Below are 40,982 nucleotides of genomic sequence, written 5' to 3'. Positions count from 1 at the left end.
GGAACCGCAAACTGCACAAAAAACAGGAGATTTATGCAGTTGTGGAATCTTTATCGCAAATGCGACCACAACAGGATGCCCCAGGTGATCAGAGCGACAAAAATAGACAGCAATACCGCTGCCGAGCCCATATCTTTCGCCCGACCGGAAAGTTCGTGATACTCAGAGCCAATACGGTCAACCACCGCCTCAATCGCACTGTTGAGGATTTCAACGATCATCACCAGCATCACGGAACCAATCAACAGCACGCGGGTAATGGCGTCGACGTCCAGCCAGCAGGCGATGGCTACGCCCAACAGTACGGCAACGCTTTCCTGGCGGAATGCCGCCTCATTGATCCATGCGGCGCGAAAACCTTTCCAGGAATAGCCTGCAGCTTTGATAATTCGGGTGAATCCAGTGGTATTATTGGCCATCAAAAAGAACCTTTTTACATTATTAGCGTCAATGTCATTGTAACGTTACCCCGTTTGTTTCAGGGTGTGGCAAAGCAGCGCGAAGTATGACCGGATACACCAGAAATTCACTAAACTTTCTGATATCCTTGCAGCGCATTTGCATTATTAACCAGAGGCTTTACATCGTTTATGTCCGGCTGGCCACGAATTTACTACAAATTACTGAATTTACCATTAAGCGTCCTGGTAAAAAGCAAGTCTATTCCGGCAGAACCTGCCCCGGAATTGGGGCTCGATACTTCGCGTCCCATTATGTACGTCCTACCGTACAACTCAAAAGCAGACTTGCTGACGCTGCGTGCCCAATGTCTGGTGCACGATCTCCCGGATCCCCTGGAACCGCTGGAGATAGACGGAACTCTGCTGCCGCGCTACGTGTTTATTCACGGCGGCCCGCGCGTGTTCACCTATTACACGCCGAAAGAAGAGTCCATTAAGCTGTTCCATAACTATCTCGACTTGCATCGCAGCAATCCAGACCTGGATGTGCAAATGGTGCCGGTTTCGGTGATGTTTGGCCGCGCGCCTGGGCGTGAAAAAGGCGAGGTCAATCCGCCGCTGCGCATGCTGAACGGCGTACAGAAATTCTTTGCTGTGTCCTGGCTGGGTCGCGACAGTTTTGTCCGCTTCTCCCCATCGGTCTCCCTGCGTCGCATGGCGGACGAACACGGTACGGATAAAATCATCGCTCAGAAGCTGGCTCGCGTGGCGCGCATGCACTTTGCTCGTCAGCGTCTGGCCGCAGTCGGCCCGCGCCTCCCTGCCCGCCAGGACCTGTTCAATAAACTGCTGGCCTCAAAAGCTATCGCTCGCGCGGTAGAAGATGAAGCGCGCAGTAAAAAAATCTCCCACGAAAAAGCGCAGCAAAATGCCATTGCGCTGATGGAAGAGATTGCCGCCAACTTCTCCTACGAGATGATTCGTCTGACAGACCGTATTCTGGGCTTTACCTGGAACCGTCTGTATCAGGGGATTAACGTTCACAATGCGGAGCGTGTACGTCAGTTGGCGCACGATGGGCACGAAATCGTCTATGTTCCGTGCCACCGCAGCCATATGGACTATATGCTGCTGTCGTACGTTCTGTACCACCAGGGGCTGGTTCCGCCGCACATCGCTGCCGGTATCAACCTGAACTTCTGGCCAGCAGGTCCGATTTTCCGTCGTCTGGGCGCGTTCTTTATTCGTCGTACCTTCAAGGGCAACAAGCTCTATTCCACCGTTTTCCGCGAATACCTGGGCGAGTTGTTCAGCCGCGGCTACTCGGTTGAATACTTTGTCGAAGGAGGCCGTTCACGTACCGGGCGTCTGCTCGACCCGAAAACCGGCACGCTGTCGATGACCATTCAGGCGATGCTGCGCGGCGGTACGCGTCCGATTACCCTCGTCCCCATCTACATCGGCTACGAGCACGTAATGGAAGTGGGCACGTACGCGAAAGAGCTGCGTGGCGCGACGAAAGAGAAAGAGAGTTTGCCGCAAATGCTGCGTGGCTTGAGCAAGCTGCGTAATCTGGGTCAGGGTTATGTCAACTTTGGCGAACCGATGCCATTGATGACTTACCTCAACCAGCATGTACCGGAGTGGCGTGAATCGATCGATCCTATCGAGTCCATCCGTCCGGCCTGGCTGACGCCGACGGTAAATAGCATTGCCGCCGATCTGATGGTACGCATTAACAATGCAGGCGCGGCCAATGCCATGAACCTGTGCTGTACCGCGCTGTTGGCCTCCCGCCAGCGCTCTCTGACCCGTGAGCAACTGACTGAACAGCTCGACTGCTATCTGAGTCTGCTGCGCAACGTGCCGTATGCGGCAGATTGTACGGTTCCTGCGCAGAGCGCCAGTGAATTGATCGACCACGCCTTACAGATGAATAAGTTTGAGGTCGAGAAAGACACCATCGGTGACATCATCATTCTGCCGCGCGAGCAGGCGGTATTGATGACGTATTACCGCAACAACATTGCGCATATGCTGGTTCTGCCTTCGTTGATGGCAGCCATTGTGACTCAGCATCGTCGTATTTCTCGCGCCGCGCTACAGCAGCATATTGATGCGCTGTACCCGATGCTGAAAGCAGAGCTGTTCTTACGTTGGGAGCGTGATGAACTCGCCGGAGTGATTGACGAACTGGCCAGCGAAATGCAGCGCCAGGGACTGATCGCCCTGAACGATGACGAACTGCATATCAATCCGGCCCGCTCTCGTACGCTACAGCTGTTGGCGGCGGGTGCTCGCGAGACGTTGCAACGCTACGCCATTACCTTCTGGCTGCTGAGCGCGAACCCGTCTATCAACCGTGGCACACTGGAGAAAGAGAGCCGCACCGTGGCGCAACGCCTCTCCGTACTGCACGGCATTAACGCGCCGGAATTCTTCGATAAAGCCGTGTTCAGCTCTCTGGTGCTGACGCTGCGTGACGAGGGATTCATCAGCGATACCGGAGATGCCGAACCGGAAGAGACGATGAAGATCTATCAGATGTTGGCCGAACTGGTCACGTCAGATGTGCGTCTGACCATCGAGAGCGCCACACAGGGCGAGTAAGCATAAAAAAACCGGTCGAAATGAAATGACCGGTTTTTTATTTTGCAGGCTAAGCCAAACTCAAAAATGCCAGTAGCTCATCGCCAGCCCTAAGAACAGCACCAGACCGACGTAGTTATTGTTCATAAACGCTTTAAAACAGGCATCACGCTCGCGATTGACGATCAGTTTCTGCTGATATACAAACAGCGCGCCAGCCACCAGCAGAGACCAGTAATAACCCAGTCCCAGCCCGTTTAGCCAACCCACCAGCGCCATCAGCACCAGTACGCCCACCTGCAGGATACCAATGATCAGCTTGTCGTTTTGACCGAACAGAATCGCAGTCGATTTAATGCCGATCTTCAGGTCATCATCGCGGTCAACCATCGCATACTGCGTGTCGTAGGCCACCGCCCAGAGAATATTGGCGAGGAACATCAGCCAGCAGCTCAGCGGTACGGACTCGCTCACGGCGGCGAACGCCATCGGGATCGACCAGCCAAACGCCGCCCCCAGCACCACCTGCGGCAGGTGCGTATAGCGTTTCATGAACGGGTAAACCCACGCCAGCGCTAACGCCGCAACGGACAACAAAATGGTCATCGTGTTGAGCGTCAAAACCAGCAGGAAGGCCAGCAGTACCAATACGACGAACAGCGTTCGGGCCTCTTTTTCAGTGACGGCCCCGCTCGGCAGCGGTCGATTTGCGGTGCGTTTAACGTGTCCGTCAAATTTCCTGTCGGCATAATCATTCACCACGCAGCCGGCGGCGCGCATTAACCAAACGCCAGCGACAAAAACCGCCAGGATCCACAATTGCGGCATGCCTGGGGTTGCCACCCACAATGCCCACAGCGTAGGCCAGAGCAGCAGTAAGGCACCGATTGGCTTATCCGTACGCATCAAGCGGTGAAATGCCAGCAGCTTATTCTGCGTCAGACTCCACTCCATCTTTATCTTCCTCTCAGTACAACGGCGATGCAGGTAGAAAAAGCTCGGTAAGCATCAGCGGCTTACCGCTCAGCCGCAGGCGGGAACGGCGCCCCCACAGCGCTGCATCGCGGCCAATCTCAATAAAATCTCGGGTCAATGTCGATGATGTAAACAGGTAACGTCCGAGCGGGGTTTTCCCCAGATTTTGTAAGGCCAGCTCAGGGCCGCACAAGGTTGATTCAGGCACCACGGTCCGCCCGGCAAGCCAGGGTTCACCATCCGCGCATAACAGGATCTCACGTAACCAATAACGGGACTCTTTAGGCAGCAGCGGCAGCTCTTCAGGCACCTCATTTTGCCCAACGAATGCTTCGCGAATCAACGTTACGGTGACCTGTTTTCCCTGCTGCTCAAAACGTTTAGTCATGGAATCTTCCAGTAACAACCAGTCGAGCAGTTGGGCGTCCAGCGCCGGGATCGCATCAAAATAACGCAGCGCACGCAGTTGCGTTAACGCAGGGTGTGGCATGCCTTACTCTCCGATTTATAACTTGAAGGCATTGTATCGCAGAAAATGCATTACGGGGTGAGCAAACACAATTAAGTGATCGCCAGAGCAACATAAGTGTAACAATTAGCACCGAAGGATAAAAAAAGGTGCGCCAGGAGACGCACCAGTTGTTGCAAAATCAACAATGCGGGGCGATGTTTACCCCTTGCCTTTTACACTGCTGATAAAGGTGGATCGGGCAGATTTGGATCCCAGACGCTCAGCTTCATCAAGCAGCTTCAGCGCTTTATCGACATCGCCTTTCGCAACGGCATCCTTAATGCCCTGGTTAAAATAACTTTCCGTGTCGTTCAGCATCGGCTCACTTTTCTTCACCGGTTGTGGCGCTGGAGCAGCAACGGCTGCTGCCGGAGCCGCATAGGTCACCGCAGGCGCGGCGGTATTGCCCACCGTGACAGGACCAGGGCCGGATGAGCCAAACAGCGGCCCGACCAGAACACTGGAGGAGGAGCTGGTTTTGACTTTCAGTTTCAGTAAACCGTCGGTGGTATGACGGGCGATCGGGTCTGGAATATCCGGAATAGCGTTACCTACGCCCTTGGCATAGGCTTTTGCCGGGTCAAGCAGGGTTGTGGTCTGCTGGAGATCTTTATCAGTGGTAAAGACCAAAACATAGAGTTTTTGCTGACCCAGCGCTGGCGTCAGACGCATTACTCCTTCCAGACGATCGGCACTCATCACGCCGGGCTCCTGGTAGGTAAAATAGCTGCTGGGGAAGAACGCAGATGGCGTCATGTTTTGGTCAAGAATTAATACGTTTGGCGCAAATACGCTGGTTTGTTTATTCACTTCACTGGACAGCGTCAGGGTGAGTTCGCCAATATTCGCCGGGACGCTATACGCAGCGACCGGGCCGGTAATACCGGCGACATCCAGACGCTGACCCGCTGTCGCAAGCGGCGAAGACTGGGTTTTGGATTGATCAACAGGCGTCCAGGTTAACTGCTGCAGCGCCGCAGTGGGAATAGATGGGGCCGCGGTGGTGTTCTGCGGAACAATATTCACATCGGCCAGGCTGATGCCAGGAGCGCTGGCAAATAACCCTGCAGATAAACAAAGGGCAACGAGACTTTTCTTCATTTTCATTGTTATCACCTCAGATAGCATGGGTTCAGCGGTGGCCAGGCAATAGCGCGCTAAACCGTAATCAAGAGGGGCTTGCGCCCCTCTTTCGGTCTTTACGTCAGGTTAGTGCTGAATTACCACCAGATTTCCATCTGGGCACCGAAGGACCACTCATCGTTGTCGCCACGGCTGGTTGTGCTGAGGCCAGAGTTCGTTGCCGCTGCGAATTTGGTTACGTCGTTACCATTTTTGATGTAACCCCACTCTTCATCCCATTTTGCATAGGTTGCGAAGACGCGGATTGCCGGACGAGACCAGATGCTGTCACCCGCCTGCCATTGTTGGGCCAGGGTGATTTTGTACTGGCTGTTGCGATCGCTGGTCTGCTGAGATTTGACGTTGTCGTAACCGACTTCCAGCAGGGTGCTCATGATTGGCGTCCATTTATACATCGGGCGAATACCGACGGTGTACCATTCGGTCCCCAGGTCGTTATCCATGTCGAGGTTCTGGTACATACCGACGTACATCAGGTCCCACTTGTCGCCCAGGGAGATTGCACCGTGGTCCAGCACGCGGAACAGGCTACCGTTGTTATTCACAACGTTGTTGGCATAGTTGGTTTTAACGCCAGTAACGGGATCTTCAATGGTCGTAGTGGAAGAACCATAAGAACCCTGGTTCAGGCCTTTGCCCTGGGTGGTCATGGAATCTGTGGCGTACTGAACGACAAACTTGTTGTAGCCCTTCAGCATGCTCTGGGTATGTTCAGCGGTGAACATCCAACCATCTTTAGATGCGCCGTCCGCCAGCCTGTAATCATCGGTGGTATTCGCGCGACCATAGTCAACGCCCAGTTCCAACATCCCATCCGGGTTAGTTGCCAACTGCGCTAAACGAACGTCAAATACATCGTTCGCGGTGTCTTTGGTACGATCATAGATATTCTGGCTGCTGAAAGCGTATGAACCACCCGCTTCCTGTGAACGGCTCGCTGCCAAAGACAGTTTACCGAAGCCCAGATCGATGTTTTCAATACCGGCGCCAGGACCTGAAATATCCCAGTAGTAGAAGTCGATCATGTGTACGTCATGACGCTGGTAGAAGCGCTTACCGGCCCAGATAGTGGAGCCTGGCAGCCATTCGATCAGGTTTTTACCCTGCACGTTAGCTTCACGGAATGCCGGGTCTGTGCCTTCCCAGTCATTCTGCTGTGCGACGGAGTAAGCAACGTTGGTGTCGAAGTAGAAGCTCTTATCGCCTTCTTTCCACACTTCCTGACCTAATTTGATTTCCGCATAGGTTTCACATTCGTTACCGAGACGGTATTTACTTTGTGCACCGGTTGCCTGGAAACACTGTTGTTCACCGCCACTCCCTGTCCAGCCAATACCGGAACGAGCGTAACCGTGGAAATCTACAGCCATTGCCTGAACAGACATAATGCCTGCTGCTACAGCAACCGCCAGAGGGAGTTTGCGCAGAGTAATCATCGTTCTATCTCCTGAGATCATTGCTTTTCTTTAAACGCGTCCCCCTTCGGGCTGCCTCTTTGTTGGCTGCGTTCTTTCACCCCAGTCGCGTACTCTTTGTACACTCTCGGGGATTCATTTACTTGCCGCCTCGATGTAGCTTCGAATGGCTTTGCGTTTCGTTTTTTATGGGGACCTTAAACGCCCGGCTCTTGATGCAACCGACGACATGCAGTGCCATCCTCACGGAACAGATGGCAACGCTCTGGCGGCAGGCCGATGGCGAATGTGGCACCCTCTTCTACCAACACCACGTCGTTCTGGCGGTAAACCAGGTTTTGACGGATGGCGGGGATCTGGATATGAATTTGAGTTTCGTGACCAAGCTGCTCGACCACCTGCACTTCACCTTCGAGGGTGACATCGGCGATATCGCTGGGCAGCAGATGTTCCGGGCGGATACCTAAAGACATGTTGGCACCAACCTGTACCGCATGGCTGTCCACTGGTAGCCATATTTGCTGGCGGTTGGGCAGTTCAACCTGCACCTGATCGATGGCCGTCCCGGTGACTTTCACCGGCAGGAAGTTCATCTTCGGCGAGCCAATAAACCCGGCAACAAAGCGGTCAGCCGGATAGTGGTATAGCTCCAGCGGTTTGCCGACCTGCGCCACGCGACCAGCATCCAGCACCACAATTTTGTCGGCCAGCGTCATCGCTTCGACCTGATCGTGGGTGACGTAAATCATCGTGCGGCCCAGACGTTTATGCAGGCGGGAGATTTCAATACGCATTTGCACACGCAGAGCGGCGTCGAGGTTCGACAGCGGTTCATCCAGCAGGAATACGCGCGGCTCGGCAACCAGCGTTCGGCCAATCGCCACACGCTGACGTTGTCCGCCGGAAAGCGCTTTCGGTTTACGCTCCAGCAGGTGCGCCAGTTGCAGAACTTCCGCGACCTGATTCACGCGCTGATTCATCACCTCTTTTTTTGCGCCAGCCAGTTTGAGGCCAAACGACATGTTTTCTGCGACGGATAAATGGGGATACAACGCGTAGGACTGAAAGACCATGCCCACGCCGCGTTCGGCGGGGGGAATGTCGTTCATCCGGGTCTCCCCGATAAACAGGTCGCCACTGGTGATGGTTTCAAGTCCGGCGATCATACGCAGCAAGGTCGACTTACCGCAGCCTGACGGTCCGACAAACACCACGAATTCCCCTTCGTGAATGTCGAGATTGATATCTTTCGATACCACCACGTCACCCCAGGCTTTCGTTACATTTCGCAGCTGTACGCTCGCCATGCCCTTCTCCCTTCGTTACAACCTGTCATCGACAGCAACATTCATGATGGGCTGACTATGCGTGATCCCTTGACTGCGTGAATCCTCCACCCCCGGCTTTTTTATGGGGGAGGAGGCGGGAGGATGAGAGAACAGCGTCTGAGACCCGGGCCGTACGCCGCGGAGGAATTTCGTGATGCAGCCTGCAAAAATCAGTGGGTTTTTATGTGCGCCAGTACGCAATACTCACATTTATGTAACACAGATCACATAAAGAGCGGGTGGGGCGTAGGGGTAAGGAGGATGGAAAGAGGTTGTCGTATAAAGAAACTAGTAACCGTTAAGCCACCTCTGCAAAATCACCAAACAGGATGGGAACTATGAAAATCAAAACTGGCGCACGCATCCTCGCATTGTCTGCATTAACGACGATGATGTTTTCCGCCTCGGCTCTCGCCAAGATTGAAGAAGGTAAGCTGGTTATCTGGATTAACGGCGACAAAGGCTATAACGGCCTCGCTGAAGTGGGCAAAAAATTCGAGAAAGACACCGGTATCAAAGTCACCATTGAGCACCCGGACAAACTGGAAGAGAAGTTCCCACAGGTTGCCGCGACTGGCGATGGCCCGGACATCATCTTCTGGGCACATGACCGTTTTGGCGGCTACGCTCAGTCTGGCCTGCTGGCTGAAATCACCCCAGATAAAGCGTTCCAGGACAAACTCTATCCGTTCACCTGGGATGCCGTACGCTATAACGGCAAACTGATTGCCTACCCGATCGCGGTTGAAGCGCTGTCGTTGATTTATAACAAAGACCTCGTTCCGAACCCGCCAAAAACATGGGAAGAAATTCCTGCACTGGATAAAGAACTGAAGGCGAAAGGAAAATCCGCGCTGATGTTCAACCTGCAAGAACCGTACTTCACCTGGCCGCTGATTGCCGCCGACGGCGGTTACGCGTTCAAGTTTGAAAACGGCAAGTACGACGTGAAAGACGTCGGCGTGGACAACGCGGGCGCAAAAGCGGGTCTGACCTTCCTGGTTGATCTGATCAAGAATAAACACATGAACGCGGATACCGATTACTCCATCGCCGAAGCGGCCTTTAACAAAGGTGACACCGCGATGACCATCAACGGTCCGTGGGCGTGGTCCAACATCGATAAGAGCAAGGTGAATTACGGCGTTGCCCTGCTGCCAACCTTCAAGGGTAAACCGTCCAAACCGTTCGTGGGCGTTCTGAGCGCAGGTATCAACGCTGCCAGCCCGAACAAAGAACTCGCAAAAGAGTTCCTCGAAAACTACCTGCTGACCGATCAGGGTCTGGATGAAGTGAATAAGGACAAACCGCTGGGCGCGGTTGCGCTGAAATCCTTCCAGGATCAGTTAGCAAAAGACCCGCGTATCGCGGCTACCATGGATAACGCCCAGAAAGGCGAGATCATGCCGAACATCCCGCAGATGTCCGCATTCTGGTATGCCGTTCGTACCGCAGTGATCAACGCTGCCAGCGGCCGTCAGACCGTCGATGCCGCGCTGAAAGATGCACAAGGTCGTATCACCAAGTAATACGGTTTCCCTTATTTCTTAGGGAATCAGGTTTATTGAATACGTTGTTACGCGAAATCAATCGCGCTACATCGAGGCGGCAAGGAGGCAAATCCCCAGGAGCTTACATAAGTAAGTGACTGGGGTGAGCTTCCGCAGCCAACAAAGAGGTAGTGCGAAGGATAAAGCGTAAAGAGGATTGATCCCCATGGATGTCATTAAAAAGAAACACTGGTGGCAAAGCGACCGGCTGAAATGGTCAGTGATGGGTCTGCTTGGGCTGCTGGTCGGTTACCTTGTTGTTTTGATGTATGCTCAGGGGGAGTACCTGTTTGCCATCATGACGCTGATTTTAAGCTCTGCTGGCCTGTATATTTTTGCTAACCGTAAAGCCTACGCCTGGCGCTATGTTTACCCAGGCGTTGCAGGGATGGGGCTGTTTGTCCTGTTTCCGCTAATTTGTACTATCGCAATTGCCTTTACCAACTACAGCAGCACCAACCAACTGACCTTTGAACGTGCTCAGGAAGTCCTGATGGACCGTTCTTATCAGGCGGGGAAAACCTACAACTTCGGCCTGTATCCGGCGGGTACGGAGTGGCAACTGGCCCTCACCGACGGAGAAACCGGCAAGAATTATCTCTCCGACGCCTTTAAATTTGGCGGCGAACAGAAACTGCAGTTGAAAGAAGCCGAGGCGCTGCCAGCGGGCGAACGTGCGACGCTGCGTATCATCACGCAAAATCGCCAGGCGTTAACCCAACTCACCGCCATCCTGCCAGATGAAAGCAAAGTGATTATGAGTTCACTGCGCCAGTTTTCCGGCACGCAGCCACTCTATACGCTCGCTGATGACGGCACGCTTACCAACAGCCAAAGCGGCGTAAAATACCGCGCCAACAACGATATTGGTTATTATCAGGCAATTAACGCTGACGGTAGCTGGGGTAGCGAAAAACTCAGCCCAGGCTATACCGTTGCCATCGGTTGGGACAACTTCGCCCGCGTATTTACCGACGAAGGCATTCAGAAACCGTTCTTCGCCATCTTTGTCTGGACGGTGGTCTTCTCCGTTCTGACCGTGATCCTCACCGTGGCCGTGGGGATGGTACTGGCCTGTCTCGTACAGTGGGAGTCTCTCAAAGGCAAAGCGATTTACCGTGTCCTGCTGATTCTGCCGTATGCCGTACCGTCGTTTATTTCGATTCTGATTTTCAAAGGGCTGTTCAACCAGAGCTTCGGTGAAATCAACATGATGCTGAGCGCGCTGTTTGGCATCAAACCGGCCTGGTTCAGCGACCCAACCACCGCGCGTTCGATGATTATTATCGTCAACACCTGGCTTGGTTACCCGTACATGATGATCCTGTGCATGGGTCTGCTTAAAGCGATCCCTGACGACCTGTATGAAGCGTCGGCGATGGATGGTGCAGGTCCGTTCCAGAACTTCTTTAAGATTACGTTGCCGCTGCTGATTAAGCCGCTGACGCCGCTGATGATCGCCAGCTTCGCCTTTAACTTTAACAACTTCGTGCTGATTCAACTGTTGACCAACGGTGGTCCAGACCGTCTTGGTACCACCACGCCAGCAGGCTATACCGACCTGCTCGTGAGCTACACCTACCGTATCGCCTTCGAAGGCGGCGGTGGTCAGGACTTCGGTCTGGCGGCGGCGATTGCCACGCTGATCTTCCTGCTGGTCGGTGCGCTGGCCATCGTGAACCTGAAAGCCACGCGTATGAAGTTTGATTAAGGGAGACAACGAACATGGCTATGGTACAACCCAAATCTCAGAAACTGCGTCTCTTAACAACGCACTTGCTGCTGCTGATTTTCATTGCAGCGATCATGTTCCCGCTGCTGATGGTTATCGCTATCTCGTTGCGTGAAGGTAACTTTGCCACCGGCAGCCTGATCCCGGAAAACATCTCCTGGGAACACTGGAAACTGGCGCTGGGCTTTAGCGTTGAGCATGCGGATGGCCGCGTGACGCCGCCGCCGTTCCCGGTGCTGTTATGGCTGTGGAACTCGGTGAAAGTAGCCACCATTACCGCGATCGGTATCGTGACGCTTTCCACCACCTGCGCTTACGCCTTTGCCCGTATGCGTTTCCCGGGCAAAGCAACCCTGCTGAAAGGGATGCTGATATTCCAGATGTTCCCGGCGGTGCTGTCTCTGGTCGCGTTGTACGCTTTGTTTGACCGCCTGGGCCAGTACATTCCGTTTATTGGTCTGAACACTCACGGCGGCGTGATCTTCGCCTATCTCGGCGGTATTGCGCTGCATGTGTGGACGATTAAGGGCTATTTCGAAACCATCGACGGTTCGCTGGAAGAAGCGGCCGCGCTGGATGGCGCAACGCCGTGGCAGGCATTCCGCCTGGTGTTGCTACCGCTTTCCGTTCCGATTCTGGCGGTCGTGTTTATTCTGTCTTTCATTGCCGCGATTACCGAAGTACCGGTCGCATCACTGCTGCTGCGTGATGTGAACAGCTATACCCTTGCGGTAGGTATGCAGCAGTACCTCAATCCACAGAACTATTTGTGGGGCGACTTTGCCGCCGCAGCTGTACTTTCAGCCATTCCGATCACTCTGGTGTTCCTGCTGGCACAGCGCTGGCTGGTCAACGGACTGACGGCGGGTGGTGTGAAAGGTTAAGTTTTACCGAAGTAACTGCCCGGCAACGGGCAATGCCACTGCAACCCTCAACTTATGTTATCCCTACCTGTGACTGTTATTCGGCGCTCTCCGGAGCGCCCTTTTTTTATGTTATTTTGCATTACGCTTACGATTATTTCCTTTCGTGCCCCCCATCACTGCAAATCAATTTTTCGCCTGAAACTCGACAAATTAAACAGAATTAAGATCACAGAAAAGACAAAACATAATTGCAATGTAAAAAATGATAATTGTCTTCCCTGCCTGTTAAATTCACCATCACCGCACTGATCAAAAGAGCTGTACCCTTTAAGGCAGGTCTGAATGAACACTCAATATAATTCCAGTTATATTTTTTCGATTACATTAGTCGCAACATTAGGAGGGTTATTATTCGGCTATGACACGGCTGTCATTTCCGGAACGGTAGAATCCTTAAATACCGTATTTGTCGCCCCACAACACTTAAGTGAGTCCGCTGCCAACTCGCTGTTAGGTTTTTGCGTCGCCAGTGCGTTGATTGGTTGCATCATCGGCGGCGCGCTGGGCGGCTATTGCAGTAACCGGTTTGGTCGTCGGGACTCGCTGAAAATCGCCGCCCTGCTGTTCTTTATTTCCGGCATTGGATCCGCCTGGCCAGAATTAGGCTTTACGACGATTAATCCAGATAACGCGGTACCTGTTTATTTAGCCGGATACGTTCCCGAATTTGTTATTTATCGCATCATTGGTGGTATTGGGGTAGGTTTAGCCTCAATGCTCTCACCAATGTATATTGCTGAACTGGCACCCGCACACATTCGTGGGAAACTGGTGTCATTTAACCAGTTCGCCATTATTTTTGGTCAACTATTGGTGTATTGCGTTAACTATTTTATCGCTCGTTCAGGTGACGCTAACTGGCTGAATACTGATGGCTGGCGATATATGTTTGCGTCCGAAAGTATTCCCGCTCTGCTATTTTTACTGCTGCTGTATACCGTACCAGAAAGCCCACGCTGGCTGATGGCGCGTGGTAGACATGAACAAGCGGAAGGTATTCTGCGCAAAATTATGGGCAGCACCCTCGCCGCCCAGGCCATACAGGAGATCAATCAGTCTCTGGAACATGGTCGTAAAACCGGCGGTCGACTGCTGATGTTTGGCGCAGGCGTTATCGTCATCGGCGTGATGCTGTCTATCTTCCAGCAATTCGTCGGTATTAACGTCGTGCTCTACTATGCCCCGGAAGTGTTTAAAACGCTGGGAGCCAGCACTGACGTGGCGCTGTTGCAGACCATTATTGTTGGCGTGATCAACCTAAGCTTTACCGTATTGGCGATCATGACGGTGGATAAATTTGGTCGCAAACCGCTGCAGATTATTGGCGCCTTAGGCATGGCCATCGGTATGTTCAGCCTCGGAACCGCCTTTTATACCCAGGCTTCCGGGCTGGTTGCGTTACTGTCGATGCTGTTTTATGTCGCCGCATTCGCCATGTCCTGGGGACCGGTTTGTTGGGTGCTGCTGGCCGAAATCTTCCCCAATGCGATTCGTGGCAAAGCGCTCGCCATTGCGGTTGCCGCGCAATGGCTGGCGAACTACTTCGTTTCCTGGACTTTCCCGATGATGGACAAAAATTCGTGGCTGATTTCCCATTTCCACAACGGTTTCTCCTACTGGATTTACGGTTGTATGGGCATTCTGGCCGCGCTGTTTATGTGGAAGTTTGTGCCGGAAACCAAAGGCAAAACGCTGGAAGAACTTGAAGAGCTGTGGGAGCCCGCAGCGGAGAAAACCCAGCCGGCCTCTGCGCAGTAATTCTTACCCAAAACACGCCGCAGCCCAATTGCGGCGTGTTGTCTTTTACTCTCGCTTCAGCCGTTTGGAATTACACAGCCACAGGGTGATCACCAGCAGCAGGATCGCCGCAGAATAGATCAGCACATCCATCGGCGCTTTATGATCGACAATGATCAACCGCACAATCGCAGTGATCCCGATATAGACAAAGTAGCGCAGCGGAAAGTGAAAACCTGACTGAAAGTACTTCACAATCAGCGCGATAAATTCAAAGTAGAGAAAGTAAACCACCAGCCCTTCCACCAGTTCATATTTGCTGGTTTGTTCCGGCGCGAATAGCACATCCGCCAGATGCAGCGTTTCTTTCCCGAGGAATACGACCAGGATCAGGCCCAGACTCAGCAACCCCAGATTCAACACGGTCTGTAAAATAGTGGAGATGAACTCCACGCGTGGACGAGATAGCGACGTCATAACAGCACCTCTTACTCAGTGGCAAGGTTCCTGTATAACGCAAAAATGTGACAGAGATCTACATTTTTTGTTTATATTTTGTGCAAGAAAGGTCAGCAGGGAATGATGAGTGCCACGACACATTTCACAGGATGAATTATGCAGCTAAGACAATCCGCTGTTCGCAACGTTACCTGCGGTGAGAACGTGGTGATCTATGAACCCGCAAATCTCTACGACTGCACATTGGGTGACAACGTTTTTGTCGGACCATTTGTTGAAATCCAGGGTAATACGCAGATTGGCGCAGACAGCAAAATTCAGTCGCACACCTTCATCTGCGAATATGTCACCCTCGGCGCCCGCTGTTTTATCGGTCACGGCGTGATGTTCGCCAACGATATGTTTCGCGAAGGAAAACCCAATGCCGACCGCAACAGTTGGGGACGTATTACGATTGGCGACGATGTCTCGATCGGTAGCGGAGCGACCATTCTGGCGGTCACTATCTGTGATGGCGTGGTCGTCGGCGCGGGAAGCGTGGTGACCAAATCGATCACCGAGAAAGGCGTGTATGCGGGAAATCCGGCAAAATTATTACGTCGTTTATAGAGCCGGATAAGCGCAGGTCCCATCCGGCCATCTATCAGCGGAAGTTTTCACTCCTGTCGCTGGTCATGTCGTACAGACCAAACTTACGTCCAAGCTGCTGGCCGCCATCGCGTGTTAACGGCGTCCAGCCAATCGCCGCACGACTGCGGGTTGGGCCTGACGAGAACAGATCCAGCGGCACAGAAACGTACACCCCTTTGGTAAAATCACCCTCTCCGTACTCATCCGGCGAGGCGTCGGTGATGGTCGCATAGCCGCCCACCACTACGCCGCTGTCAAAGCGTTTCGCCACTTCCAGCGTTCCGCCCTTATCCCCCGCCAGATACTGCCCCACGCTGGCTTTCACCAGTACATCCTGGGCGAACGAAGGATTCCAGTAAGCCGTCAAATGCCCGGTCTTCACGCTGTAGTCGGTGAACTTCATCATGTCCTGCGCGCTGCGCCAGTCACGCTGTTTCACGTAGTTGGCGTCAACACCAAACGCCCAGTTGCTGTCCAGCGGGCGATACAGCACTTCTGCCCCCGCTCCGCCGTACATAGTTTCCAGATAGCCCCCGTAAACCTGTCCGTAGAACCCGTTTCCGAGTGACTGGAAGTAGTTGGCCTGCAGGTTATTCACGTAGACATCGTTTTGCACATACTCACGCACATGGGTACGCACGCGTGGTAAATGCGAATCCTGCGGCGGGTTGGTGTAGTTAAACTTGTCATAGTTATTGGCGAGGTTGGCGAACAAACTCCCGGTGGTCAGCAGATGATCGGTAACCCACAAATCCGCCGTTCCCATCACGCCCAACTGATACATATAGAAGTTTTCCGGGCCGCCCACCGACTGATTTAGCACTGGATCGATGTGGAAATTGAAGCGTGACTTATCAATATACCAGCCCTGCTCGGTCGTTTTCGGTACCTCGGGTTCGACGCGTTTTTGTGCCAGCTGAGTTTCATGGCCCAACGGCTCGCCTTCCAGATGGCGCTTGAGGCTGGAAACCTCCGTTTCGGTCGTCACCTGCGGCAAGTTAAGGCGGTTTTCCGTAATGCGGATCGTGCGGATCCCATCGGGAAGATCGTTCATCACGATCCGGTTAGCACGCTCGATCCCTTCGCGCGAATCACGGTATTTCACCTGTTCACCCGTCACATACAGCGTATCGCCCTGCACCTGAATTTTAGGATCCGCCAGCCCGGCATTATATTTCAGCAGCGTTAACTGATTCGCCACCACCGAATGTTGCAGGATGGCATCCTGCGGCTGTGGTTGATATTTCGGGCGGGTATTGTCGTTATAGTTTGGTCGCAGATCGTTAAAGTTAGTCCGCAGCGTGACCCCAAACATCAAGGTGTTCCCGCGCTCATAGCTGAGGTTAACGTCGGCCCAATCGGTGACGCGATAAATAGCGCCGACGTTAAACTTGCTCTTCTGCTCCAACTTGCCGGCAAAATCCTGCTGGTAATTATTACCTTCATACTCCAGTTTCAGGCGCAGCGGCTGCCAGGGAGTCTGATACTCTACGCCGCCAAACAGCGACGCCGGGCCGTGGAACATCTGGCTACCGTCAATAGAACCGGCCTGCTTGTAGCTGTTATCGCGATGGCAGAATTTATCACTGTATGAGCAAAACGGATTGCTAACGTTGCCGCTGGTCCCGAGATATCCCCAGCCAAGGCCGAGAGAGAAATCAAACGGGCCCCAGGCTTTGTTCGCCACCACATACTCCGCATCAAACAGTCCGGTACCACCGATATCCCGCGCGCCAACCGCCACCTGCGGCATCCAGTAGCTCTCTTCCCACAGGCGAAGTTTGAGATCAAAAGCCTTATCTTTATAAGTCTGATCGCCAGAAAACGACTCCACGCCGCTGTATTTTTTGGTACGCACATCGGTATAGCGCAGGGTAGTTTCCAGCCAGGGGAAGAGTTGTACCGACGCAGAGTAGTAACGGTATTGATCGTTATCGCGGTAGTTAAGGCTCATTTCGCCTTCACGCGCCATGCGTGCGGTTGGGGTTTGCAGCAGTCCCACGCCGCCAAAATCCGACTGGGAAGGTCCAATGGGCGCGGGCCAGGTTTCACCGTGGCAGGCAACGCTTACGCCCAGCGCCAGTAAGCTGAGCAGATAAGTTTTTCTCATTATTCGGGTATCCGCTGGGTCAGGGTGCGAAGAATGTCGGCATTGATTTCATCCGGGGTGCTGCGCCAGACAGCATCAGAGAGCCCGACAAAAATGATGCTGCCGGGCATCGGCTCAACGTGACGTTTGTTCCAGTAGGCGACCGGGACTTTTTGCGTGCGTCCGTCGGGATAGATGACCCAGGCGTAGCTACGATCTGCGCCGCTGAGCCGACGTTGCCCATCGAGATAGCTGGCGATATCGCGCCCGGGTATAAACGGTTGTTTACCCGGATGACTAAGCAGGCCAAACAGCGTTATATCCGTTGGCTGCGGCCCGACCCACAACGTGTAATTGCCCTGCAACGGCGGGTTGCCTCGCTCACTGACGCGCACAACATCCGGGTCGAGATTAATCTTCTGTCTGCCGGTCACCTTCAGCGCCTGAATTTGCTGGCGCAATGCGTTGATAGCCGCGGCATCGTCACCACTTTCTTCAGCGCTGAGCATCGCCAGACGAGCCAGTAATGCCTGCTGCTGACGCTCTGCTTCCGTCGTTGCCCGCTCTTCGCTGATAACCGCTCCTGGCCACCAGCTATTACTCAACCGCGGCTGCCCAACCAGGTCGAGCAGATGTTCGGCCCCGGTCAACGTCTTTGGCTCTTCGCTGGCGGAGGTAAAGACCTTAACGCTACCCGCAGCAAAAACTGACGCTGCGCTCAGGCTCAATAGCAGCGCCACAACGGCTCGTTTCATCATGATTTTGCCGCCTTAATCAGCGTGGTTTTCACCGGGAAGTAACGTGCGCCAAGATACTGTTCCGATTGGCGAATCTGCCCTTCGCTGTCGATCCAGTAGCGGTTATGCCAGCGCGTTTGATCGGTGGTGACTTCTTCGTCAAGGATTCGTACTGGCGTATCTTCGCTACCAACCTTAATGGTGTCAGTGCCATCCCATTCGAAAACCGAGTGGGCGGTGGCATAGCGCACCTGCTGATGTTCGGTCCAGCCCATCGTGCGGGTCCACGTTGCCCCATCGACTATCTGGTTTGGTTTGATGAGCGGATCTGCCGCGAGATTATTCACCTCGATCAGGTTATCCCCGCCGAGATGCGTTTTCACCATGCGCCCAGACTGCGTGACGAGAATGGCCCGATCCTGAGTCACCCATTTCTGCTGTCCGTTTTCCGCGAACGCGAGTACCACAAACAGTTGTGGGCCGCCGTTGAGCTGCATGTACTGGCTGGCGTAGGGCATGTTTTTGATTTCATCGTCTGTCATCTGTACGCCGGGAGTACCAAACACGCTATCCCATAGCGAATGACCCAGCCCTTCGGTGGTGGCTGAGCACGCCTGCAATAACAGGCAAACCATTATCAGCGCTGGTCGCTTCACGACATTTCTCCGCAGCGGCAAAATAACCACACCGAAGTGTGGTTAGAATTAAACGTACCGGTATTACTGGGTACTGGTAGTTGTGGTGGTTGTGGTTCCGGTGTTAGAACCATCGCCGCCACCGGTTGCCGCAAGGGCAACCCCCACCGCAGAACTTACGGTGCTCGCGCTGGTTGCGGAGGAACTTCCTGCCGAAACCGACGCGGCAGCCGACCCTGCAGCCTCACCCACCTGAACGGGGGCAGCATAGACAGAAGTCGCCGCAAGCGCAGATATAGCCCAAAGGCCATACAGAACTTTTTTCATCACAAATTCCCTTCATTGTATGAATGGAGATTTACCCAAAAGAATTTCGGGCGAGATCGAGTATACACAAGCCAAAGTGTGCAAATTACGCCAGGCGGGAATTTAGGATAATTAGATAGCAAGAAATAAAATGATTAACGTAAGATAATTAATTCAATATAATCATAAATTTAAAATACAAAAACAAAAACACAACATCCGGTAATTCTGAAAAAACCAGAAACACGATAACGTTGAATGAATTATTTTAGGATTAAGCTCAATAAAGGTGTAAAGCAAAAGCGTAGATATTCGGGAGCCAGATTATAAAAAAGCCGATATTAATATCGGCTTTTTTTATAAGTAATCTGCAAATTCATTCGAATTGCAGCAAGGCGGCAAGATCGTTAATCCCCGGGAGCATAGATAGCTATGCGACCGGGGTTAACGAACGCAGCCAACACCGCTGCGGCTCGAAGGAAGAAGCAGATTAACGCCAGGACTTATAACGGTTAATCAAACCGTTAGTTGAGCAATCATGGCTGGTGATTTCTTTATCATCATTCAGCTCTGGCAGAATGCGATTCGCCAGCTGTTTGCCCAGCTCAACGCCCCACTGGTCAAAGGTGAAGATATTCAGGATCGCGCCCTGAGTGAAGATTTTGTGCTCGTACAGCGCAATCAGCGCACCCAGGCTGAACGGTGTGATTTCGCGCAGCAGGATGGAGTTAGTTGGACGGTTACCTTCGAACACTTTGAACGGCACAACGTGGTCAAGCGTTGCCGGATCTTTACCCTGGTCGCGGTATTCCTGCTCAACCACTTCACGAGATTTACCAAAAGCCAGCGCTTCGGTCTGGGCGAAGAAGTTAGACAGCAGTTTCGGATGGTGATCCGACAGCGGGTTGTGGGTGATTGCCGGAGCGATGAAATCGCACGGAACCATTTTGGTACCCTGGTGAATCAGCTGGTAGAACGCATGCTGACCGTTAGTACCCGGCTCACCCCAGATGATTGGGCCTGTCTGGTAATCCACCGCATTGCCGTTACGGTCAACGTATTTACCGTTGGATTCCATATTGCCCTGCTGGAAGTAGGCCGCGAAACGGTGCATATACTGGTCGTACGGCAGAATCGCTTCGGTTTCAGCACCGAAGAAATTGTTGTACCAGATACCGATCAGCGCCAACAGCACCGGCAGGTTTTTCTCCGCCGGAGTGGTGGAGAAGTGTTTGTCCATGGCGTGCGCGCCAGAAAGCAGCTCAACAAAGTTGTCGAAGCCCACAGAAAGGATGATGGACAGACCGATTGCAGACCACAGGGAGTAACGACCGCCAACCCAGTCCCAGAACTCGAACATATTGGCGGTATCAATACCGAACTCGCCAACCGCTTTACCGTTAGTGGAGAGAGCTGCGAAGTGCTTGGCAACGTGCTTGTTGTCGCCAGCGGTCGCCAGGAACCAGTCGCGCGCGCTGTGGGCGTTAGTCATGGTTTCCTGAGTGGTGAAGGTTTTGGAAGCGACCAGGAACAGCGTAGTCTCCGGATTCACTTTCTTCAGCACTTCGGCAATGTGCGTACCATCGACGTTAGACACAAAGTGCATGTTCAGGTGATTTTTGTACGGGCGCAGCGCTTCGGTCACCATGAACGGGCCGAGGTCTGAACCGCCGATACCGATGTTCACGACATCAGTAATGGCTTTACCGGTATAGCCTTTCCAGCTTCCGGAGATAATCGCTTCAGAGAAGGATTTCATCTTCTCAAGCACCGCGTTCACTTCCGGCATCACATCTTTGCCGTCAACGATGATTGGAGTGTTGCTACGGTTGCGCAGCGCCACGTGCAGCACGGCACGGTCTTCAGTGCGGTTAATTTTCTCACCGGAGAACATGGACTTGATGGCGCCTGCCAAATCGGTCTCTTTCGCCAGATTCTGCAGTTTAGCCAGCGTCTCTTCAGTGATGCGGTTTTTGGAGAAATCCACCAGCATCAGATCGTCAAACGTAGCGGAAAATTTAGCGAAACGATCGCTATCTTTCGCGAACAGATCCGCGATAGTAACGTCTTTCATCTCTTCAAAGTGTTTTTGTAGTGCCTGCCAGGCTGAGGTCTGCGTTGGATTGATGTTTTTCATTAGCAATACTCTTCTGATTTTGAGAATTGTGACTGAGATCGATTGTAACGCCAGTCACAGAAAAGTGTGATTGTTTTAATGCCATCGCCCTTGTATCCATCGAACCAGGGTAAAAAGTATAGATGTTATAAGCGCTGTTACTGAACGGAAACGCAGCATGAAAAATCCGCATAATCCCAGCGTTGACAGTGCAAGCTACACATTTTATTTATAAATACGGTATTTGCATTTGCGCCTGCACCGGTTTTCGTTCTGCCTTATGTGCCATGGTCGCTCTATTCATTCCCTGACACGAGGTAGTTATGACTGATGTAGTTGTCTCCAAGTTTGGCGGTACCAGCGTGGCGGATTTTGATGCCATGAATCGCAGCGCTGATGTGGTACTTTCTGATGCTAACGTCCGTGTAGTGGTACTTTCCGCTTCCGCTGGAATTACCAACCTGCTGGTCGCACTGGCTGAAGGGCTGGAGCCAACCGAGCGCTTCGAAAAACTCGACGCCATTCGTCAAATTCAGTTCAATATTCTGGAACGCCTGCGTTATCCGAACGTAATTCGTGAAGAGATTGAACGTCTGCTGGAAAACATCACCACGCTGGCAGAAGCGGCGTCACTGGCGACCTCAACCGCCCTGACCGACGAACTGGTCAGCCACGGTGAACTGATGTCCACCCTGTTGTTCGTCGAAATCCTGCGTGAACGCAACGTGCAAGCGCAGTGGTTTGACGTGCGTAAAGTGATGCGCACCAACGATCGTTTTGGTCGCGCAGAACCCGACGTCGCGGCGCTGGCTGAACTGGCAACGCTTCAGTTGGCCCCGCGTCTGAGCGAAGGTCTGGTAATCACTCAGGGTTTTATCGGCAGCGAAGGCAAAGGCCGCACCACCACGTTGGGGCGCGGCGGTAGCGATTATACAGCCGCCCTGCTGGCCGAAGCGCTGCACGCAACGCGCGTCGATATCTGGACCGATGTTCCAGGCATTTACACTACCGATCCGCGCGTTGTTCCTGCTGCGCAGCGTATTGATGAAATCGCCTTTGAAGAGGCCGCGGAAATGGCGACCTTTGGCGCGAAAGTGCTGCACCCGGCAACCCTGTTGCCGGCCGTACGTAGCGATATCCCGGTATTTGTTGGCTCCAGCAAGGATCCAAAAGCAGGCGGTACGCTGGTCTGCAATAAAACCGCGAATCCACCGCTGTTCCGTGCGCTGGCGCTACGCCGTAAGCAGACGCTGCTGACGCTGCATAGCCTGAATATGCTGCACTCTCGCGGCTTTTTAGCAGAAGTGTTCGGCATCCTTGCACGCCACAATATCTCGGTAGATTTAATTACCACATCTGAAGTCAGCGTAGCGCTGACGCTGGATACCACCGGTTCAACCTCCACCGGCGATACGCTGTTAACGCAGTCTCTGCTGATGGAACTGTCTGCCCTGTGCCGGGTTGAAGTCGAAGAAGGCCTGGCGTTGGTGGCGTTGATTGGCAACGACCTGTCCAAAGCCTGCGGCGTGGGTAAAGAGGTGTTTGGTGTACTGGAGCCGTTCAACATCCGCATGATTTGCTACGGCGCGTCCAGCCATAACCTGTGCTTCCTGGTGCCCGGTAGCGAAGCCGAACAGGTGGTACAGAAGCTGCACCATAATTTGTTTGAATAATATTTCATCACGCGATAAACAATAACTATAGCCGGGCTCGAACCCGGCTTTTTTATAACAACACAACACATTTCAATCGCAAGGAAGATAACATGCTCGCTACTCTCACGCGGCTGTTCCCGTTATGGGCGCTGCTGCTCTCTGTTATTGCGTATTACACGCCCTCCACCTTTACGCCTGTCGGGCCATTCGTTCCGTCGTTGCTGATGCTGATCATGTTCGGCATGGGCGTTCACCTGAAGGTGGACGACTTTAAACGCGTACTTTCACGCCCCGCACCGGTCGCAGCGGGTATTTTCCTGCACTATCTGGTGATGCCGCTCGCCGCATGGATTTTGGCGCTGGCATTTAATATGCCGCCGGAACTGTCGGCAGGGATGGTGCTGGTCGGTAGCGTCGCCAGCGGAACCGCATCGAACGTCATGATCTATCTGGCAAAAGGTGATGTGGCGCTCTCCGTGACTATTTCATCGGTTTCAACGCTGGTCGGCGTTGTCGCCACGCCGCTGCTGACACGGCTGTATGTCGACGCGCATATCCAGGTGGATGTGATGGGTATGCTGCTGAGTATTCTGCAGATCGTGGTCATTCCGATTGCTTTGGGGCTGGTCATTCACCATCTGTTCCCACGCGTCGTAAAAGCCGTGGAACCGTATCTGCCGGCGTTTTCTATGGTGTGCATCCTGGCGATCATCAGCGCCGTCGTGGCGGGTTCCGCCTCGCACATTGCGTCTGTCGGCTTTGTGGTGATTATCGCCGTGATCCTGCATAACACCATTGGCTTGCTCGGCGGCTACTGGGGCGGAAAACTGTTTGGTTTCGACGAGTCAACCTGTCGTACGTTGGCTATTGAAGTGGGCATGCAGAATTCAGGGCTTGCCGCTGCGCTGGGCAAAATCTACTTTGGCCCGCTTGCGGCGCTGCCCGGCGCATTGTTCTCGGTCTGGCATAACCTTTCCGGTTCGCTGCTGGCAGGTTACTGGTCCGGTAAACCGATTGAAGAAAAAGAACGCCGCTAATTGGCGGCGGCAGGCCGGATAGCGGCTAACACCTTATCCGGCCTACCCAGCCTCTGCACTTTGCCGTACACTGCGGATATCGGCTAACAGAGGGCACCCTTATGGCACTCCCCCGCATTACCCAAAAAGAGATGACCGAGCGCGAACAGCGTGAACTGAAAACGCTGCTCGACCGCGCGCGCATTGCGCATGGTCGACTGCTGACCAACGCTGAGACCAACAGCATCAAGAAAGAGTACATCGATAAACTGATGGCCTTGCGCGAAGCAGAAGCTAAAAAAGCCCGCCAGTTGAAGAAAAAGCAGGCTTACAAACCGGATGCGGAAGCATCATTTTCCTGGTCAGCGAATACGCCAACGCGCGGCAGACGTTAACGCCCTTTCTTCTTACGCCCCGGCGAGGTAAAACGCTTCCCGTTTGCCGCCGGGCGCGATTTCTCTTTCTCTGCCGATTTTTCGATTTTCACCACCGGGCGCTTAATGCCTGCGGTTTTTGGCTTCGCTTTCGCCTTCGGTTTGGCTTCTGAGGACGAGTTCTCAATCAGCTTGAACAGGTCGATCAGTTCGTCATCCGTCAGGTCACGCCATTCACCCAGCGGCAGGCCGGACAGACCAACGTTCATGATACGTGTACGCTCAAGCTTAGTAACTTCATAGCCAAAGTGCTCGCACATACGACGGATCTGGCGGTTCAGCCCCTGAATCAGCGTGATACGAAACACAAACGGCGCTTCTTTCTTGACCTTACATTTCTTGGTGACGGTGCCAAGGATTGGCACACCGGCACTCATCCCACGGATAAAGTCATCAGTGACCGGCTTATCTACCGTCACCAGATACTCTTTTTCGTGATCGTTACCGGCACGCAGGATTTTATTCACCAGGTCGCCGTGGTTGGTCAGAAAGATAAGCCCCTGGGAATCTTTGTCCAGACGACCGATTGGGAACACGCGCTTGCTGTGGTTAACGAAATCAACAATGTTGTCGCGTTCGCTGTCTTCAGTGGTGCTGACAATCCCTACCGGCTTGTTCAGCGCGATAAAAACCAGATCTTCCGCTTCACGCGGCTCAATCAACCGACCATTCACTTTTACGACGTCGCCAGGCATCACCTGATCGCCAATGGTGGCGCGTTTACCATTCAGGAAGACATTCCCTTGTTCGATAAAGCGATCCGCCTCGCGGCGCGAGCAGATTCCGCTTTCACTGATGTATTTATTTAATCGGATGGATGAGTCGGGCAGCATAATTTCTCCTTTGACAGCGAAATATACCCTACCTTGCGGGGGATAAAAAAGCAGAGCGTGAAAATGTGCTATCGCATCTGATTACGTAATGCCTGCGGGCTGATTCCAAATCGTTTTTGAAAGTGGTAACGCAAAGAGTTTGCGCTGCCGAACCCGGTTTGCTGCGCGATCTGCTCAATACTGATATGGGATGTATTGAGCGCCTGCTGCGCACGGTTTAGCCGTTCATTCATCAGCCAACGTGCGGGAGTAAGCCCCGTTGACTCCTGAAATCGCCGCATCAACGTTCGGGGACTCATACCGACCTGGCTGGCCAGAGCGTCAAGAGTATGCTTCTGCGCGATATTGTTATGTAACCAGTCAAGCAAAAGACCAAAACGCTGGCTTTCCCGACTGCGGGCAACAGGACGCAGTTGCTGCTGAGTCTGGCTGCCATCCCTGTGGGGCTGCAGCACCAGGCGACGGGCCACGTTATTGGCAATCTCAAGTCCAAAATCAGTGCGCACCACATGCAAACATAAATCAATCCCTGCCGCACTACCTGCCGAAGTGAGCACGTCGTGGTCACCGACATACAGGACATCTTCCACGACGTTGATGGCGGGAAAGCGTCGCTGGAGTTCACTGACGTAACGCCAGTGCGTCGTCGCCTTACGCTCATCCAGCAAACCTGCCGCAGCCAGAACAAATACACCAGAACAGATAGAGATGACTCGACAACCGCGTTGATGTGCTTCACGAAGCGCATCGCATAATGCTTCCGGGACCGGTGAGCTCACGTCACGCCAGCCAGGAATGACAATAGTGTCTGCTTCTTGCAGCAATTCATATCCACCGTCCACAACGATACGAACCCCGCCAGTTGCCCTTAATTCACCTTGATCAACCGAAGCCACGGCAAAACGATACCAGCCCTCCCCCAGTTCAGGTCGCGGAAGCCCAAAAACTTCCACTGCGACGCCAAACTCGAAAGTACATAGCCCGTCATAAGCGAGTGCAACGACCAACGGGCGAGAAGATGTTGTCATGATCCTGGCGGAATCTGTCATGGTCAGAGGGTGTTTCGAGGTTAATTTTTTGATGAGATAAGAGGTAACACAACAGCTGATTTCACCACAAGAGAAAACAACAATATGAGTACCGTAACTGATATTCCAGCCGCTTCATCTGCACAAGCTATCGCCCATTTCCAGCAACGTCTGAATATGGAGACGGATTGTTCTGACGTTCATTCCGCGATGGCTGCTGACGACAAAGATTTTGTGCTTTTACATGTAGTGGGGAGTGCAGAGAGTTTTTCTCGTTGTCATATCCCTGGCGCGATTCATCTTCCCCATCGACTGATAAATACGGAATCCTTGAAAAAATGGCCACAGGACACACTGTTTGTCGTCTATTGCGCTGGCCCACACTGTAACGGGGCCGATCGCGCGGCGCTGAAGTTGGCGCAGCTAGGTCGACCGGTGAAAATAATGATTGGTGGTATTAAGGGCTGGGAGGACGAAGGCCTGGCGTTTGCCACTACGCAAAAGGACGCTGTTTCAATAGATTGACGTTGTTAAGTCCGAACGGGCTTTTCCAACAGGAGGTTGTGGTTAACCCGTTCGGCTTTCCCCCCTTCCAACATCGTGAGCCATATCAGTAAGGCGTTACGCTGATAGTGGTAGCATTAGCGTGGTTTGTAATTTTCTGATTACATGGAGAAATGATGGAACTGCTTTTATTGAGTAACTCGACGCTGCCGGGCAAAGGCTGGATGGAACATGCGCTACCACTGATTGCTGAGCAGCTGAATGGTCGCCGTACGGCGGTGTTTATTCCGTTCGCTGGCGTGACGCAAACCTGGGATGAATACACGGCGAAAACGGCAGCCATCTTTGCGCCAATGGGCGTCAACGTTACTGGCATTCATACCGTTGCCGATCCGATCGCTGCCATTGAAAACGCAGAGCTGGTGATTGTCGGCGGGGGTAACACCTTCCAGTTACTGAAAGAGAGCCGCGAGCGCGGACTGCTGGCGCCGATTGTGGATGTCGTCAAACGCGGTGCGCTGTACATCGGCTGGAGCGCAGGTTCTAACCTCGCCTGCCAGACCATCCGCACCACCAACGACATGCCGATTGTCGATCCAAAAGGTTTTGATGCCCTGGGTCTGTTCCCGCTGCAGATTAACCCACATTTCACCAATGCGCTTCCGGAAGGCCACAAAGGCGAAACGCGTGAACAGCGTATTCGCGAGCTGCTGGTTGTGGCACCAGAGCTGACGGTAATTGGTTTGCCGGAAGGAAACTGGATTAAGGTGAGTAACGGCCAGGCGGTTCTTGGCGGTCCGAACACCACTTACGTCTTTAAAGCGGGTGAAGACGCGGTTGCCCTCGAAGCAGGTCACTGCTTCTAACCGACGTTGCCGGATAACGGCATAAATGCCTTATCCGGCCAACCGGTCCACCTCACTCAATAATCGTCGCGCTCATCGTCCTCATCCGGCTGTTCCAGCACGCTATAGGCCACGGAACAAAACAGCGAGTTCAGACGCTGCATATCGCCCAGCAGCGCCAGGTGCAAGGAGCTGGTCTCGATGCTCTGCACGTTCTGCTGATGCAGACGGTCAACGTGCGCATGCGAATACCGACGGTTGAGAATACGGAAACGGTGCTTGCTACGGCGCAGACGTCGGGCGCTGGTCACGTCACCAGAGAAGAACACCGACATCGCCAGTTGCAGATTGCTGAGCAGTTGATCGAAGAGCGCATCCAGCTCTTTCAATCCTTCCACGGAGAATGCGCGACGGGCAGCCAGCGACTTATCCGCTATCTCACTGCCCATACGTTCGACAATATCGGAAGCCTGCTCGAGGTTAAGCGACATTTCGATAATCTCCGCCCAACGGCGTGATTCCTCTTCCGCCAGTTCATCCTTTGGCATCCGCGCCAGATAGAGCTTGATTGCCGTGTATAGCACGTTAATGTCGTCCGCCATCCTGCGCAGCTCTTTCTCTTCACGCGGCTCGCCGTGCATCACCTTCTTCAGCCCGTCCATCATCTGCTCCATCGCGTCGCCGATGCGCAGAGCTTCACGAGCGGCATTGGCCAGGGCCAGCGTCGGCGTATCCAGCGCACTGACGTCGAGATGTTTGGGCTTCAGATGCGCATCCAGCTCCGGCTCATCGCGGATGATGCGCTTACAAAAACGCGCCATCGGTTCTGCGAACGGCACCATCGCCACACAGCGCACCAGGTTGTAGAAGACATGGAAGTAAATAACCAGTTCAGATTTCGGCAGCGGCAGTTCATCCATCAGATTTGCCAGCGGATGAACAAACGGCAGGATAATCAGGCTTCCCACCAGCTTAAACAGCAGGCTACCGAGCGCCACACGGCGGGCGGCGGCGTTAGCGGCGCTGTTATTAAGCATCGCCAGCAGGCCAGAGCCGAGGTTGGCGCCAATCACCAGACACAACGCCACCGGGAACGAGATAATGCCTGCCGCGGTCAGCGTTGCCGTCAGCAGCACCGCCGCAAGGCTGGAGTAACTGATAATCGCGAACATAGCGCCAATCAGCGCATCCAGCATGATATCGCCGGTGAGCGAGGCGAAAATAACCTGTACGCCGTTAGCCTGGGTGATCGGTGTTACCGCCTGCACAATCAGTTCCAGCGCCAGTAAAATCAACCCCAGTCCAATACCAACCCGCCCCAGTTGCCCCACACGGGACTGCTTACGTCCGAGAAAGAAGATCACGCCGATAAAAATCAGCAGTGGCGACAGCCAGGAGAGATCGAAGGTCAGGATACGCGCCATCAGCGCGGTCCCGACGTCGGCGCCGAGTACAATCACCAGCGCAGGGGTGAGCGCGACGAGGTCCTGCGCGACAAACGAGGTCACCAGCATGGTGGTAGCGTTGCTGCTTTGCACCAGCGCCGTCACGCCGATACCCGCACAAAAGGCGAGCGGCTTCTTTTCAACACTACGGCTGAGTACGGTACGCAAGCGGGCGCCGAAGACGCGCATCACGCCGGTGCGCACAATATGAGTACCCCAAACCAGCATAGAGACAGCAGAAAGCAGGTGTAACAGAGTTAGCACGGAATCAGGTTCTCCTTATCGTTATATGTTCCTGAGGTTCATAGCAATGACATACCGCCTGATGGCGCTACGCTTATCAGGCCGACAAAAATGTGCCATCCGGCAAGCACTACCGATGAACGTTCTTTCAGTATAAGGGTTTAAACGTAATAAAGAGACAAGGCACTCATTGAGTGCCCTGTTTGTTGTAAATAAAGATGACAGTTTTGTGAATCAGTCAGCGTCATAGCCCAGATTAGGCGCTAACCAACGTTCGACTTCCGCCACGCTCATGCCTTTCCGGAAGGCGTAATCTTCAACCTGATCGCGCTGGATTTGCGCCACGGCGTAGTACTTGCTGTCTGGATGACTGAAATACCAGCCGGAAACCGACGCTCCTGGCCACATCGCGAAGGATTCGGTGAGCTTCATCCCGGTGTGCGCTTCTACATCCAGCAGTTCCCAGATGGTGGCCTTTTCGGTGTGTTCCGGGCAAGCTGGATAGCCCGGTGCCGGGCGAATTCCCTGGTAGTTTTCGCGGATCAGCTCCTCGTTACTGAGGTTCTCATTCGCCGCATAGCCCCAGTAGACTTTACGCACGCGCTCGTGCAGATATTCAGCGAACGCTTCCGCCAGGCGGTCGGCGATCGCTTTCACCATGATCTTGTTGTAGTCGTCATGCTGGGCTTCGAAGGCGTCCGCCAGTGCATCTTCCTCCAGACCGCCGGTAACTGCGAAAGCACCGATGTAATCCGCTTTTCCGCTCAGTTTCGGCGCAACAAAGTCAGACAGGCAGTAGTTGGCGAAACCGACTTTTTCCGTCTGCTGGCGCAGGTGATGACTGACGTTGATGACGTGCGTACGCGTCTCGTCACGGTAAATCTCGATGTCGTCTCCCACGCGGTTAGCCGGGAACAAGCCCACCACGCCGCGCGGATTCAGGGTCTTCTCAGCGCTGAGTTTATCCAGCATGTCATTGGCGTCTTTGAACAGACGTTTCGCCTCTTCTCCCACCACCTCATCTTCGAGGATACGCGGGTATTTCCCGGCCAGCGACCAGGTCATAAAGAACGGCGTCCAGTCGATGTAGTTGCGCAGCGTTTCGATGCTGGCTTCAACGCTCTGTACGCCGAGGCGGTGCGCCACTGGCGGCGTGTAGTTTTCCCAGTCGAAGGCCAGATCGTTGTCGCGGGCAGCCTGTAACGTTACTGGCGGAGTACGCGGTTTCTTACGCGCATGCTGGATACGCACGGTTTCGTACTCTTTACGCGTACGGGCGACAAAGTCATCGCGCTGAGTGTCAGAGAGGAGTGCGGCGACTACGCCAACGGTACGCGAGGCGTTCTGCACATAAACCGTCGGGCCACTGTAGTTCTGCTCGATTTTCACCGCCGTGTGCGCTTTTGAGGTGGTCGCGCCGCCAATCAGCAACGGAATAGTGAACCCCTGACGCTCCATCTCTTTCGCCACGTTGACCATTTCGTCCAGCGACGGGGTAATCAGCCCGGAAAGACCAATCAGATCGGCATTCACTTCACGTGCCGTTCTGAGGATTTTCTCCGCTGGCACCATCACGCCAAGATCGACGATTTCGTAGTTGTTACATTGCAGCACCACACCAACGATGTTTTTGCCGATATCGTGCACATCGCCTTTCACGGTAGCAATGACCATCTTGCCGTTGCTGGAGCCTTTCTCTTTGCTGGCTTCAATATACGGTTCGAGGTAGGCCACCGCCTGCTTCATCACGCGGGCGGATTTCACCACCTGCGGCAGGAACATTTTGCCCTCGCCAAACAGATCGCCAACCACGTTCATCCCGTCCATCAGCGGCCCTTCAATCACCTCGATCGGACGCGCAGCCTGCTGGCGAGCTTCTTCAGTATCCGGCTCAATAAATTCGGTAATGCCTTTCACCAGCGAATATTCGAGGCGCTTTTTCACGTCCCAACTGCGCCATTCCGCCATCTGGGCATTGGCAGTGTCATCAGTTTTGCTACCGCGATATTTCTCAGCCAGCTCCAGCAGACGCTCGGTGCCATCGTCACGACGGTTGAGGATCACATCTTCAACCGCATCGCGCAGCTCGGCGGGCAGGTCGTCGTAAATCGCCAGTTGTCCGGCGTTGACGATCCCCATGTCCATGCCGTTGCGAATGGCGTAGTAAAGGAATACCGCGTGAATGGCTTCACGAACCGGGTCGTTACCACGGAAGGAGAACGACACGTTGGAGACGCCGCCGGAGATCAGCGCGTGCGGTAGTTCGCGTTTGATGTCCTCACAGGCGCCGATAAAGTCCTGCGCGTAGTTATTGTGCTCATCAATCCCGGTCGCGACCGCAAAGATGTTCGGGTCGAAGATGATGTCTTCCGGCGGGAAGCCTACCTCTTCGGTAAGAATGTTGTACGCCCGTCGGCAAATCTCAATTTTACGCGCTCGGGTGTCGGCCTGCCCCTGCTCGTCAAAGGCCATCACCACCACTGCGGCACCGTAGCGTCGCAGCAACTTCGCGTGGTGGATAAAGGTCTCAACCCCCTCTTTCATCGAGATGGAGTTAACGATGCCTTTACCCTGAATGCACTTCAGCCCTTTTTCGATGACGTCCCATTTTGAGGAGTCGATCATAATCGGCACGCGGGCGATATCCGGCTCACCGGCGATAAGGTTGAGAAAACGCACCATCGCCGCTTCGGCGTCGAGCATCCCCTCATCCATGTTGATATCGATAATCTGTGCGCCACTTTCCACCTGCTGACGGGCGACATCCAGCGCTTCGTTGTATTTCTCTTCTTTGATCAGTCGCTTAAATTTCGCCGAACCGGTGACGTTGGTACGCTCGCCGACGTTCACAAACAGGCTATCGTCGCCAATATTCAACGGTTCAAGGCCAGACAGACGGCAGGCTACCGGGATTTCCGGCAAGCGGCGCGGCGGCAAGCCTTCCACTGCGCGGCTCATCGCGGCGATGTGTTCCGGCGTGGTGCCGCAGCAGCCGCCGACCACGTTGAGGAAGCCCGCTTGCGCCCACTCGCGTATTTGCGCCGCCATGGTGTCGGCATCGAGATCGTATTCGCCAAAGGCGTTCGGCAACCCGGCGTTCGGGTGCGCGGTAACGTAGCATTCGGCAATGCGCGACAGCTCCTGCACGTACTGGCGCAACTCGTCCGGGCCTAAGGCGCAGTTCAGACCGAAGGTCAGCGCATCGGCGTGGCGCAGTGAGTTATAGAACGCTTCGGTTGTCTGACCGGAGAGCGTACGCCCGGAAGCATCGGTGATAGTGCCGGAGAGCATAATCGGCAACTCAACGCCCAGCGCTTCGAACTCGGTTTTAACCGCGAAAATAGCGGCTTTGGCGTTCAGGGTATCGAAGACGGTTTCAATCAGGATCAGGTCGCTGCCACCTTCCACCAGCGCTTTGGTGGATTCACGGTAGGCGGCCACCAGCTGATCAAAGGTAATATTGCGGTAAGCCGGGTCGTTGACGTCAGGCGAGATAGACGCCGTACGGTTGGTTGGACCAAGCACACCCGCGACATAGCGCGGTTTTTCCGGTGTGCGTGCCGTCCATTCGTCTGCCGCTGCGCGCGCCAGTTTGGCTGCTGCAAAGTTGATTTCCGCCGACAGGGATTCCATCTGGTAATCCGCCATGGCGATAGTCGTGGAGTTAAAGGTGTTGGTTTCGATGATATCCGCGCCCGCCTCAAAATAGGCGTTATGGATGGCGGCGATCACCTCAGGTTTGCTGAGCACCAACAGGTCGTTGTTGCCTTTCAGATCGCACGGCCAGTCGGCAAAGCGTTCGCCGCGGAAATCCTCTTCGCTCAGACGATATCCCTGGATCATGGTGCCCATACCGCCGTCCAGCACCAGAATACGTTCATTTAACTGCTGACGTAATTGTTCAACTTTGCTGCTCACACTCGCTCCCGACAACGCTCAACCAGACCGAAAAAAACTCAACAGACCATACTGGCACAAACCTGAGAGGTGGAAAAGAGAACAACGGCCAACATGAGACATGTTCAGCTTCACTCATCCGATCAGTACAGGAATTCTTGCATTATAATTGAATAAAACGAAAATGATTTCCACGATACAGAAAAGGAGTCCGCCATGGTTGCCACAATCCCCGCGAAACGCGGTAGAAAACCCGCCGCTGCTACTACGCCTGCAACCGGGCAGGTTCAGTCTCTGACTCGCGGCCTGAAGCTACTGGAGTGGATTGCAGAATCCAACGGCAGCGTGGCACTAACCGAGCTGGCACAGCAGGCCGGTTTGCCAAACTCCACGACTCACCGTTTGTTGACCACCATGCAGCAGCAAGGATTTGTCCGTCAGGTGGGTGAATTAGGCCACTGGGCCGTGGGTGCGCATGCGTTTATCGTCGGCAGCAGCTTTTTGCAAAGCCGTAATTTGCTGGCGATTGTCCACCCGATCCTGCGCAAGCTGATGGAAGACTCCGGTGAGACGGTAAACCTGGCCGTGTTAGATCAAAGCGACCATCAGGCCATTATTATCGACCAGGTGCAGTGTACCCAACTGATGCGCATGTCCGCGCCTATCGGCGGCAAACTGCCGATGCACGCCTCCGGTGCGGGTAAGGCGTTTTTATCCCAACTGAGTGAAGAACAGGTGACTGGCCTGCTGCACCGTAAAGGGCTGCACGCATACACCCACGCCACGCTGGTGTCGCCGGTGCATCTGAAAGAGGATTTAGCCCAGACGCGCAAGCGCGGCTACTCCTTTGATGATGAGGAGCATGCGCTGGGTCTGCGCTGCGTGGCGTCGTGCATTTATGATGAACACCGTGAGCCGTTTGCCGCTATTTCCATCTCCGGACCCATTTCGCGCATTACCGACGATCGAGTGACCGAGTTTGGTGCCATGGCGATCAAAGCGGCGAAAGAAGTCACGCTGGCATACGGCGGATTTCGTTAAGAAAGGGTTGCCGGACATCAAGCCGCAAATCTGATGCAAAACCGCTGTTTGCGCCGGTAGGCGTAAACATCTTCCACGTGCCCTTCACGGATCCGCGTTTGCAGACCTCGCCAGTAGTCGGCGCTGAACAGGTCAGCATGCATCTCTTCAAATAGCGGCCCGATACGCGGGTCAGCGCATAGCCAGTGACGAAACTCTTCCGGGAAGACATCCCCCGGGGATACGCTATACCACGGTTCAGCGCTCATCTCATCTTCCGGGTAACGCGGCGGCGGGATATGACGGAAATTCACCTCCGTCATGTAGCAAATTTCATCGTAGTCGTAGAACACCACGCGCCCGTGGCGAGTCACGCCGAAGTTCTTAAACAGCATATCGCCGGGGAAAATATTGGCGGCGGCCAGCTGACGAATGGCATTACCGTACTCTTCAATTGCATCGCGCAGTTGCTGGCCTTCGACCTGCTCCAGCCAGATATTCAGCGGCACCATCCGTCGTTCGATATACAGATGGCGAATGACAATCTGCTCGCCGAGATCGGTAATTTTTTCCGGGGCTTCCTGTAGCAACAGCGCCATCAGCGACGGATCGATTTGCCGTTTATCCAGCACAAAGTTCTCGAACTCCTGAGTGTCAGCCATCCGCCCGACACGATCGTGCTCCTTGACCAGTTGATAACAGGCGCGGACGTGGGCGGCCGACATCTCTTTTTGCGGCGCAAATTTGTCTTTGATGACTTTAAAGACGCGGTCGAAGCCTGGCAGGGTAAATACCAGCATCACCATGCCGCGGATCCCCGGCGCTTCGATAAATTGCTCATCGCAATGGGCAAGATAGAGCAGATATTCGCGGTAACTTTCGGTCTTCGCGTGTTTCTGACAGCCGATCGCCATATACAATTCAGCGGTGGTTTTACCGGGCAGGATCTCGCGCAGCCACTCCACTAACGCGGCGGGCAGTGGGGCGTAAACCATAAAATACGAGCGGGCGAAGCCAAACACGATACTGGCTTCCGCCGTCGTGGTCAGGCAGGTATCGACAAACAGTTCACCCTCGTCAGTACGGTGAATTGGCAGTAAAAACGGCAGCGTCCCGGAAGGGGTATTCAACTTACCGACCAGCCAGGCGGCCTTGTTGCGATAAAACAGTTCGTTCGCCACCTGCAAATGACTGCGCTGCAACACATCCGCCCCCAGCGTTTCGGTCAGGTGTTCGATGATGTAGTGGATATCCCGATGTCTGTTCTGCCACGGCAGACGCAAGGGCAGATCGCTGAGGACGCGCGTAAGCAGCCACTCCCAGCCGGTATCGGGAAAAAAGTCTTTCGCCAACGGGCGTGGGATCGTGCGAAAACGGCGCTCTGGCTGAGAGCTGAAAATAAACAGTCGCTCGGGAGTCAGCGAGCGGTGGTCAAATAACCGGCAATAGACGGAGTTAAAGAAACTCTCCGCAATCTCGAAGCGTGGGTAATCTGGCAATAGCCGGGTGTAATGCTCTTTCACGCGAAGTAAAAAATCCGCGTCGGTACTTTTGCCATCAGTAATGCAGCGCAGTTGCTCCACCACCAGACCCACATGATGATCGTAAAGGTGGATACGGCTTTTCATCGCCTGCTGAACCGCGTGCCAGTCGGCATGTTCAAAACGCTGCTGCGCGCCGGAGGTCACTTCCAGAAAACGCCCGTACTGGGCGTCGAAACCTTGCAAAATCGTCTGAGCAATCAGTAATTCCAGGCCACGCGTCATCAATTTCTCCCATCCGGCACAATGTCATGCCGGATGGCGCATTCGCTTATCCGGCCTACATCCCTTCGTAGGCCCGGTAAGCGCAGCGCCACCGGGCATTGATCAAAACTGCGATTCTTCAGTCGAGCCGGTCAGCGCGGTCACTGAAGAAGTGCCGCCCTGAATGATGGTGGTTACTTTGTCGAAGTAGCCTGTCCCTACTTCCTGCTGATGGGACACGAAGGTGTAACCATCTTTAGCCGCCGCAAATTCCGGCTGCTGAACCTTCTCAACGTAGTGGCGCATGCCCTCACCCTGCGCATAGGAATGCGCGAGGTCGAACATGTTGAACCACATGCTGTGGATACCCGCCAGCGTAATGAACTGGTATTTGTAACCCATATCAGACAGCTGTTGCTGGAAGCTGGCAATGGTTTTGTCATCCAGGTTTTTCTGCCAGTTAAACGATGGCGAACAGTTGTAGGCCAGCAGTTTGCCTGGGAATTTCGCATGAATAGCATCGGCAAAGCGCTTCGCCAGTTCGAGGTCCGGCGTGGAGGTTTCACACCACACCAGATCCGCATACGGTGCGTAAGCCAGACCACGGCTGATCGCCTGCTCAATGCCCGCATGCGTACGATAGAACCCTTCGCTGGTACGCTCGCCAGTGATGAACTCGCTATCGTATGGGTCGCAATCAGACGTAATCAGATCGGCTGCGTCAGCATCGGTACGCGCAATCACCAGCGTCGGAACGCCCATAACGTCTGCAGCCAGACGGGCTGCCACCAGTTTCTGGATAGCTTCCTGAGTCGGCACCAGGACTTTGCCGCCCATGTGACCACATTTTTTCACCGATGCGAGCTGATCTTCGAAGTGAACGGCCGCTGCACCAGCCTCAATCATCGATTTCATCAGTTCAAACGCGTTCAGTACCCCGCCAAAACCCGCTTCCGCATCGGCAACGATCGGCAGGAAGTAATCCACATAGCGCGGATCGGTCGGCTCAATACCGGTTGACCATTGGATCTGATCGGCACGACGGAATGTGTTGTTGATCCTGTCCACCACCGCCGGAACGGAGTTCGCTGGATACAACGATTGATCCGGATACATGCTGGACGCCAGGTTGGCATCTGCCGCCACCTGCCAGCCTGAAAGGTAGACCGCTTCAATACCAGCTTTCGCTTGCTGCAGCGCCTGACCACCAGTCAGCGCGCCGAGGCTGTTGATATAACCTTTCTTCGATTCGCCGTGTAGCAGACGCCACATTTTCGCCGCGCCAAGCTGCGCCAGCGTGCATTCCGGGTTGACCGAGCCACGTAATTTCACCACTTCCTCCGCGCTATAGGGGCGGGTGATGCCTTCCCAGCGCGGTTGAGTCCATTCTTTCTGTAATTCTTCGATTTGTTGAGTACGGGTTTTCATGTGCAGATGCTCCATTAGGATAAATTGTGGGTAAATTAGGCCAACAGGCGATAGCCCGGTAACGTCAGGAAGTCAATTAACTCGTCGGAAGTGGTGATTTGCTCCATCAGGCGCGCGGCATCGTCAAAACGCCCGCTGCTGTAGCGGTGTTCCCCCAGTTCGTCCTGAATCACCAACATCTCTTCGGCCAGCATCTGGCGGAACAACGGTTTGGTAACCGGTTTGCCGTTGCTGAGCGTTTTCTGGTGGTGGATCCACTGCCAGATGGAAGTACGAGAGATTTCGGCGGTGGCCGCATCTTCCATCAGACCATAAATCGGTACGCAGCCATTACCGGAGATCCACGCTTCGATGTACTGCACCGCGACACGAATGTTGGCACGCATGCCTTCTTCAGTACGCTCACCTTCACAGGGTGCCAGCAATTGTTCTGCGGTAATCGGCGCATCTTCTTCACGGGTCACGAACAGCTGATTTTTGTTTTCACCGAGTACGTCGTTGAACACCGCCATTGCGGTATCTGCCAGTCCTGGATGGGCAATCCATGTGCCGTCATGACCGTTATTGGCTTCCAGCGCTTTGTCCGCTTTTACCTTGGTCAGAACCTGGTTGTTACGTTCCGCATCTTTGCTGGGAATGAACGCGGCCATGCCGCCCATCGCGAACGCGCCGCGTTTATGACAGGTTTTAATCAGCAGACGCGAATACGCACTGAGGAATGGCTTATCCATCGTCACCACCTGACGGTCCGGCAACACGCGATCCGGGTGGTTCTTTAGGGTTTTGATATAGCTGAAAATGTAGTCCCAGCGACCGCAGTTCAGGCCCACAATGTGGTCACGCAGCGCGTGCAGAATTTCGTCCATCTGGAAAACGGCTGGCAGCGTTTCAATCAGCAGGGTCGCTTTAATTGTGCCACGCGGCAGATTAAAGCGATCCTCTGCATAGCTGAACACTTCACTCCACCATGCCGCTTCTTGCCAGGCCTGCGTTTTGGGTAGATAGAAATAAGGGCCACTGCCTTTTGCCAGCAACGTTTTGTAGTTGTGGAAGAAATAGAGGGCAAAGTCGAACAGGCTGCCCGGGATCGATTCGCCACGCCAGGTGACGTGTTTTTCCGGCAGGTGCAGACCGCGAACGCGGCACACTAACAGGGCCGGATTGGGTTTGAGTTGATAAATTTTACCGGCTTCGTTGGTGTAGCTAATGGTGCCATTGACTGCATCGCGCAAGTTGATCTGCCCGTCGATAACTTTGCTCCACTCAGGAGCCAGCGAATCTTCAAAATCAGCCATAAAGACTTTGACGTTCGCGTTCAGCGCGTTGATAACCATCTTGCGCTCAACCGGTCCGGTAATCTCTACACGGCGATCCAGTAAATCATCAGGAATACCGCGAATTTTCCAGTTACCTTCACGAATGGAAGCTGTTTCCGAAATAAAGTCAGGCAACTTACCGTCATCAATATCCTGCTGCTGCTGGATACGTGCAGCCAGAAGTTTATTCCGCTTTGGCGTAAATCTTGTCACCAGCTCGGTCAGAAACTCCACCGCTTCAGCGGTCAGAATCTGCTGTTCCTTTTCGCCACGCGGCCTGGTGAAGATCAGTTCATCGGTTGTCGTTGCCTGTTGATTCATTGCGTAGTTCCTCGTCATTGATCCAAACACATCCCCAATGCGAACGAAGGATCGTTGTGCGGTTTTCGTTCAGCACAACTAAGACTACTCATTTAAATTTCAAAATCAAAAACAATTTCCATTTTTAATTTAATTATCAATTAACCTATTGATAACAATATAAATAAAATTTAATTACACATTGAGGTGCGTTTCGGAAATAAAAAAGGCACCCGAAGGTGCCTGATTCAACATGCTGAAACGCTTAAGGATCGTCTGTTACAGAAGATTAATCCAGCGTTGGATTCATGCGACGCAGATCATATGGCGTGATCTGGTAAACGTAATAGTTGAGCCAGTTGGTAAACAACAGATTGCCGTGGCTACGCCAGGTTGCCCGCGGTTTATTTTGCGGGTCATCTTTTGGGAAGTAGTTATAGGGCACTTCCGGCGTTAAGCCCGCTTCGACGTCACGAAAATATTCACTGCCGAGTGTATGGGCGTCATATTCAGGATGGCCCGTTACGAAGGCGATACGTTTATCTTTGCTGGCAAACAGGTAGGCATCTCCCTCTTCTGTTTCGGCAAAAATCTCGAGATCGGTGTAGTCCCTGATAAGGGCAGCAGGAAAATCGGCATAGCGCGAATGCGGGGCCAGGAACGCATCATCAAATCCACGCGTCAGCAGCGCATGAGGATGAAGAATATGGTGCTCATAGACGCCTGAGAGTTTATCCGTACGGGTTTGCTTGGGAATTCCGTACAGGATATTCAATGCGGCTTGCACCGCCCAACAGACAAAGAGCGTCGATGTAACATGATCTTTCGCCCATTCAAGCACTTGTTTAATCTGCGGCCAGTAAGCCACGTCATTAAATTCAACCAGACCCAACGGCGCGCCGGTCACGATCAGTCCATCAAAGTTCTGATCGCAGATATCCTCGAAATTACAGTAAAAGTTATTCAGATGCTCCGTAGGGGTGTTGCGTGACTCGCGGGCATCAATGCGCAATAGCTGAACATCTACCTGCAACGGTGAGTTAGAGAGTAAACGCAGGAACTGGTTTTCCGTTTCAATCTTCTTGGGCATCAGGTTGAGGATGAGCACCTTCAGTGGACGAATTTCCTGACCGGAAGCGCGAGATGACGTCATCACAAAGACGTTTTCCTCACGCAAGAAATTGACGGCGGGTAGCTCGTCCTGCACGCGAATTGGCATAACCTGATAACCTCACTACATACGTTTAAACGTTTAGACATCCAGATAGCTGAAGATACCCAGGAATCATGCGAATGTCGAGCCTGCATCCTCAAGTTGAGAAAGTTTCACGGCTCCTTGCTGTAGATTAGTGCAGTAAAGAAAAAAGGAGAATGCTATTCGTCGTTCGCGTAACAGGCAATGTGCTGCCGGGAGAGCCAGGTGTGCTGCGCTTCTCAGGCCTGCACACCGGTTACAACATGATGGGCTGGATAAAACGGTACGCTGCATCCGGCGATTTTCATTCCGCACAAACGCAAAAAAGCCCATCCGGCAGGATGGGCTTCTTCACTTATTTGATGCCTGGCAGTTTATGGCGGTCGTCCTGCCCGCCACCCTCCGGGCCGTTGCTGCGCAACGTTCAAATCCGCTCCCGGCGGATTTGTCCTCCTCAGGAGAGCACTCACCGACAGACCACAGATAAAACAAAAGGCCCGGTCTTTCGACCGGGCCTTTCGCTTTTATTTGATGCCTGGCAGTTCCCTACTCTCGCATGGGGAGACCCCACACTACCATCGGCGCTACGGCGTTTCACTTCTGAGTTCGGCATGGGGTCAGGTGGGACCACCGCGCTACAGCCGCCAGGCAAATTCTGTTTATCAACACGCTTTTCGCATGTCGATGTAATCTGTAATCAAGCTGAATTTCGATGTCTCATCCGCCAAAACACCTTCGGCGTTGTAAGGTTAAGCCTCACGGTTCATTAGTATCGGTTAGCTCAACGTATCGCTACGCT

At 53.7% G+C, this 40,982-nt stretch carries 32 protein-coding genes and 1 rRNA gene; 12 read left to right on the top strand and 21 right to left on the bottom strand.

Features of this window, described 5'->3' with window-relative positions; genetic code table 11:
* Nucleotides 1–50 precede the first annotated feature (50 nt).
* Nucleotides 51–419: a diacylglycerol kinase gene (locus KQJ19_RS11155; RefSeq protein WP_003826594.1), complete on the bottom strand. Its 369-nt coding sequence runs from the start codon at nucleotides 417–419 to the stop codon at nucleotides 51–53.
* 171 nt (nucleotides 420–590) lie between these two features.
* On the opposite strand from KQJ19_RS11155, the gene plsB reads away from it, so the two are divergent.
* The gene (gene plsB, locus KQJ19_RS11150; protein ID WP_016155442.1) at nucleotides 591–3,011 is read left to right on the top strand and encodes a glycerol-3-phosphate 1-O-acyltransferase PlsB; all 2,421 of its coding nucleotides are present in this window, start codon (nucleotides 591–593) and stop codon (nucleotides 3,009–3,011) included.
* Between the two features lie 60 nt (nucleotides 3,012–3,071).
* Here plsB and ubiA read toward each other — a convergent pair whose 3' ends face one another.
* From ubiA to malK, 5 genes are all read right to left on the bottom strand, one after another.
* Nucleotides 3,072–3,944 carry a 4-hydroxybenzoate octaprenyltransferase gene (ubiA, locus tag KQJ19_RS11145; protein ID WP_003826589.1) on the bottom strand — a complete coding sequence of 291 codons (873 nt, stop codon included), beginning with the start codon at nucleotides 3,942–3,944 and terminating at the stop codon, nucleotides 3,072–3,074.
* A gap of 13 nt (nucleotides 3,945–3,957) precedes the next feature.
* Entirely contained in the window at nucleotides 3,958–4,455 is a 498-nt protein-coding gene (gene ubiC / locus KQJ19_RS11140; protein WP_016155346.1) for a chorismate lyase, read from the bottom strand.
* 180 nt (nucleotides 4,456–4,635) lie between these two features.
* A complete protein-coding gene (gene malM / locus KQJ19_RS11135) occupies nucleotides 4,636–5,583 on the bottom strand; it encodes a maltose operon protein MalM (protein ID WP_016155345.1) in 948 nt (315 codons plus the stop codon).
* A gap of 113 nt (nucleotides 5,584–5,696) precedes the next feature.
* Nucleotides 5,697–7,055, bottom strand: coding sequence for a maltoporin (locus KQJ19_RS11130; protein WP_016155344.1), 1,359 nt, complete (start codon nucleotides 7,053–7,055; stop codon nucleotides 5,697–5,699).
* Between the two features lie 176 nt (nucleotides 7,056–7,231).
* Nucleotides 7,232–8,341, bottom strand: coding sequence for a maltose/maltodextrin ABC transporter ATP-binding protein MalK (gene malK, locus KQJ19_RS11125; protein WP_016155343.1), 1,110 nt, complete (start codon nucleotides 8,339–8,341; stop codon nucleotides 7,232–7,234).
* A 359-nt stretch (nucleotides 8,342–8,700) separates the two neighbouring features.
* Here malK and malE point away from each other — a divergent pair, with 359 nt between their 5' ends.
* The 4 genes from malE (at nucleotide 8,701) to xylE (ending at nucleotide 14,328) form a co-directional block, all read left to right on the top strand.
* Nucleotides 8,701–9,891, top strand: coding sequence for a maltose/maltodextrin ABC transporter substrate-binding protein MalE (malE, locus tag KQJ19_RS11120; protein WP_016155342.1), 1,191 nt, complete (start codon nucleotides 8,701–8,703; stop codon nucleotides 9,889–9,891).
* 187 nt (nucleotides 9,892–10,078) lie between these two features.
* A complete protein-coding gene (gene malF, locus KQJ19_RS11115; RefSeq protein ID WP_204552548.1) occupies nucleotides 10,079–11,623 on the top strand; it encodes a maltose ABC transporter permease MalF in 1,545 nt (514 codons plus the stop codon).
* A gap of 14 nt (nucleotides 11,624–11,637) precedes the next feature.
* The gene (gene malG, locus KQJ19_RS11110; RefSeq protein WP_016155340.1) at nucleotides 11,638–12,528 is read left to right on the top strand and encodes a maltose ABC transporter permease MalG; all 891 of its coding nucleotides are present in this window, start codon (nucleotides 11,638–11,640) and stop codon (nucleotides 12,526–12,528) included.
* Nucleotides 12,529–12,852: 324 nt separating this feature from the next.
* Nucleotides 12,853–14,328, top strand: a complete 1,476-nt coding sequence (xylE, locus tag KQJ19_RS11105) for a D-xylose transporter XylE (protein ID WP_047499539.1) — start codon at nucleotides 12,853–12,855, stop codon at nucleotides 14,326–14,328.
* Between the two features lie 45 nt (nucleotides 14,329–14,373).
* Here the strand turns inward: xylE and psiE are convergent, their stop codons facing one another.
* Nucleotides 14,374–14,784: a phosphate-starvation-inducible protein PsiE gene (gene psiE / locus KQJ19_RS11100; RefSeq protein WP_003031674.1), complete on the bottom strand. Its 411-nt coding sequence runs from the start codon at nucleotides 14,782–14,784 to the stop codon at nucleotides 14,374–14,376.
* A 135-nt stretch (nucleotides 14,785–14,919) separates the two neighbouring features.
* Here psiE and KQJ19_RS11095 point away from each other — a divergent pair, with 135 nt between their 5' ends.
* Nucleotides 14,920–15,375, top strand: a complete 456-nt coding sequence (locus KQJ19_RS11095) for an acyltransferase (protein ID WP_161784581.1) — start codon at nucleotides 14,920–14,922, stop codon at nucleotides 15,373–15,375.
* Nucleotides 15,376–15,409: 34 nt separating this feature from the next.
* On the opposite strand, the gene KQJ19_RS11090 is transcribed toward KQJ19_RS11095, so the two are convergent.
* The 5 genes from KQJ19_RS11090 to pgi all read right to left on the bottom strand — a co-directional run bounded on the left by KQJ19_RS11090 (nucleotide 15,410) and on the right by pgi (nucleotide 21,300).
* The gene (locus KQJ19_RS11090; protein ID WP_216403659.1) at nucleotides 15,410–17,506 is read right to left on the bottom strand and encodes a YjbH domain-containing protein; all 2,097 of its coding nucleotides are present in this window, start codon (nucleotides 17,504–17,506) and stop codon (nucleotides 15,410–15,412) included.
* On the bottom strand, nucleotides 17,506–18,243 hold the full coding sequence (locus KQJ19_RS11085; RefSeq protein ID WP_141876094.1) for a capsule biosynthesis GfcC family protein: 738 nt from the start codon (nucleotides 18,241–18,243) through the stop codon (nucleotides 17,506–17,508). Before KQJ19_RS11085 ends, KQJ19_RS11090 begins: the two co-directional genes overlap by 1 nt.
* Nucleotides 18,240–18,878, bottom strand: a complete 639-nt coding sequence (locus KQJ19_RS11080) for a YjbF family lipoprotein (protein WP_115191106.1) — start codon at nucleotides 18,876–18,878, stop codon at nucleotides 18,240–18,242. The genes KQJ19_RS11085 and KQJ19_RS11080 overlap by 4 nt, the downstream gene beginning before the upstream one ends.
* A gap of 63 nt (nucleotides 18,879–18,941) precedes the next feature.
* Nucleotides 18,942–19,184 (bottom strand): exopolysaccharide production protein YjbE, encoded by a 243-nt coding sequence (gene yjbE / locus KQJ19_RS11075; protein ID WP_016155435.1) that lies wholly within the window; start codon nucleotides 19,182–19,184, stop codon nucleotides 18,942–18,944.
* Nucleotides 19,185–19,653: 469 nt separating this feature from the next.
* A complete protein-coding gene (pgi, locus tag KQJ19_RS11070; RefSeq protein WP_047499535.1) occupies nucleotides 19,654–21,300 on the bottom strand; it encodes a glucose-6-phosphate isomerase in 1,647 nt (548 codons plus the stop codon).
* 302 nt (nucleotides 21,301–21,602) lie between these two features.
* Here pgi and lysC point away from each other — a divergent pair, with 302 nt between their 5' ends.
* From lysC to KQJ19_RS11055, 3 genes are all read left to right on the top strand, one after another.
* Nucleotides 21,603–22,952 (top strand): lysine-sensitive aspartokinase 3, encoded by a 1,350-nt coding sequence (lysC, locus tag KQJ19_RS11065; RefSeq protein ID WP_016155333.1) that lies wholly within the window; start codon nucleotides 21,603–21,605, stop codon nucleotides 22,950–22,952.
* 92 nt (nucleotides 22,953–23,044) lie between these two features.
* Nucleotides 23,045–23,971 carry a ketopantoate/pantoate/pantothenate transporter PanS gene (panS, locus tag KQJ19_RS11060; RefSeq protein WP_019077880.1) on the top strand — a complete coding sequence of 309 codons (927 nt, stop codon included), beginning with the start codon at nucleotides 23,045–23,047 and terminating at the stop codon, nucleotides 23,969–23,971.
* Nucleotides 23,972–24,072: 101 nt separating this feature from the next.
* Nucleotides 24,073–24,345: a DUF3811 domain-containing protein gene (locus tag KQJ19_RS11055; RefSeq protein WP_003826541.1), complete on the top strand. Its 273-nt coding sequence runs from the start codon at nucleotides 24,073–24,075 to the stop codon at nucleotides 24,343–24,345.
* On the opposite strand, the gene rluF is transcribed toward KQJ19_RS11055, so the two are convergent.
* Nucleotides 24,342–25,217 (bottom strand): 23S rRNA pseudouridine(2604) synthase RluF, encoded by an 876-nt coding sequence (gene rluF / locus KQJ19_RS11050; RefSeq protein WP_016155331.1) that lies wholly within the window; start codon nucleotides 25,215–25,217, stop codon nucleotides 24,342–24,344. The two genes, KQJ19_RS11055 and rluF, sit on opposite strands and share 4 nt — an antisense overlap.
* Before the next feature lie 68 nt (nucleotides 25,218–25,285).
* Complete coding sequence (ftrA, locus tag KQJ19_RS11045; RefSeq protein WP_080860369.1) at nucleotides 25,286–26,266, bottom strand: transcriptional regulator FtrA; 981 nt, start codon at nucleotides 26,264–26,266, stop codon at nucleotides 25,286–25,288.
* An 84-nt stretch (nucleotides 26,267–26,350) separates the two neighbouring features.
* On the opposite strand from ftrA, the gene KQJ19_RS11040 reads away from it, so the two are divergent.
* On the top strand, nucleotides 26,351–26,770 hold the full coding sequence (locus tag KQJ19_RS11040; RefSeq protein ID WP_019077882.1) for a rhodanese-like domain-containing protein: 420 nt from the start codon (nucleotides 26,351–26,353) through the stop codon (nucleotides 26,768–26,770).
* Nucleotides 26,771–26,925: 155 nt separating this feature from the next.
* Nucleotides 26,926–27,615, top strand: a complete 690-nt coding sequence (gene pepE, locus KQJ19_RS11035; RefSeq protein ID WP_016155430.1) for a dipeptidase PepE — start codon at nucleotides 26,926–26,928, stop codon at nucleotides 27,613–27,615.
* 56 nt (nucleotides 27,616–27,671) lie between these two features.
* Here pepE and KQJ19_RS11030 read toward each other — a convergent pair whose 3' ends face one another.
* The gene (locus tag KQJ19_RS11030) at nucleotides 27,672–29,303 is read right to left on the bottom strand and encodes a Na/Pi cotransporter family protein (protein ID WP_016155327.1); all 1,632 of its coding nucleotides are present in this window, start codon (nucleotides 29,301–29,303) and stop codon (nucleotides 27,672–27,674) included.
* A gap of 213 nt (nucleotides 29,304–29,516) precedes the next feature.
* A complete protein-coding gene (metH, locus tag KQJ19_RS11025; protein ID WP_216403658.1) occupies nucleotides 29,517–33,200 on the bottom strand; it encodes a methionine synthase in 3,684 nt (1,227 codons plus the stop codon).
* Nucleotides 33,201–33,395: 195 nt separating this feature from the next.
* On the opposite strand from metH, the gene iclR reads away from it, so the two are divergent.
* A complete protein-coding gene (gene iclR, locus KQJ19_RS11020; RefSeq protein WP_047357748.1) occupies nucleotides 33,396–34,220 on the top strand; it encodes a glyoxylate bypass operon transcriptional repressor IclR in 825 nt (274 codons plus the stop codon).
* Between the two features lie 17 nt (nucleotides 34,221–34,237).
* Here the strand turns inward: iclR and aceK are convergent, their stop codons facing one another.
* The 5 genes from aceK to rrf form a co-directional block, all read right to left on the bottom strand.
* Nucleotides 34,238–35,965: a bifunctional isocitrate dehydrogenase kinase/phosphatase gene (aceK, locus tag KQJ19_RS11015; protein ID WP_016155324.1), complete on the bottom strand. Its 1,728-nt coding sequence runs from the start codon at nucleotides 35,963–35,965 to the stop codon at nucleotides 34,238–34,240.
* Nucleotides 35,966–36,067: 102 nt separating this feature from the next.
* Nucleotides 36,068–37,372 carry an isocitrate lyase gene (gene aceA / locus KQJ19_RS11010; protein ID WP_216403657.1) on the bottom strand — a complete coding sequence of 435 codons (1,305 nt, stop codon included), beginning with the start codon at nucleotides 37,370–37,372 and terminating at the stop codon, nucleotides 36,068–36,070.
* Between the two features lie 35 nt (nucleotides 37,373–37,407).
* Entirely contained in the window at nucleotides 37,408–39,009 is a 1,602-nt protein-coding gene (gene aceB / locus KQJ19_RS11005) for a malate synthase A (RefSeq protein ID WP_216403656.1), read from the bottom strand.
* A 268-nt stretch (nucleotides 39,010–39,277) separates the two neighbouring features.
* Nucleotides 39,278–40,207: a homoserine O-succinyltransferase gene (metA, locus tag KQJ19_RS11000; protein WP_200080405.1), complete on the bottom strand. Its 930-nt coding sequence runs from the start codon at nucleotides 40,205–40,207 to the stop codon at nucleotides 39,278–39,280.
* Nucleotides 40,208–40,716: 509 nt separating this feature from the next.
* Nucleotides 40,717–40,832, bottom strand: a 5S ribosomal RNA gene (gene rrf / locus KQJ19_RS10995).
* Between the last annotated feature and the right edge of the window lie 150 nt (nucleotides 40,833–40,982).

The organism is Citrobacter sp. S46_ASV_140 (assembly GCF_018919545.1).
GTDB lineage: Bacteria > Pseudomonadota > Gammaproteobacteria > Enterobacterales > Enterobacteriaceae > Citrobacter > Citrobacter braakii.
This window is presented reverse-complemented; position numbering and strand designations above follow the sequence as displayed.

What these genes read in the sequence shown, in the direction of transcription:
- aceB (WP_216403656.1), bottom strand. Translation starts at nt 39,009, where the DNA reads ATGAATCAACAGGCAACGACAACCGATGAACTGATCTTCACCAGGCCG.
- KQJ19_RS11090 (WP_216403659.1), bottom strand. Translation starts at nt 17,506, where the DNA reads ATGAGAAAAACTTATCTGCTCAGCTTACTGGCGCTGGGCGTAAGCGTT.
- pgi (WP_047499535.1), bottom strand. Translation starts at nt 21,300, where the DNA reads ATGAAAAACATCAATCCAACGCAGACCTCAGCCTGGCAGGCACTACAA.
- aceK (WP_016155324.1), bottom strand. Translation starts at nt 35,965, where the DNA reads ATGACGCGTGGCCTGGAATTACTGATTGCTCAGACGATTTTGCAAGGT.
- KQJ19_RS11085 (WP_141876094.1), bottom strand. Translation starts at nt 18,243, where the DNA reads ATGATGAAACGAGCCGTTGTGGCGCTGCTATTGAGCCTGAGCGCAGCG.
- aceA (WP_216403657.1), bottom strand. Translation starts at nt 37,372, where the DNA reads ATGAAAACCCGTACTCAACAAATCGAAGAATTACAGAAAGAATGGACT.
- malK (WP_016155343.1), bottom strand. Translation starts at nt 8,341, where the DNA reads ATGGCGAGCGTACAGCTGCGAAATGTAACGAAAGCCTGGGGTGACGTG.
- rluF (WP_016155331.1), bottom strand. Translation starts at nt 25,217, where the DNA reads ATGCTGCCCGACTCATCCATCCGATTAAATAAATACATCAGTGAAAGC.
- xylE (WP_047499539.1), top strand. Translation starts at nt 12,853, where the DNA reads ATGAACACTCAATATAATTCCAGTTATATTTTTTCGATTACATTAGTC.
- KQJ19_RS11130 (WP_016155344.1), bottom strand. Translation starts at nt 7,055, where the DNA reads ATGATTACTCTGCGCAAACTCCCTCTGGCGGTTGCTGTAGCAGCAGGC.
- malF (WP_204552548.1), top strand. Translation starts at nt 10,079, where the DNA reads ATGGATGTCATTAAAAAGAAACACTGGTGGCAAAGCGACCGGCTGAAA.
- yjbE (WP_016155435.1), bottom strand. Translation starts at nt 19,184, where the DNA reads ATGAAAAAAGTTCTGTATGGCCTTTGGGCTATATCTGCGCTTGCGGCG.
- iclR (WP_047357748.1), top strand. Translation starts at nt 33,396, where the DNA reads ATGGTTGCCACAATCCCCGCGAAACGCGGTAGAAAACCCGCCGCTGCT.
- malM (WP_016155345.1), bottom strand. Translation starts at nt 5,583, where the DNA reads ATGAAAATGAAGAAAAGTCTCGTTGCCCTTTGTTTATCTGCAGGGTTA.
- KQJ19_RS11040 (WP_019077882.1), top strand. Translation starts at nt 26,351, where the DNA reads ATGAGTACCGTAACTGATATTCCAGCCGCTTCATCTGCACAAGCTATC.
- ubiC (WP_016155346.1), bottom strand. Translation starts at nt 4,455, where the DNA reads ATGCCACACCCTGCGTTAACGCAACTGCGTGCGCTGCGTTATTTTGAT.
- lysC (WP_016155333.1), top strand. Translation starts at nt 21,603, where the DNA reads ATGACTGATGTAGTTGTCTCCAAGTTTGGCGGTACCAGCGTGGCGGAT.
- malE (WP_016155342.1), top strand. Translation starts at nt 8,701, where the DNA reads ATGAAAATCAAAACTGGCGCACGCATCCTCGCATTGTCTGCATTAACG.
- plsB (WP_016155442.1), top strand. Translation starts at nt 591, where the DNA reads ATGTCCGGCTGGCCACGAATTTACTACAAATTACTGAATTTACCATTA.
- KQJ19_RS11155 (WP_003826594.1), bottom strand. Translation starts at nt 419, where the DNA reads ATGGCCAATAATACCACTGGATTCACCCGAATTATCAAAGCTGCAGGC.
- metA (WP_200080405.1), bottom strand. Translation starts at nt 40,207, where the DNA reads ATGCCAATTCGCGTGCAGGACGAGCTACCCGCCGTCAATTTCTTGCGT.
- psiE (WP_003031674.1), bottom strand. Translation starts at nt 14,784, where the DNA reads ATGACGTCGCTATCTCGTCCACGCGTGGAGTTCATCTCCACTATTTTA.
- panS (WP_019077880.1), top strand. Translation starts at nt 23,045, where the DNA reads ATGCTCGCTACTCTCACGCGGCTGTTCCCGTTATGGGCGCTGCTGCTC.
- ubiA (WP_003826589.1), bottom strand. Translation starts at nt 3,944, where the DNA reads ATGGAGTGGAGTCTGACGCAGAATAAGCTGCTGGCATTTCACCGCTTG.
- malG (WP_016155340.1), top strand. Translation starts at nt 11,638, where the DNA reads ATGGCTATGGTACAACCCAAATCTCAGAAACTGCGTCTCTTAACAACG.
- KQJ19_RS11055 (WP_003826541.1), top strand. Translation starts at nt 24,073, where the DNA reads ATGGCACTCCCCCGCATTACCCAAAAAGAGATGACCGAGCGCGAACAG.
- ftrA (WP_080860369.1), bottom strand. Translation starts at nt 26,266, where the DNA reads ATGACAGATTCCGCCAGGATCATGACAACATCTTCTCGCCCGTTGGTC.
- pepE (WP_016155430.1), top strand. Translation starts at nt 26,926, where the DNA reads ATGGAACTGCTTTTATTGAGTAACTCGACGCTGCCGGGCAAAGGCTGG.